This window comes from Flavobacterium crocinum, assembly GCF_003122385.1.
GTDB classification, from domain to species: domain Bacteria; phylum Bacteroidota; class Bacteroidia; order Flavobacteriales; family Flavobacteriaceae; genus Flavobacterium; species Flavobacterium crocinum.
The window spans coordinates 4,844,401-4,902,071 of sequence record NZ_CP029255.1; the positions used below are offsets into that span (position 1 = coordinate 4,844,401).

Annotated in this window: 34 protein-coding genes (2 of these 34 only partly in view); 4 read left to right on the forward strand and 30 right to left on the reverse strand. The window is 35.1% G+C overall.

Translation table 11 applies throughout. The features are described 5' to 3' along the window. Positions 1–878, forward strand: the 3' portion of a protein-coding gene (locus tag HYN56_RS20720) for a cysteine desulfurase family protein (protein WP_109193929.1). Its footprint begins 271 nt before the window's first position; the window shows 878 of its 1,149 coding nt (coding positions 272–1,149); its start codon lies beyond the left edge, outside the window; its stop codon occupies positions 876–878. 114 nt (positions 879–992) lie between these two features. Here the strand turns inward: HYN56_RS20720 and HYN56_RS20725 are convergent, their stop codons facing one another. The 3 genes from HYN56_RS20725 to HYN56_RS20735 form a co-directional block, all read right to left on the reverse strand. Beyond that, positions 993–1,595, reverse strand: coding sequence for a nucleotidyltransferase family protein (locus HYN56_RS20725; protein WP_240622606.1), 603 nt, complete (start codon positions 1,593–1,595; stop codon positions 993–995). Further along, the gene (locus HYN56_RS20730) at positions 1,585–2,703 is read right to left on the reverse strand and encodes an XdhC family protein (RefSeq protein ID WP_109193931.1); all 1,119 of its coding nucleotides are present in this window, start codon (positions 2,701–2,703) and stop codon (positions 1,585–1,587) included. Before HYN56_RS20730 ends, HYN56_RS20725 begins: the two co-directional genes overlap by 11 nt. Before the next feature lie 78 nt (positions 2,704–2,781). After that, positions 2,782–3,552 carry a response regulator transcription factor gene (locus tag HYN56_RS20735; RefSeq protein WP_109193932.1) on the reverse strand — a complete coding sequence of 257 codons (771 nt, stop codon included), beginning with the start codon at positions 3,550–3,552 and terminating at the stop codon, positions 2,782–2,784. A 101-nt stretch (positions 3,553–3,653) separates the two neighbouring features. On the opposite strand from HYN56_RS20735, the gene HYN56_RS20740 reads away from it, so the two are divergent. Next, on the forward strand, positions 3,654–4,403 hold the full coding sequence (locus HYN56_RS20740) for a DUF1349 domain-containing protein (RefSeq protein WP_109193933.1): 750 nt from the start codon (positions 3,654–3,656) through the stop codon (positions 4,401–4,403). A gap of 159 nt (positions 4,404–4,562) precedes the next feature. Continuing rightward, entirely contained in the window at positions 4,563–4,895 is a 333-nt protein-coding gene (locus HYN56_RS20745) for a YegP family protein (protein ID WP_109193934.1), read from the forward strand. A 50-nt stretch (positions 4,896–4,945) separates the two neighbouring features. Here HYN56_RS20745 and HYN56_RS20750 read toward each other — a convergent pair whose 3' ends face one another. From HYN56_RS20750 to rhaT, 22 genes are all read right to left on the reverse strand, one after another. After that, positions 4,946–6,199 (reverse strand): gliding motility-associated C-terminal domain-containing protein, encoded by a 1,254-nt coding sequence (locus HYN56_RS20750; RefSeq protein WP_109193935.1) that lies wholly within the window; start codon positions 6,197–6,199, stop codon positions 4,946–4,948. A gap of 158 nt (positions 6,200–6,357) precedes the next feature. Then, positions 6,358–10,614, reverse strand: coding sequence for a beta strand repeat-containing protein (locus HYN56_RS20755; protein ID WP_146194621.1), 4,257 nt, complete (start codon positions 10,612–10,614; stop codon positions 6,358–6,360). A gap of 261 nt (positions 10,615–10,875) precedes the next feature. Beyond that, positions 10,876–11,616: a hemoblobin-interacting domain-containing protein gene (locus HYN56_RS20760; RefSeq protein ID WP_109193937.1), complete on the reverse strand. Its 741-nt coding sequence runs from the start codon at positions 11,614–11,616 to the stop codon at positions 10,876–10,878. A 146-nt stretch (positions 11,617–11,762) separates the two neighbouring features. Beyond that, positions 11,763–13,013 carry a hypothetical protein gene (locus HYN56_RS20765; RefSeq protein WP_109193938.1) on the reverse strand — a complete coding sequence of 417 codons (1,251 nt, stop codon included), beginning with the start codon at positions 13,011–13,013 and terminating at the stop codon, positions 11,763–11,765. A 346-nt stretch (positions 13,014–13,359) separates the two neighbouring features. After that, the gene (locus HYN56_RS20770; RefSeq protein WP_109193939.1) at positions 13,360–19,182 is read right to left on the reverse strand and encodes a beta strand repeat-containing protein; all 5,823 of its coding nucleotides are present in this window, start codon (positions 19,180–19,182) and stop codon (positions 13,360–13,362) included. A 386-nt stretch (positions 19,183–19,568) separates the two neighbouring features. After that, a complete protein-coding gene (locus HYN56_RS20775) occupies positions 19,569–21,503 on the reverse strand; it encodes a family 43 glycosylhydrolase (protein WP_109193940.1) in 1,935 nt (644 codons plus the stop codon). 48 nt (positions 21,504–21,551) lie between these two features. After that, complete coding sequence (locus HYN56_RS20780; RefSeq protein WP_109193941.1) at positions 21,552–24,110, reverse strand: alpha-L-arabinofuranosidase C-terminal domain-containing protein; 2,559 nt, start codon at positions 24,108–24,110, stop codon at positions 21,552–21,554. After that, complete coding sequence (locus tag HYN56_RS20785; protein ID WP_109193942.1) at positions 24,110–25,480, reverse strand: glycoside hydrolase family 27 protein; 1,371 nt, start codon at positions 25,478–25,480, stop codon at positions 24,110–24,112. The genes HYN56_RS20780 and HYN56_RS20785 overlap by 1 nt, the downstream gene beginning before the upstream one ends. A gap of 140 nt (positions 25,481–25,620) precedes the next feature. Next, positions 25,621–28,044: a sugar-binding domain-containing protein gene (locus tag HYN56_RS20790; protein ID WP_109193943.1), complete on the reverse strand. Its 2,424-nt coding sequence runs from the start codon at positions 28,042–28,044 to the stop codon at positions 25,621–25,623. A 148-nt stretch (positions 28,045–28,192) separates the two neighbouring features. Then, complete coding sequence (locus HYN56_RS20795) at positions 28,193–29,776, reverse strand: glycoside hydrolase (protein ID WP_109193944.1); 1,584 nt, start codon at positions 29,774–29,776, stop codon at positions 28,193–28,195. Between the two features lie 118 nt (positions 29,777–29,894). Next, positions 29,895–31,532, reverse strand: coding sequence for a glycoside hydrolase (locus tag HYN56_RS20800; protein ID WP_109193945.1), 1,638 nt, complete (start codon positions 31,530–31,532; stop codon positions 29,895–29,897). A gap of 1 nt (position 31,533) precedes the next feature. Next, positions 31,534–33,135, reverse strand: a complete 1,602-nt coding sequence (locus tag HYN56_RS20805; protein WP_109193946.1) for a RagB/SusD family nutrient uptake outer membrane protein — start codon at positions 33,133–33,135, stop codon at positions 31,534–31,536. 11 nt (positions 33,136–33,146) lie between these two features. Then, positions 33,147–36,179: a SusC/RagA family TonB-linked outer membrane protein gene (locus tag HYN56_RS20810; RefSeq protein ID WP_109193947.1), complete on the reverse strand. Its 3,033-nt coding sequence runs from the start codon at positions 36,177–36,179 to the stop codon at positions 33,147–33,149. 47 nt (positions 36,180–36,226) lie between these two features. After that, positions 36,227–37,624 (reverse strand): hypothetical protein, encoded by a 1,398-nt coding sequence (locus HYN56_RS20815; RefSeq protein ID WP_109193948.1) that lies wholly within the window; start codon positions 37,622–37,624, stop codon positions 36,227–36,229. 628 nt (positions 37,625–38,252) lie between these two features. Then, on the reverse strand, positions 38,253–42,275 hold the full coding sequence (locus HYN56_RS20820) for a two-component regulator propeller domain-containing protein (RefSeq protein WP_240622607.1): 4,023 nt from the start codon (positions 42,273–42,275) through the stop codon (positions 38,253–38,255). Between the two features lie 202 nt (positions 42,276–42,477). Then, complete coding sequence (locus HYN56_RS20825; protein WP_109193950.1) at positions 42,478–43,065, reverse strand: LutC/YkgG family protein; 588 nt, start codon at positions 43,063–43,065, stop codon at positions 42,478–42,480. Continuing rightward, a complete protein-coding gene (locus HYN56_RS20830) occupies positions 43,058–44,458 on the reverse strand; it encodes a lactate utilization protein B (protein WP_109193951.1) in 1,401 nt (466 codons plus the stop codon). Before HYN56_RS20830 ends, HYN56_RS20825 begins: the two co-directional genes overlap by 8 nt. Before the next feature lie 171 nt (positions 44,459–44,629). Then, complete coding sequence (locus HYN56_RS20835) at positions 44,630–45,370, reverse strand: (Fe-S)-binding protein (RefSeq protein ID WP_109193952.1); 741 nt, start codon at positions 45,368–45,370, stop codon at positions 44,630–44,632. Positions 45,371–45,465: 95 nt separating this feature from the next. Beyond that, a complete protein-coding gene (locus HYN56_RS20840; RefSeq protein WP_109193953.1) occupies positions 45,466–46,827 on the reverse strand; it encodes an FGGY-family carbohydrate kinase in 1,362 nt (453 codons plus the stop codon). A 130-nt stretch (positions 46,828–46,957) separates the two neighbouring features. Continuing rightward, on the reverse strand, positions 46,958–48,232 hold the full coding sequence (locus HYN56_RS20845) for a TIM barrel protein (RefSeq protein ID WP_109193954.1): 1,275 nt from the start codon (positions 48,230–48,232) through the stop codon (positions 46,958–46,960). A gap of 401 nt (positions 48,233–48,633) precedes the next feature. Further along, the gene (locus HYN56_RS20850; RefSeq protein WP_109193955.1) at positions 48,634–50,775 is read right to left on the reverse strand and encodes a bifunctional aldolase/short-chain dehydrogenase; all 2,142 of its coding nucleotides are present in this window, start codon (positions 50,773–50,775) and stop codon (positions 48,634–48,636) included. Between the two features lie 26 nt (positions 50,776–50,801). Continuing rightward, positions 50,802–51,851, reverse strand: coding sequence for an L-rhamnose/proton symporter RhaT (gene rhaT / locus HYN56_RS20855; protein ID WP_109193956.1), 1,050 nt, complete (start codon positions 51,849–51,851; stop codon positions 50,802–50,804). 369 nt (positions 51,852–52,220) lie between these two features. Here rhaT and HYN56_RS20865 point away from each other — a divergent pair, with 369 nt between their 5' ends. Further along, positions 52,221–53,261, forward strand: coding sequence for a GntR family transcriptional regulator (locus HYN56_RS20865; protein WP_109193958.1), 1,041 nt, complete (start codon positions 52,221–52,223; stop codon positions 53,259–53,261). 111 nt (positions 53,262–53,372) lie between these two features. On the opposite strand, the gene HYN56_RS20870 is transcribed toward HYN56_RS20865, so the two are convergent. The 5 genes from HYN56_RS20870 to HYN56_RS20890 form a co-directional block, all read right to left on the reverse strand. Then, a complete protein-coding gene (locus HYN56_RS20870; RefSeq protein WP_026729959.1) occupies positions 53,373–53,549 on the reverse strand; it encodes a histone H1 in 177 nt (58 codons plus the stop codon). 926 nt (positions 53,550–54,475) lie between these two features. After that, on the reverse strand, positions 54,476–54,865 hold the full coding sequence (locus HYN56_RS20875) for a hypothetical protein (protein WP_109193959.1): 390 nt from the start codon (positions 54,863–54,865) through the stop codon (positions 54,476–54,478). Positions 54,866–54,884: 19 nt separating this feature from the next. After that, positions 54,885–55,556, reverse strand: coding sequence for a hypothetical protein (locus tag HYN56_RS20880; protein WP_109193960.1), 672 nt, complete (start codon positions 55,554–55,556; stop codon positions 54,885–54,887). A gap of 500 nt (positions 55,557–56,056) precedes the next feature. Continuing rightward, positions 56,057–56,800 (reverse strand): rhamnogalacturonan acetylesterase, encoded by a 744-nt coding sequence (locus tag HYN56_RS20885; protein ID WP_109193961.1) that lies wholly within the window; start codon positions 56,798–56,800, stop codon positions 56,057–56,059. Positions 56,801–57,046: 246 nt separating this feature from the next. Beyond that, a protein-coding gene (locus HYN56_RS20890) for a glycoside hydrolase family 28 protein (RefSeq protein WP_109193962.1) crosses the window boundary here: on the reverse strand, positions 57,047–57,671 show its final stretch. It continues 740 nt past the right edge of the window; only the last 625 of its 1,365 coding nucleotides appear in the window; its start codon lies off the right edge, out of view; it ends in the stop codon at positions 57,047–57,049.

The window sequence follows — 57,671 nt, forward strand, 5'->3', positions numbered from 1 at the left end:
AACATATTATTACAATTCAAACAGAACACAAAGCAGTTCTTGAAACTTGCCTTTTTATGGAAAATATTGGTTTTGATGTCAGTTATTTACCTGTTGATAGAAATGGTATTTTAGACTTTCATTTTCTAAATCAAACTATTACAGATAAAACACTGATTTTCATTGGAATGTTTTCGAATAATGAAACGGGTGTTATTCAAAATATGCTTGAAATTTCTAAACTGTTGAAAAGTAAAAATGTACTTTTTATGTGTGATGCGACACAAGCAGTTGGCAAAATTCCAATTGATGTCAAAACTTTAGGAATTGATCTTTTAACTTTATCTGCGCATAAATTTTATGGCCCAAAAGGAATTGGTGCCTTGTATGTTTCGGCGAAAGCCAAAATCAAACTGATTCCTCAAATTCTAGGCGGAGGACAACAGCGAAAACTACGCAGCGGCACGCTCAATGTGCCTGGAATTATAGGTTTAGGTAAAGCATCTGAAATAGCTGTAAATGAATTAGAAAAAGATTTAGATAGAATTTTTCTATTGCGAAATAAACTCGAATCTGGCTTATTGCAATTTAAAGGTTCTTTTGTCAACGGAAGCATTCCAAACAGAATTTATAATACTACCAATATTTGCTTTCCGGGTGTGAATTCAGAACAGCTTATTATGGCATTGGGAAATATTTCGGTTTCTAATGGTTCGTCTTGTTCTTCGGTTACTTCTGAGCCTTCACATGTTCTGAAAGCGATGGAGCTATCTGATGAAGAAGCTTTGAGTTCCATTCGTTTTAGTTTGGGACGATTTACTACTGATGAAGAAATTGATATTACTGTTGAGCGGGTTTTATCTTTGGCTCAGCAATTGGTTTTGCCACGAAGGCACTAAGGCGCTAAGTTTTTTAATCTTGCAAAGTCACCAAGTTTTTTTTTGCCACAGATTTCACAGATTAAAAGGATTAAAAAAAATGTTGCTTTGTCAATTTGCTACTTTTTCTCTCTCTTACGAAATCAGTTTACTATAATCATCCTCTGTATCGATATCTACATTTCCTTTTTCAAATGAAATCGAGGCAGTGTCTTCTGAATGTTTTTTAATGAGTTTTTTTGCTCCTTCCTGTCCTGTTAAGTTCAATAATTCTTTAAAATATTTTTTATCGAATAAAACCGGAGTTCCCAAAGTTTCGGAATATGCTGAAGCGATAATTCCTTTTTTGGTTTTATCCTGTTCGATTATAAGATTTTCAAATATTAAATTCGTCACAAAAGGCTGATCGCAAACCGCAAAAATACATTGCTCACAATCGGGATTTATGTTCAATAAATCACTTAATCCTTTGACAATTGAAGATGACATTCCGTTTTGCCAATCTGCATTTAAACAAATTTTTATTTCAGGAAAATTAAACTCTTTTTGGATCGTATCGTGGTTTGCACCTGTTACAACTAATATTAAAGCATTTTTGATCTTTAAAGCTTCGGAAATCGTGTTTTTTAAAAGTGTCGATTCTTTGTATTCCAGCAATTGTTTGGGACGGCCTAGTCTGGAAGAATTTCCAGCGGCCAAAATGATGATTCCTGTTTTATTTTGAAATTTATCTTTCATACGGCACCTCATCATGAATTTTTCCTAATTTGTATTTTAAAGAAGTTCCAGTCTTTCCTGCTGAAAAAGCTTTAATTTCTGCTACAACAGATAAAGCAATTTCTTCTGAAGTTTCTGCTCCAATATCTAAACCAATCGGACTGTAGATGCGTTCCAATTGTTCGCCGTTAAGCTTTATTCCTTCATTTTCAAGATCATCCAACATTCGGTTTAACTTGGTTTTAGGACCAAGAATTCCGATGTATTTACAATTGGTTTCCAAAAGCTGTTTTAGAACCGCTAAATCATATTTATAATTGTGGGTCATTAAAACAAAATAAGTCTGCTCGTCAATTATAATATTTTCCAGAAATTGTTCGGACTTAGCAATCTGAACTGTATCTGCCTTTGGAAAACGCTTTTCTGTAGTATGTGTGGCACGTCCATCGCCAATAGTAATTTTCCAGCCCAATATAGAAGCCATTTTTACTAAAGGCTGTACATCATTTCCAGCTCCGGCAATTACAAGAGAAATTGGCGGATTGATATATTCAATTAAAGCTTCGTTTTCAGTTTGAAGTTTTCTTACTATTGATATTTTGGTTTGCAACACTTCTTTCGCGTAAGCAATCAAATTTAAAACTTCGTCATTGTGATTTAAGACTGGACTGTCTTTTCTAAAAAATAGGGTCGTTCCTATTTGAAAAGCGTTTCTTTTGAGTGAAAAAACAGTAACAATTACGGCTTCTTTTCTTTCTAATTCTAATTGTTTTAAAAGCTTGATCGGATTATTCGATTCTTCATCATCAATATATTCAAAAAGGATATGAACAATTCCGTTACACCCCAACTGTAAACCTAGTTCAGCATCATCTTCATTACTGGTATTATAAGTTATAAGCTTGTTTTGTTTTTGATGAATGGCAAGCAATGCTTTTCGAAGAGCATCTCCTTCCAGACATCCGCCGCTTATTGCACCAGTTAGCTGGCCATCTTCTGTAACAAGCATACGAGCTCCAGGCTGACGGTAAGAGGATCCTTCAACTTTAACCACTGTGGCCAGAGCTGTTTTCTTATCTTCCGATTTTGCTTTTGAATAGGCTTTAAGAATTTCGCTAATTTCTTTCATAAAAAATACTATTACCTACCAAAATTAATATTGAAACCCTTAGCAGGCAATTATAAAAATACAAAAAAGCTTTAGAAGTTAAATAATTCCCATTGCAAAAGCGGTCTGCACTGCCTCTGCTGTATTGGTCACCTTTAATTTTTCAATAATATTTTGTCTGTGTCGACGAACAGTGTAGACTGAAATATGCATTTCGGAGGCAATTTGCTCACTTTTATTTCCTTTTGCTACACTGCTTAAAACTTCTATTTCTCTTTTGGACAGTATGGTTTCTGAATTGTTTTTATACTTTTCAGATTCAATAACTTCTCCTGTCTGAATATTGATGATTTTTCCATCAATTCCGGTTCTGGATTGTAAATCTGTTGACGGAAGATACAAACACAAGGCAAGTGAAATACTTCCGTTGCTGAATGTTTTAAGGTAAATCGTTCGATGATTAATATAAATATTTTTTTCTGCAGTACTTTTCATTCGAAGACGGCTGAAAGTACTGTAATTACTATATTCTTCTTTCGGAATACCTTTTAAAAACTGATAAAAATTGAGTTCTAAAACATGACGTTCTAATAAATCATCTGCAATTATTTTTGTAAAAATACATTCTTCAAAAGCCGAATCAATTACAGATTTTTCATCCGGAAGTCCGAAAACGGCACCAAAACTTCCTGCATATATATAACTGCAGTCGGCCTGATAATCGGACAGAACAGCTACACATTGTTCAATCTTTACATAATTGGCCACAAACTGTTTGTACATTTCGATATCATTAGATTCTTCAACCTCAAATTTTTGTTCTAAAAATGTGGTCATTAATTGATTTTCGATTGAAGGATTTTGTGACATTGAGAATTGTAATTGGTTAATTTTACGTATTGCCTTTCTTTGGAAGCAACACTATTTTTGGAAAACTAAAAATATCACATTCTATCCCAAAAAAATAATTTATGAAAACAATTTTTTATAGCGCTATTACTATTTTGAGTCTTTCTGTATTATCAGGCTGTAATAACAAAAATGAAACTGCAAAAACAACAATGAAAGAAGAAACAAAATTAGATTCTGCAATTGTTAATGGTTTACCATGTGATATTAAGTTATCAAACATACATTTTACTAAAGCAATAAATGGCGCTGATACCTTAATTAAAAAAGAAGCAAAAGAGAAAATCATCTTTAAAGCCGGAGAAAAATCAGATTATTTCTCTGATCCTGACGGAAAATTATCCAATACCACCGCTCCAATGCTTTTATCAAAAGTAGACAATACCAAACCTTTTACGCTTACCGCTAAAGTTACTCCTGAATTTACTGAAAAGGGACTTTATAATGCCGGAGTTCTATACATTTATGCAAATGACAGCTTTTATCAGAAATTCTGTTTTGAACAGGACGAAAGAGGCAATCACAGAATTGTAACGGTACGTACCATAGAAACTTCTGATGACAATAATCATGATGTTGTAAAAGAACCTTCAGTCTACATGAAAATCTCTTCTGATACCAAAACGGTTGCGAGTTATTATTCATTAGATAAAAAGAACTGGCAAATGGTGCGTTTATATAAAAACAATTATCCAAAAGAAATTTGGGTTGGAATTAGCACACAATGTCCTGTAGATAAAGGAACTCAAAGTATTTTTGAAGAAATTAATCTGGAAGAAAAAAGTGTTTCTGATTTTCGTTTAGGAATATAACTTTTATTTAATAGAGCAGTTTTTATAAGTCTGTTTCTGTACTCTTTATTATTATTAAGATAATCATTTTTTCAAACTGATGTATGATTTATATGACTAAGTTTTGTATTTTTATCTTTAGCAAAATGAATATATTACCTAACTTTAATAACAAACTACATGGGAAAATTTGTAATTACGACCAGAGCCAACGGAGAGTTTCAATTTAATTTAAAAGCTGGTAATGGCCAGACTATTTTAACAAGCGAAGGTTATACCACAAAAGCAGCTTGTAATAATGGTATTGAATCTGTAAAAAACAATGCAGCTGATGACAATCGTTATGATAGAAAAGAAGCTAAAAACGGAAAACCGTATTTTAATCTAAAAGCTGGAAATGGACAAATTATTGGTTCAAGCGAAATGTACGAAAGTGTTGCCGCTAGAGAAAACGGAATCGAATCTGTAAAGAAAAATGCTCCTGATGCGACTATAGATGATCAAACATCATAAATCGAAGTTTAAAATATAAAAACGAAGCGAGGTTTTGAGCCTCGCTTTTTTTATTTGTTCTCCTTGCTGATATAGAGATATCCTGTTCTTCGCTTTGTTTTGCCTGCACTTTCATATTCTAAAATATAAAAATAAGTTCCATCCGGCAAACCTTCATTTTTCTTAACAGTATCACGACCTTCCGAATAACCTCTAAACATATTATCACTCTCATTATACGATTTGGCATCGTATACTTTTACACCCCAGCGGTTATAAATTTCGACTTTATTATTTGGAAAATTATCAATTCCTTTAATGTGAAAAGTATCATTTATTCCATCTCCATTGGGAGAAACAGCATTATAAATTACAATTTCATTAGATGGAGGTTCTGGATTTGCCTTTTTTACTAGTGCTATTGTAAAAATACTATAACCGCTGACCTGAGTAGTCACTAATTTCGTATACTCAGCTCCTGTAAGAAGATCTGTGGTTACTCCTTTTTCGTTAATCCACTTAGATGTTGGAGCATCCCATCTTACTATTGCCAATTCTGTATCATTACTTTCCTGAAAAAAAATGGCAGGCGTTGTATTTTTGTCCAAAGTAAGACTCAAAACTGCTTTATCTGTTCCTTGTTCTTGTGTCAAATTCCAATATTCAGCTTCATCTATTGTGACGATACTTTCTTCTTTACTGGTATAAGGATGAATATTACCAATAGTTTCAAAGAAATACTCGGTTGTATAAGTATTATCAGGATTGCTGTTTGCATCATTGAGAGAGGGTCTGTAATACACATCATCTCCAATAGGAAATTCAAATTTTTCAGCGCCTATTTTTTCTACCCTACCATCAACAAAACTTAAATTACTGGTATCTGAATGGGAGGTATTTGCATTAAAAATCATTTTTCCTGCATCATTAGAGCCATCTACAATTCCGTTCTTAAATGAAGCAAGTTTATTAATAACAACAGTAGTTTTTAAGGAAAAAGGAAACTTACTGGAAATGTTATTGAATTCTACATTCTGAAATTCTGAAATGGATCCCCCTTCTATTATTTGATTGGAATTACCAATAAAAAAAGTTTTTCCATTCGATAAATCACTATAAGTAAACAGGCCGTCATTTTTAAAATCTGAATAGGCATAAAAATTTCCATTGTGCAAAATATCCCCACTAGCTTTATTATCAAAAGCAAAAAAGGTCGAAAAATCAGTATTGGGTTCAATTGTTAACACGCCTGTATTGACAGTTTGTGAAAAAACTTTCCCAAAACAAAAAATTAAAATTATACCAAATTTTATCTGCATCTTCATAGAATCAATTTTTAAAATGATAATTCAAATTATTTTTTACTAAACATTTTCTCCACTAATTTTTCTAAACCGGTAGAGTCTAAGATCCATTTCAAAAGCTACTTGACTAAGTTTTTTAAATTTGTTGTGTTTGTACTCAGCTTTTAATTTCCCATTTTTTAGTTACTCACATACCAGGAAGTTCCATCAGAAATCACAGTTATATGATCATTAATTCCCGTTGAATCAAGAAGAATGCTTGTGCTTCCTGCGATAGGTCCTCCAGAAATAGCAGAGGCAGGCCAGCTTCCGTCAAATTTTTCAGAGGCGGAAGATGTTTTAACTGTAACTGAACTAGTATTAATGATGCTTGTTTTAATCATCAGTACCCGGCCTGTATTTGCAGCCGCAGACGGCAATGTAATGGTATTTGCAGGACTGCTGCCAGAAGGAACAACTAACATGTAGTCGTTCGTTTTTACTGCATAACTGCCAGTAGCAATAGCAACTTTCACTACTTGTGACCCCTGTACATCCAAATCTGCGTTAGGAGTGGGGTTATTGATACCTACTTTGGCTCTGCCTGTGCCTGTGTTGTCATCATTAATAAACAATCCTCTGTTTGTTTGGTTATTGCGATTGGTAAAGAAGCGATACCCACCATTGAACATACCTGTAAATTGGTTTGCTGCTGTAGATGAAATAATTGTGCTACCACCAGAAGCATCAGCCAAAATTGTTGCACCATTATATCCTGTTGGTATAGTAGCATATATCCCCATTACCAGTGCATTATTAGCACTAGTAATTGAGTTATTTTGGCCTATTATTGTTGAAGCAGTAGAACCGGTAATAGTATTAGTTTGACCTAGTGCATTTGAAAAACTACTACTGTTAATATGGTTTGCTCCCCCGGCTGTAAAAGATGAAACAGCAGCGGCGACATCACCTATATAATTACCATTGCCCGCTGCAATACTATAGGTACTGCCATTCGTAATTATATTGCCACCACCCATGGCTACATTACCAGTACCAGAACTAGTGTTTCCAGTTCCCATAGCTATAGTTGAATTACCATCAGTAGTGTTTCCAGATCCCAAAGCTACAGATCCCTGTGGAGTAGCAGCTGTACCAGCTGTAGTATAATTCATAATATTTTGTGACCCTAACGCAACTGAATTTTGAGAGTAGATCTTATTAGCATTTCCTGCCGCAAAAGAACCAACGCCAGGGGTTCCTCCTCCAATTGGAGTCGCAGTTGAATAGATATTATTGTTTACTCCAAATAACGCCGAATTACCAGATCCCGCATCAATTATATTTTTATTACCTGCGGCAAAAGAACTATTTCCACCTGCAGTAGTACTGTTACTTCCAAATGCAGCACTATAACTTCCACTGGCTATTGCAACGCCTGCGGCAAATGCATAACCACCATTGGCACTAGCAGTAGCACCGCCAAATGCAGTATTGTAACCAACAGGAGTTGCTCCGCCTGAACTTGCCGTTGCTCCATTACCATAAGCAAACGAACCAGTTGCTGAAGCAACGCTATTAGTACCTCCCGCAAAAGAGTATTGACCAATCGTTCCTGTTGTACTTGTACCGGTTCTTACCGAACCCAATACTTGTAGTTCGGCTACAAGAGGGCTTTGTATATTAATACCTATTTTACCTATACCGATTGTACCATTTATACCTGTGCCAAATAAGGTATTACCAATATTTAATTCGTTGCTGACAGCAGCGCTGGAAGGGTTTATATTATTGCTACTCGAGCCACCAATCATAATATTGTTGTTGCCATTAATTGTTTTACCTGCGTTAGGACCAAGTGCGGTGTTATAACTACCCCCAGCACTAGCGGTAAGCGCATTAGCGCCAATTGCCACATTATAGACCCCAGTAAGAGCTGTGCTAGCATTATTCATTGCACTTATCCCTATTGCTGTATTGTTGCTGCCGGTATTGACAGTTACCGCAGTAGTATTACTGCCAGCCATTGCCAAATAGCCTACTGCTGTATTTCTGCCATCAGTAGAGTTACCGATTTTTGCCAATGCATAAGAGCCTACAGCTGTATTAGCAACACTGTTTGTCGATATATTAATAGTATTAAAGCCAACAGCAGTGTTCTCTCCTGTACCACTATTAAGTGCTGTGAGTGCATTGGTACCCATAGCTGTATTGTTGTTAATAGTAGTTGCAATTGGTACGCTTAGAAGTGCCTGATAACCAAAAGAGGTATTATTTGTAGTAAGCAAGCCAGATTGGACTTTGTTGACCTTGAACATTAAAGGCTGGGCATCGTTAGTACCCAGATAATTAGTACCCACAGTTGTACCTAAGTTACCTACCAACGTCCATACGGGTAAATTAGGAAAGGTAATTGTTCGTAAAAGACCCGTTGAAGGGTTAGCTAATACTAAATTATCTGTAACATCAGTAGTTGCTTGCAAGCCCGCAATTGCTAATGTATTAGTAGCACCATTGGTAGTAATAGTTGTGGTTGGGTTAACTAATGTGCCACCTAATTGCACATTGCCATTAGTCGCTGTTAAGCCATTGTTTGCAGAAGTTAGTACAGGAACTGCAGGTATTGTTGCTATGCCGTTTACAGTTGATATTAAACTTCCGTTTGTGGCTGTTAAGGTATTGGTTGTAGTAGCCGGAGCACTATTTACAACAACAACATCGCCGGTAGCATTTATACCTAGCGTTGCAACACTTGTCGCTGTTGCTGGGCTTGTTGATGTTAAATTGCTTAGCCTAAGTCCCGATGTATTTGCTGCAGCAGATTTAACTTCAAATGTGTTGCCCGGATTGTTGGTATTGATACCGATACTGGCTGTACCAATGGCACTATTTATCGCTTTACCAAATAAGGCGTTACCTATGTTCATCTCATTACTTTTATTTGGGCCAGAAGCATCTATCCTATAGCTGGTACTTCCACCTATCAAGATATTACTGGAACCATTTAACAATCCCTGGCCTACACCTGCACCTATAGCTATATTTTGATTGCCAGTCTCAATTGAAAGATTACCGGCACCTATGGCTATGTTATTCCAACCACTAGTAAGGGCTCCAATATTCTCAACACCCATAGCTACATTATAACTACCAGAAGTAAGACCCTGAAAATTTTGAAAACCTGTAGCCGTATTGTAAGTGCCATCACTAAGAGCAGAGAGGCTATTGCTGCCCATAGCTGTATTAAATTGACCCGTAGCAGAAGGATTTAATGAACTGTTACCCAATGAGGTATTATTTTGCGCTATGTGACCTGCATAATTATCATTTATGCGGAAAAATAATGGTTGATCATCGGTGGTTCCTAAAAAGTTATTAGCCGGGTTTGTACCTGCATTTCCTTTTAACAGCCAGCCGTTGTTTAAAATTGAGCGGTCAATTGTTGATAAAACACCAGATGAATTCACAACTACTATATTATCAGTACCAGTAGGGCTTGCCGATTGTAAGCCTGCAACTGCCAATGTATTGGTAGCATCAGTAGTTATTGTTGTTGGTTTTATTAATGCACCGTCTAATTGCACATTTCCACTAGTTGCTGTCAAGCCATTGTTTGCTGAAATGAGTATAGGAACTTCAGGTGTTGTTTCTACGCCATTTACAGTTGATACTAGCTTGCCATCTGTAGCTGTTAAGGTGTTGCTATTGATGATATTGACAGCAGTTCCAGTCACGTCGTTTACTGTTGTAGTCAAAGTATTTCCAGTTGAAGTGTTGGATACAGTTGTTGCCGTAACAGAACTATTAACAACAACTACATCACCAGCAGCATTTACTCCAATTGTTGCTCCAGTTGAGGCTGGGCTAGCAGATGTTAAATTAGTCAGTCTAAGTCCAGAAGTATTAGCCGCTGTTGAATTAATTTCTAATGTGCTTGCCGGTGCAACTGTACCTATACCGATATTGCCAGATGACGCAATACGCATTCTTTCGGTGTTGTAAGTTCTAAATGATAAATCCTGATTATCTGTAGTCCCCAAGAAGTTCGTTGCAGGATCAGTTCCAGCATTCCCCAATATATGCCAGTCGTTTGGCGATAATGTACTAATGGCTATTTTTTTAACTGAAAAGTCACTTGGATCCCATGTAAGCACATCGTCAGTCAATTCTCCGTCAAAAGGTGTATCCAATTTTAATACAGGTAATGTGGTGCTGCCCCCGTTGCTAATATACAAGCGAGAATAATCAACCGGCTTAAAACTTGACGTATCTATTACCCCTATGGCTACATTTCCGTTGGTGTTTTTATTAAATAGATTAGATCCAACCTGAAACCATTTGCTTGGATCTACATAAATAATTGTACCCTTATTATCAACCACTCTTATGCCCTTGTTCTGAGCCAAAAGCACACAAGGGAATAAAAGAGACAACAATATTACTAAATACTTATTCATTTTTTTAATCATTTAATTGGAGTACTATTTTTTGGGTACCCCTAGTTCTATATTACACTAAAAACCTCGAAAACATTCTGCGGAAAAAACGCCAGACGCATTGAAAAAATCCTTTATAAAACAAACTGCACAATTAAAGTTATAATTGGATATCAATTTATTATTACTTTTTATAATCACTTTTACCTCTCTTGCCTTACAATATGCAGAGAGATAAAAGTGATTTCATACTACTCTAATTATTGCTTTTTGAGCATTTAATTAGTTAACCCACTGAACTTCAATCTTGTCATTTGGAAGAAGTGTATAATCATTTGGTTCATTAAGATTTGAACCGTTAATTGTCAAGGTTCCGGCTGCTAATGTATAGTCTACGTCACCCAATAATTTAGCGCCATTACGATACACCCATACTTTGGTAATTTTAGTTGGTAAGGTAGGATCAGTGATAGTGATAGGATCACCAGGGTTGTTAACAGGAGGCGTATCTCCACCACTTATCACCAATTGAGATGGTGCCATCTTCAAGGTTTCGCCAGTAGCTTCATCACGTACCAAAAAAGTATAACCTGATGTGGTTGCTGGTACTGCTGCTGTTCCATGCTTAGATCCATCCGCGGCATTAGTAGAAGGAAGCAATGTGTTAGGTACTAATTTAATTCCATCAAGTGCAAATACCTTGTTTGTTGCGTCGATATAGGTATCATCAGTTAATGTACCTCCCAATTGCCATGTAGTAGTAATACCTCCATCAGGAGCAGAATTTGTAATTTGGGTAATACCATTTTTTACCTGTAGGAACTTTATTGTTCCTTTATTGTCAATTACTCTTACTGATCCTTGTGAACCAGCAGTACCGTTGCCCACTTGACCTAATTGAGTACTTCCTTGTTTAGTTATGTCAGCCGTTTGGCTTTGTGCCTGAGCGTTAAAGCCTGCTAAAGCCAATGATAGTGCAAAAATTGTTTTTAAACCTGTTTTTTTAATTGTATTATTTTTCATGATTGAATTTTGTTAATATTTATGGTTACTGTTGTTTATTTTGAATATTTTAAAAAAAATATCCTGCCTGTTTTTTTCTTTTTTTTCTTTTTACATATTTCTATATTGGTTTAAGAATTGTTTTTTATTTTAATGTCAGTCTATTTTTATTTCCATTGGTAAATTTTTATTTCATCTCCTTCCAAGCATCCTCCATTAGTATCAGCATACAGTTGCAGTGTTAATTGGGAAGTTCCTGGGGTTGCGGTAAAATTTATTTCGGTACCATTTCTAAAAACCTGTATTTTGTCTAAAGAAGTAATGGGCTGTGGAGTAGAAAAATCCTTTTGTCCATTAACAGCAATCAATTCCTCTTTTATAACCCCTGTCAACTCGTTGATACTTATTTTTTTAATAACGCCCGTAGTAGGCTCTACCATAAGTAATTCACCTGCTGCATTTCCTTGCTGCAAGCCTTTAAGAGCCAAAGTATTAGTATTATCGGTAATTATGGTAGTCGGTTGGGTTAAACTTCCCCCTAATTGCACATTGCCGTTTGCTGCTGTTAATCCGTTGTTCGCTGTCATTAATATAGGAACTGTTGCTGTTGTGGCTACGCCGTTTACAGTGGATACTAAATTCCCATCTACAGCTGTTAAAGTGTTGCTGTTGATTATAGTTACATTTGGTCCGGTAACACCATTTACAGTAGTGTTTAAAAGGTTATCAGCAGAAGTGTTAGACACCGTTGCAGCAGGTATAGAAGGTGTGTTGATTTTATAAGGATCTGCCGTTGTTCCGGAACCGGTTACTGTTGTATTAGTTCCATCAACAATTAAACCGATACCCCCTTGTGCTCCAGCTGCTCCGTCGTTTCCTGGAATCCCTTGTGCTCCAGTATCGCCTTTATCTCCTTTGTCACCTTTATCTCCTTTTGCACCATTAGTTCCAGCTATTCCCGGAGGTCCCTGCGGTCCGGCTGGCCCTACGGGTCCTGCTTGTCCAACCAATTGCAAAACATTAGAAACGCCGTTTTCATCTTTGTATGTTAATCTATTGGTATTGGCATCATAAGTCAGGGTAGTCAAAGTTTCATTAAATATAACAGGATCGCTTTTTCCTATTAATCTAATCCACTTATCAGTCTGCCAATAATAGAAACCCGGAGTGACATCATTTGCTGTAGTTGTATTATAAACCAGCAAACTATTTGCAATAACACCTGTAACCGGACTTTGATTTGTGGTTTGTATTAAAGAGAGTCTTGGAATAAGCAAACCTTTATTTGTAGCAGTTACATCCAATTGTGCTGAATTTGCAGGAGCCAGTGTTCCAACTCCTACTTGCGCATGGCCTAAAAAACTTATAATAAAAATTATAAGAATAAATAATAACCTCTTAGGTAGTTTTAAGTTCATTTTGATTAAATTTATTTCTTAAAATTTAATGTTTAGTTGTTTTTGTCAGTAGGGTTTTAGAAAATGCAAATTTCCGTTTAGATCACGATATTTTTCTACCACCAAACGTTTTTAAAGTATCATATTAAGACATTGTTTCTTACGTGTTAAATCTCTTTAAGGTAAATAAGCATTATATTTTTGATGTTTTTTTCTTATAATTACAGACAAATAATATTTTAAAGATGTATTTTAAAGGAGGGAATGTATTTTCTGCTATCAGAATATGCAAAACCATTTAGAGGCGTTAGATGCTTAAAATTTATAAATCAGCAGATTACCAACCTTACGGGACACTAATCCCTTATTAGAACTTTGAAATAGTTTGCCATTTATCGCTTCCATCAGTAATAATCTGGTAAGCTGTTCTGATATCAACTGAAATGGAAGTATCTGTTTCATTAACCGCAGCACTTGCACCTGCAAATGTGATAGTAACCGCGTTTGCTGAAAAACTGTCAACACGCTTAATAGTAAATACTCTTCCCACAGCTACACCAGAAGGAACTGTCAAGACAACATTATTCGAAGCTGCATCTATTAATATCACATTATCTGTTGCAGGATCTACAGTATAATCAGCCGTTTTTCTCACAATATTCATCGTGACTGCAATACTACTTACTGAAGAAATGGTTCTTAAATTACCACTTGCATCAGCGGTAACGATATTGTCTGTTGGTAAACCTGCTGGCAAAGTACGTACACGGGCAGCTCCATTAATATCCAAAGTGGCTGTTGGCGCATTCGTGTTAACACCTATTCTGCCTGCAGTTCCTCCTGCTACACCATTTACGCCTGTTCCAAACAAAGTGTTGCCAATGTTCATTTCATTGCTGATTGCCGCTGCAGATGTATTTATATTAATGGATGAAGCTCCTCCGCCAATTAGTATGTTGCTGCTGCCTGTAGTAGTAATAATACCTGCACTATCCCCAATCGCCACATTATAATTTCCTGTAGAATTATTTTGAAGTGTAAGATTGCCTAATGCCGTATTGTATCCTCCTGTTAAATTATGATTCAGCGAACTTGCACCCAAACCTGTATTATAGGACCCTGAGGTGTTATCTCCGAGAGATAGGTAACCTACAGCTGTATTTCGTCCTAAAAGAGTGGTACTATTAGCATTTCCGAGCGCCAGAGCACCAACCGCTGTATTGCCAGCAAAAGAACTTCCCGCTACTTTACTTAGTGCTGCATAGCCTATAGCTGTATTATCGCTGACAGTACCGCCTACAGCTAATGCATTGTATCCGAAAGCTGTATTTTCAGAGCCTTGCTGCACAACCGCAGTAGTTAGCCAATTGGAAAGGGTTCTATATCCTAAAGAAGTATTGGTCTTGCCTTTGGTATCTGTGCTAATCATACCAGAGTTTGTACCTTTAACTTTGAAAATTAAAAGCTGATCATCTGTAGTACCTAAAAAATTAGCTGCTGAATCTGTACCTGTATTTCCTGATATTAACCAACCAATAGTACCAACAGCATCCGCTACTGTTCTTTGATGTAAATTTCCATTGCTGTCTGTTGTTACCAGATTATCTGTTGTGGGTGCAACAACTGTAGGCAGTGTGCGAACTCTAGCTTCCCCATTTATATCCAAAGTGGCTGTTGGTGCATTTGTATTAACACCAATTCTTCCTGCTGTTCCTCCAGTTACGCCGTTTACTCCAGTTCCAAACAAGGTATTCCCTATATTTAGTTCGTTGTTTGCGACTGGGGTTGAAACATTTAGATCTTCTGTTGATCTCGCTCCAATAACAATATTACTATTTCCTACAGCAATTTTATGACCAGCATTTAACCCCAATAGTGTATTATAATTTCCGACAATATCAAATCCGCTTAATACACCAACGGCAGTATTGCCATTGCCTGCCGCTACGCTATATAAAGCATTTACTCCTAATGCAGTATTATCAATTCCTGTTAAATTATTGGATATTGAATTCGCCCCTACAGCAGTATTTGTTACTCCCGTAGTATTGCTTTGAAGCGCAGCCTTTCCTACAGCAGTATTTACCTGTCCTGTTGTATTAGCCTGTAAAGCAAAAGTACCAAATGCCGAATTAGACTGGCCTCCTCCCGCTATATCGGGGTTTGCAAATGAATAGTATCCAAATGAAGTGTTAGAACCATCAGTAACGGTGGTCAGCATCCCAGATACCTCATTGTTTAACTTAAACATTAGAGACTTATCATCGGTTGTTCCAATGAAATTAGTACCAGAATCAGTTCCAGCATTACCTTTCACGCTCCAGTTATTTGTTAATAAATTTGAAGAAACTTTTTTTAATACACCATCAGTATCAGCAACTAATATATCGTCTGTTATACCACCTGTTTGAAGATTTGAAATTGTCAAAGTGTTGGTGGCATCAGTGGTAATTGTAGTGGGTTTTATTAAACTTCCTCCTAATTGTACATTACCATTGGTCACTGTCAAACCATTATCTGCTGTAATTAATACTGGAACCACAGGTGTTGTTGCTACGCCATTTACTGTTGATACTAAATTTCCGTTTGTGGCTGTTAAAGTATTGCTGTTGATAATCGTTGCGCCTGTGCTTGTTTTTCCGTTCACAGTCACAGTTGTTGTATTTCCCGTTGAAGCATTTGAAACAGAAGTTGCGTCTGCAAGTGATGTTGGTGTCAATAAAGAACCTCCGTCAGTTCCAACAGTCAGAATATTTCCTGTATTGACGCTTGTCACATTTGCAGTCTGGGCAGTTCCTCCTTCATTCGTATAAGTAATCACTCCGGTAGAGGTTGCCTGTTCCAGATTAGTAACAGTCTGTGATACCGTAATTGCCGGAGCCAGATCCAAAGCTGTACTGGCAACTCCGTTTACGGTTGTAATCAGACTTGTTCCCGATAATGAAGTTTCATTTAAATTGATGATATTGACATTGTTTCCAGTCACATTATTTACTTTTGTATTCAGGATATTTCCGGTTGATGTATTTGAAACACTACTGACAGTAACTAAGTCGCTTGGAGCTATTATTTTTAAAACTCCATTGGCATCAGCAACAACTAAATTATTTGTTGCTATTCCTGCCCTAAGTCCATCAATTCGAACCGGGTCATCGGTTCCAATAGTTTGAGGTGAAACATGAAGCGTATTGGTTGGCGTATCTATATTAATACCAATTTTTGAAGCTTTAGCAGAGGTGGAAAGATTATTAACTCCTGTGCCGAAAATAGCATTTCCAATATTTAATCGGTTATTTCCAACTGTTGAAGGAGTAAGTGGAAAAAGATCTACAGTATTTCCTATAATAATATTTTGATTTCCTGATGTCACGTTCATCCCGGCTTGATAACCTAAAACTGTATTACCTGTTCCTGAAGTTAAAACACCAAGAGCAGAATTACCTATTGCAATATTTTGATTACCTGTAGTTTTAACTAGTAGTGCTCCTACTCCAATTGCAGTATTAAAATTCCCTGTATTAACTTCTAAGGCTCTATAGCCCATAGCAACATTACCAGTTCCGCTTGCTGTACTCGTTAAAGTATTATGCCCAAAAGCTGTATTATTAGTGCCTACCGAATTTGACAATGCTCTAAGTCCAAAAGCTGTGGTACCACTTTGAGACAACATTCCAGCTTTTACATTGTTAATTTTAAACATTAAAGGTTGTCCATCCGTAGTTCCTAAAAAATTCACTGCAGAATCTGTTCCTCCGTTTCCTGTCGTTCTCCAAAAATTTGCTGTGGCAGGAGTTACAGTACGCAATACACCTGTTGAAGTGGCTACTACAAAATTATCAGTTGTTGAATTTCCTGTTTGTAAACCTGCAAATGCAAATGTATTGGTAACATCTGTAGTTATTATAGTTGGCTTTATTAAACTTCCTGTTAATTGAACATTGCCATTAGTAACTGTTAATCCATTATCCGCTGTAATTAATACAGGAACTGCTGGTGTTGTTGCTACACCATTTACTGTTGATACTAAATTGCCGTTTGTAGCTGTTAAGGTATTGCTGTTGATTATATCTACACCAGTTCCTGCAATTCCGTTAACAGAGGTGGTCAAAGTATTAACAGCGCTTGTATTTGCAACAGCGCTAACAGCATCAGAAGTTGAAGAAACACCGTTTACATTTGATGTCAAAGTATTTCCGGACAGGCTTAAATTATTTGTAGTTCCTGCTGTAATTGCGGGAGCCAAATCCAAAGCTGTACTTGCAACTCCGTTTACGGTTGTAGTCAGACTTGTTCCTGATAATGAAGTTTCATTTAAATTGACAATCGGTGCACCTGTGCTTGTTTTTCCGTTGACGGTAATAGTTGCCGTATTTCCTGTTGACGCATTTGAAACAGAAGTTGCATCTGCAAGTGATGTTGGCGTAAATAAAGAACCTCCGTCAGTTCCAACTGTCAGAATATTTCCTGTATTGGCGCTTGTTACATTTGCGGTCTGAACAATTCCTCCTTCATTTGTATAAGTAATCACGCCGGTAGTTGTGGCTTGTTCAAGATTGGTAACAATCTGTGATGCTGTAATTGCCGGAGACAGATCCAAAGCTGTACTCGCAACTCCGTTTACGGTTGTAGTCAGACTTGTTCCTGATAATGACGTTTCGTTTAAACTGACAATCGGTGCACCTGAACTTGTGATTCCGTTTACTGTAATTGTTGCCATATTTCCTGTTGATGCATTAGAAACGCCACTTACTGCATCTGATGTTGCAGTCTTGCCGTTTACATTTGATGTCAAAGTGTTTCCGGACAGGCTTAAATTATTTGTAGTTCCTGCTGTAATTGCCGGAGACAAATCCAAAGCTGTACTTGCAACTCCGTTTACAGTTGTAGTCAGACTTGTTCCTGATAATGATGTTTCATTTAAATTGACAATCGGTGCGCCTGTGCTTGTTTTTCCGTTCACAGTCACAGTTGTTGTATTTCCTGTTGAAGCATTTGAAACAGAAGTTGCGTCTGCAAGTGATGTTGGCGTAAATAAAGAACCTCCGTCAGTTCCAACTGTCAGAATATTTCCTGTATTGGCGCTTGTTACATTTGCGGTCTGAACAATTCCTCCTTCATTTGTATAAGTAATCACGCCGGTAGTTGTGGCTTGTTCAAGATTGGTAACAATCTGTGATGCTGTAATTGCCGGAGACAGATCCAAAGCTGCACTCGCAACTCCGTTTACGGTTGTAGTCAGACTTGTTCCCGATAATGAAGTTTCATTTAAATTAACAATCGGTGCACCTGTGCTTGTGATTCCGTTTACTGTAATTGTTGCCGTATTTCCTGTTGATGCATTAGAAACTCCACTTACTGCATCTGATGTTGCAGTCTTGCCGTTTACATTTGATGTCAAAGTGTTTCCGGACAGGCTTAAATTATTTGTAGTTCCTGCTGAAACTGCAGGTGTCAAATCCAAAGCTGTACTTGAAACTCCGTTTACAGCTGTAGTCAGGCTTGATCCAGTTAAAGAAATTTCATTACTATTGATAATCGGTGCACCCGAACTAGTTACTCCATTGACCGTAATTGTGGAAGTATTGGTAGTTGAAGCATTAGAAACAGTCGTAGATCCAACTGGAATCGCAGAAGCATCTAACATCGCTCCTCCATCACTTCCCACCTTAAGCAAATTCCCAGTATTAGCACTTACCACTTGAGATATAGTTGAATTTCCTGCTTCATTTGTATAGGTTATTGCTCCTGTACTGGTATTTTGAATCTGGGTGGTTATCGTTTCATTAGCTTTTACAATTGTACTAAACTCAATTATTTGAGAATTTCCCGAATTATCGATATATGAAAAAGTCTGATTAACAGAATTGTAAATAACAGATCCAGCTGGCACAGTTGTTTCTCCTGACACTACAATTCGATTCCATTTATTATCAAACCAATAGTAATACCCTGGCTTTATATCTGAAACTGTTGCAGTATTAAATACTAGTAAACTATTGACGTTTCCGCTAGTAATCGTTGATGTATCCGTTGAACTGTTTAAACTTATTCTTGGAATTAACACCCCCCGATTAGTTGCTGTAATTTCTAACTGTGAAGAAGCATTAGGTACTGGCGTACCTATTCCAACTTGAGAATAAATGGTAAAACTCCCTAAAAATATAAATATGCAAAGTAATTTATTCTTCATAAGATTGAATTATTAGAATTAACAATTTTAAATTATAACAGAAATAAAAAAACAGAGAAACAAATTCTTGACTCTTTTGACTGAGCAGAATTCTAAAAAAATTATTGCTTGAACGAAAAAAAACAATTGATAAGTGACAATTGTATTCCTAATACACTGATTTAAAAAGGCAGGTAATACTAAAAGGAAAATTGGTGCAGATATGTGATTTAACTAAAAAAAAATCCTTTTTATTTTTCGATTTGTAAATTTAAACAAAAATAAAGTACTAATAATCAAATATTTAAAACTTTATTATAGCTAATAAAATTATGCAAAAGCATTTAGATAAAAAAAAGCCAATTTCTATTAAGAAATTGGCTTTGAATTCTGAACTACTAAAAAACTTATTTTAAGCTTTCTATTCCTTTATGAGTTGGAACAACCTGCTTAATAGTTCCATCAGCATTAAATTCTAATTTATCGATGCATACTTCGCGGTGAAAACCTCCTGCATTACCCATTTTTATTCCGGTTGGATAAGAGAATCTATGGTAAACAATATACCAATCCTCTTTGTTTGGAATTTGTAATACGGAATTGTGCCCTGTTGCATAAATCCCTTCTTCTGGTTTTCCTTGAATAACAATATTATTCTCTGGAATTTCTAACGGTCCAATCGGAGAATTTGAAATTCCGTATCTTACTTTGTATTTCGGACTTCTGGTATCGTCTTCACTCCAAAAGAAATAATATTTTCCGTTTCTGTAAATCACATAAGTTCCTTCACGGAAAGAATTATTTACAGCTATTATTTTTTGAGTATTTGGTTTTAACGAAACCATATCCGGATTTAACTCGGCTACAGCCATATACATATTTCCCCAGTACAAATAACTTTTGCCTGTTTTAGGATCTGTAAAAACATCAGGATCAATTTCTTGTCCATCCTTTATTTCCTGAGGTCTTTCAGATATAAGTGCTTTTCCGCTGTCTTTAAAAGGTCCGGTTGGGTTATCTGAAACTGCTACACCTACTTTTTGTGCTGCTGTGAAATAGTAGAAATATTTATATTTTCCTTTTATCTTTTTCTCCACAATACAAGGTGCCCAGGCATTTCTATTTCCCCAAGAAACATCTTTTTTAAGATCAAGAATTACGCCTTCGTCTTTCCAGTCTGTTAAATTATCTGATGAAAACGTTTTAAAATAATAACCAGACCAACTGTCAAATCCATCGCTTGTCGGATAGATATAATATTTCTTTGTTTTATTTGAATACAAGATTTCAGGATCGGCATAATAACCTTCCAAAACCGGATTGTGATTTACTTTTGGAAATTTTTCAGGTGTTCCCCATTTGTCTGTAATTCTTTTCAATTCAGAACGTGTTATGGGCAAAATAGTTCCGTGACGCGGATTAAAATCCATTGAAATATCGTTATCAATAACCGTAAAGTTTTCTAAATCTTTGGTTTTCGTAAACTGATATCTTCCTTTTGTGTAAACATCATACATCAAAATATATTCATCTGAATTGTTCAGTTTAAAAACACTTGATCCTTCTACTCCGTCTTTGGTCTGCTGCAGGTAATTATCATTTTCCGTCCATTTTCCTGAAGTTAGATCGGTTGTTGTTGCTACTTTAATTCCTGCTTTTTCTGTTTCGGTTTTATAGAATAGGTGATAAACACCATCTTTTTCGATAATATCGCCATCAATACAAGCTCTTCCAGATTTCGGAACAAACAATAATTTCGGCTCACTTTCTAAAGCTGTAAAATCTTTATTGGCGTAAGCATAATAAATCTTGTCAGGTCCTCCAGCATGCTGCATACTGAAATAAATCATATATTTTCCAGCTTTTGCATCATAAATAGTCTGAGGTGCCCAAACTCTTTTTAAGTTTTCGTTTCCTGGAAATGTAGTCTGGATATTCACTATACTGCTTTTCCAATTTACTAAATCGGTACTTTTTAATAAAACCATTGCACGATTACTGTCCCAGCCTTTTGAAGAAGTCATGTCGGTCAAAACCATATAAAATGTTTTGCCATCTTCTCCACGTAATATATGCGGATCACGAACACCTCCTGTAGAACTTATTGCTTTACTGTCTATAACAGGTTTGTTGCCGTTAAGACTATAATAGTGATATCCATCTTGACTTACGGCATAATTAACCGCTTCTTCTTCGACTTTGTTTCCAATAAAATATACGAATAAATAAGCTGTTAAATCTTTTTCTGCCACTGCAGGCGGAATTCCTTTTGCTTTATCCTGTGCTTGTAAAAAAGTTGAAGTCAATAACAAGACTACAAGACTAAATTTTAATTTTTTCATTTTATAAAAAGTTTATTGCTGTTGTATTTTCGAAAATAATACAATAGTTTATTTTTTGGTTTTAATACGAATCACAGTAAAAGAATATGGCGGTAATTCTTTTGAAAATGCTTCTTTAACAGTAACATTTTGAGTTATGGGTCTGGCATCTGTTTTTTCCGGATTTCCCGCTAATACCGTATAACTTGCATTTTCAGTTGTAGCCAAATTAGCGATTTCAATTGATGGCGTAACCGCAACTGGAAGTACATTAACCAATTTTATAATCAAATCTCCCGAACTACTTTCTTTAACAACAGATACTCCAATGCGTTTATTAACCTCAGCATTATCCGAAGCTTTTATAGTTCTCTCCAAATAAATATCGCCCGGATTCTGACCGTAAAGTTTTTGAACGAAATAATTCACAGTCGGTTTTACTTCATTTCCATTGAAATAAATGAGATCCGGATTCCATTGTGTATGTTTTTCTCTTGCCAATAATGGCGCGTAAGAAGCCATTGAGACAACATCTCCATTACGTTCGATTCCCGTAAGATATAAAGCTTCTGCTAAAGCATTATAAAATTTATTTCCCCATGAAGCATATTCTCCCAGATACACTTTAGATTTTGAACGATCATAACTGTCATAAAAATCCTGATTATTGATAAACCAGCCCGGCGATTGGTAATAATGTTCATCAACAAGTGGCAGTTTCAAATCATCAGCAATTCTCCATCCTTCTCTATAATCTGTTCCCTCAAAAAATGGCCCGACAGTACCGATAATCATAATCTCAGGATATTTTTGCTGTACTGCTTTTACGATCATTCTATAACGTTCTTCAAAAACATCGCTGATTAAATCTTCATTTCCAATCCCGACATATTTTAGATTGAAAGGTTTTGGATGACCCGCTTCAGCACGTTTTTTACCCCAAACTGTATTCACACTTCCATTGGCATATTCAATTAAATCCAAAACATCCTGCACATATTCGTCCATGTCTTCCATCGGAATTCCAAATTGCTGTCCGGAACCTCCATCAGATGAATTTTGGCAAGGTACACCAGCAGCTAAAACCGGAACAGGCGCCGCACCTAAGTCTTCACAAAACTGAAAATACTCAAAATACCCCAATCCCATTGATTGATGATATCCCCAAATATTTCGCATCCCAATTCGGCTTTCAAGCGGACCAATGGTGTTTTTCCATTTATAAATATTATGCAATCCATCTCCATGTGCAACACAACCGCCTGGAAAACGTACAAATTTTGGATGCATGTCAGCAATTGTTTCTGCTAAATCTGCACGAAGTCCGTTTTTACGGTTTTTAAATGTTTGCTGCGGAAAAAGCGAAACCATATCAACAGCAGTTTCTCCGTTGGTGCTAATTTCTAAATGAGCATCATTTACTGTTTTTAAAGGTTTTAAAACCAGATTAAATTTCTTCCATGAATTTGACGGAGTAAATGCCGCTTCCGCTAAAATTTCTCCGTTTGCCGATTTTAGACTTACAACTGCTTTTGTTCCTTTGGCAAAAACATTAAAATCATATTTTTCATTCGCTTTAAGTGCAATTCCGTCAAAACCAGAATTACTAATACTTCCTTTTGAAATTACAGCATAATTAGGATTATTAGCATGAATTGGATTCTCTTTTTCAATTTTAAAATTCCCGCTCCAAGCCATTGAAGCATTCCATTTTTCATCTCTTCCTTTTTTATCATGGAGTGAATATTCGAAATCACGATTCTGAATCAATTCTCCATATAAACCGCCATCTGCTGCATAATTGATATCTTCAAAAAAAACACCCGTTAGCATATTACTGATTTTTTTGGATTCCTGACCGTTTATTTTAATTTCGGCTTTAACCGGTTTTAAACCCAAAAATAACAGACTATCACTTTTAGGAGAAGTATTGTTTTGTTTATCCCTAAACTTGACCGATTCCATGTTTTTAATCATGTTGTCAACCAAACTCCAGTTAACCTCATGTATCGTTCCTTGTAAAACTTCGCCTTGAATTTTAATTTCACTTCTTAATTTTAATGCAGAAGCACTAGCATCAATTACAGCAGGAGTATAATTTTGAAAGTCTTTTGTGGCAGTATAATAATTTTTTCCGCTTTCGCTAAAGTGAACCAGATACTGACCTTCTTTCTGACTTACCTGAACATTTAGAATTACCGATTTATCTTCGCTTTTTCCAACAAAATTTTTCATTCCCTGAATATAATTTTGTCTTCCCCAATTGATCAAATCCTTACTTTCTGAATGAGCAAAAACATTATCTCTAACACTCCAAAAACAATGAAAAATCCCAGTATTATCTTTAACTAAAAAAGCTTCTGACATGCTTTTTCCCGTTGGCCCCCAGCTTCCAAAGTCTGATTTTAGGAAACTGAATTCAGGACCAATCGCAAACCAGTTTTTCTGATCTGTACTCCATGCAAAATGAAGTCCGTTTTTTCCATTATTTTTTACAGTAGAGTAAGCAAACAAATACACTTTATCTGGATTTTTATCATTTGTTTTGATATTAAATCCAGACATTCCAAAAATAATAAGGAAAGACAGAATCAGTTTTAAACCGTTATCAAGCAAAAACCTTTTCATTATTTTTTGCTTTTTAATTGATACAGAACTGAACTATGCGGTTTTAAATCGGCTCCAATTTCTTTTGAAGTTGTTTTAGATTTTTCGCCTGTCCACATATTTAAAACTTCAACTGCACCTGAAATTCCAAGCTCTGAAAGATTTACATATACTTTTTGTGAGTCTTTATCCGAAATATTGAATAGCGCCAAATAAACACTTCCGTCTTTTGCATTTTTTGAAGTCACTGCAATCTTTCCGTCTTTCTGGAAAAGTTGTTTTACAGCCGTGCTCTCGTTATGCATTTTTACAACTTCTTTATTCGTCAATAATGATAAAGTGAAAGCATCATTGCTTGGTAAATCCCCACCAAAAAACAATGGCGATTTGAAGATATTAAAAAACGTAATTAAAGTATATTGTTCCTCTTTTGTTAAACGGGTCATTCTGTCGTTGCCGCGTTCTCCTCTAATCGAAATACGTCCTAACGGAATCATATCACAATCTGGCCATGTTCCCGGTGCGATGTACGGATACCATTTTTGTGCTACATCCATTAAATGTGTGATATGTGGCCAAGTATCCCAAACATCATCAACCATACGCCACATATTAGCATTTGTACTTACGTGCTGTGCTGCAGAAATTGGTGTTTCTCCTGGCGAAGTACTCAATACAATTTTGCGTCCGCAATGGTCAATCGCATTTCTAATTAAATTGATTTCGCCTTCATGATAAGGTCTCGATAAGTCATCAATTTTAATAAAATCTACTCCCCATTGTGCGTACAATTCGAAAATAGAATTATAATATTCCTGAGCTCCCGGTTTATCAGCTACAACTGTATAATTATCTCTCAACCATTCGCATTGCAATGCTGTTGAATAGATCTGATCTGCTGTAATTCCGTTTGTTCCTTTAATCGGCATTTTTTCTTCAACCGCTTTTTTCGGAATACCACGCATGATGTGAATTCCAAATTTCAATCCTTTTTTATGAATATAATCGGCTAACGGTTTAAAACCTTGCCCATCTTTTGCCGAAGGAAATCGGTTTACTGCCGGAAGATATCTCCCATACTGATCGATAACATAACGAGGGTCTGTTTGATTGTATCCACCTGCTTTGTCATTTTCAACAAACCATCGGATATCCACTACGACATATTCCCAGCCAAATTTCTTTAGCTCTTTTGCCATATAATCTGCGTTGGCTTTTACTTCATGTTCTTCAACTGTTGGACCGTAGCAATCCCAGCTGTTCCAGCCCATTGGCGGCGTTTGCGCCCATTGTTTGAATTCTTCTTTTTGAAATGGTTTGGTTTGTGCGGTAGATACAACTGACAGGAAAAACGTTCCCATCATAATGGCTAGTAAGTTAGTTTTTTTCATTGTTTTGTGGTTTATGTGTATATTTTACACTTTAAATATAATGAAAAAAAATTATCCCATTGTTTTTTTATCAATTACTTGATACAATGGGATAAATTTCATTTTCATATCCTTAGAGAAGCACTCTTATGAGAAAATTATTATTTCACATTAATTGTTACCTCAACCGGTTTTAACCATTGACTCGTGAATTTAACTTTGATAGGTTCTGTCGAATCTCCTTTTGCCTGAATATACGCTGCAATATGTCCGTGGAAAACTCTCTGCACATTATCAGTATAATCAGTCATATCACTGTTATTTCCAGCTTCCAATCCTAATAATGTTCCTGGTCCACTGATTGTACAAGTAACTTCATTGTCTGAAAGCATTACCGGAAGTCCGTTTTGGTCTTTAACCTGAACCATGATTTTTGCTACACCTTTCTCTTTGCTGATTGTGATGTTTTTCTCTGCAATTGTCAATTCAACTGGCTGTTGTGTTGAATTGATTGCATAACGGCTCACTTCTTTATCGGTTGCATCTAAACCAACTGCTTCCAATTTACCTGAAGCAAACGGAATATCCCAGTAAATGATTCCTGTTTTTTCATCATATAATTTAGTTTCTCCAACCACTTTTCCGTTCAGTTCTAAACGTGCTTTTGCTGCATTGGTATAACAAACCACACGGATTTTTTGTCCGTTTTCATAATTCCAGATTGCCCATGCATCTTTAGAAATATCTTTCTCATTTACTAAAGGATATGTTCCTAAATACGCCATTGGTTTATCTGACCATAATGACTGACGGAAATATCCTCTTGGCTTAATTACGCCGGCAAAATCAACTAAACCGGAATAAAATCCTCTTGAAGGCCATCTTCCTGATTCTCCTAAATAATCGATACCTGTCCACAGGAATTGGCCGAAAATATGTTTGTTGTTTTTTACAGCTAACCAAGGTTCCATATCGTGAACATTTTCACTTCCGTAAATTACCCTTTTTGGGTATTTAGCGTGATCTGTCTGGTATTTACTTTCTGTATAGTTGTATCCTGTAATGTCTAAAGCGCCCGGATATTCTGTTTCATTAGACATCGCAACTCCAGCTAAACCTGCCGTTGTCGGGCGTGATTTATCATATTTTTTAACTGCTGCCACCAATCGTTTTGCTATTGCCCCAAGTCGCATCGCATCTGGTGCATCTGGCTTATAACCTCCATAAGCTGCTTGTCCAAAACCGTCTTTTCCTTTATCTAAAACAGGATGAGAATAAGGGTCGTTTGGATAATCTACTTCATTACCAATACTCCATCCAAATACAGAAAGGTGGTTTCTGTCACGACGAACAAAATCTTCCAAGTCTTTCTCTGCCCAGTCAGCAAAAATATCAAAAGAACCCTCAAATCCCGGAGTTCCGTAATTCCATCCTTCTAACCATTTACGTTTTGGGAATTCCCATTCGTCATAAGCTTCGTTTAAAACTAATAATCCTAATTCATCGCAAAGTTCATAGAAATCCGGCGCCTGCGGATTATGACTCGTACGGATTGCATTTACACCAATTTCCTTCAATGTCTGCAATCTTGTTTTCCAAACTTCTCTTGGAACTGCTGATCCTAATACTCCGGCATCATGATGTAAACAAACTCCCTTCATTTTCATCCATTTTCCGTTAAGAGCAAAACCATTATTTGGATCGAATGTAAAGTTTCTAAAACCTGTTTGAGTTACTGTTTTATCGATTTCTTTTCCGTCTTGTAAAACGGTTGTTTTTAACTGATATAAATTCGGATTGTCTAAATCCCATAACTGTGGATTCTTAACATTGATTTTAGTCGAAATTTTTCCGTTTTGATTCCCTGCAACTTCAACCTTAGAAGAGGTCTTACCAACAGATTTTCCGTCTTTCGAAAACAATTCATTTACAACAGTCACAGATGATTTAGAAGAAGAACCATTTTCCACTTCAACTTCAACATTGAGAGTTCCTGCTCCTTTTTTTACTTCCGGATAAGCATAAACTCCCCATTGTGCAATATGAACAGGATTGGCATAAACCAACCATACATTTCTATAAATTCCAGAACCAGTGTACCATCTTGAATCAGCACTTTGACTGTGATCTACACGAACGGAAATGGTGTTTTCTCCACCAAACTTTACGAAAGGTGTTGCATCATAAGCAAAAGAAATATAGCCATTTGGACGTTTTCCTAATGATTTTCCGTTGATAAAAACTTCACTTCTATTGTAAACTCCTTCAAAATACAAATACACTTTTTCGCCCGATTTACTCTGAGGAATATTAATTGATTTTCTATACCAGGCAATTCCACCCGGTAAATATCCCTGACAACTTGCGAGAGTTGGACTCAATTGTCCTTTCACACTCCAGTCGTGCGGCACATTTACATTCTGCCATTTAGTATCATCAAAAGAAGCATTTTTAGCCTCGGAAACATCCTGAAGATTAAATTTCCAATTGTCATTAATTTTCTTCGAATCTCCAAACGAAATCTGACTGCTCGCAGACAGACACGAAAAGAGTAAAACAGGGATTAAAGTTTTCTTACTTAACACTATATTTTTATTTTTTAGTTAATTTTTGGTTTCAAGATTTAGATTGGTATTCAGTGTTCAGATTTTTAGTATTCAGTTCTTGGATTAGTTTTTATTCTTAACAAATCTTCAACTTAAAACTGAATACTAAAAATCTTAACACTGCCCACTACTCAAATTCTCCCACAAACGTTACTACCGACTTTGCAGGAATCTCTAAGTTATTAATTTTCTGTGTATTGGTTCTTTTTAAATTTGAATTATCAGAAGTTACATAAGGAGTGAACTCGTTATTTTTTAGAGTTCCTTTTGATAAATCGAATTTGTATTTCTGAGCTTCTTTTCCGCAATTTACAGCCACTACAATCAGTTTTTTGTTTTGAATGTCTTTGTAAGCGGTTAGCATTACATCATTTGCCGAATCCAGTTCTTTTTGGTTTGGAATATCAATTCTCTGCATTCCCGGACGAACAAAAAGCGAATAATTTCCTAATGCCCAAAGCAGTTTTGAATCGTGAAATTCGCCATCATTTTTGACATAATTTGGCTCAGTTCCTCCATTGCTTTTTCCATCATCCAAATAGATCAAACCGTCTTTGTAATCTACTCTTGTGATTGAAGTCCACCACTGCCATGAAGCCGCATTGGCAACCGCAATATCATTATGAATTAATCGTGCTACAAATAAAGCAGTCTGCATGCCTAAATCTCTTCCTCCTCCAGAACCTCCCGGGATTTCATTTTCTCCCGGATTCTCTAAAATACAATATTCCGACTGCCAATATTTTAACCCTGGTTTTTGTTTTACTTCGGCAGCAATTAGTTTTCGGCTTAAAACTTGTCTTTCAATTGGCCAAGTTGTAAAATAACTGTGTCCAAGGATTACATTTTTAACATTTGGAAATTTAGTCACATTAGTTTTCGTTTTTCCAAAGAAAAAATCAATTTGATTGTCACGATTTTCTGCATTTACATTTTCATATAAATAATCAATTTGTGCTGCTTCTGCTATCACAATTTCAGTATTCATTTTTTTAGCTAACAGCTTTTCCGAAAGTGATTTGGTTAAATCATAAATTTCCTGATTGGTTGCCGGAGTTCCTTCCTGACTGTTGGTATCGCCATGTTTTGGCATCCATTCCCACTGCGGTTCGTTTATTGGGCTCACATAATCAAATTTGATTCCTTCTTTTTTCTCTAATCCCTGAATACTTTGAACTAAGAAATCGGCAAATTTTGGAATTGCACCATCTTTTAGATTCAGTTTATTCTTTTGAGAGGCAAAAGATAATCCGTTGTTTGTCATGTAAACCGGAGGGCTATTTGTAAAAATAAGAAATTTTTCTACTCCTCTTTTTTTAGCCGCCTGTAAAAACCATCTCTGTCCTTCTTGTTTGGAAAAATCATAAGTTCCGTCAGCATTTAGAAAACATTCGCTTCTTCTCCATTCATCAGAAACTTTACTGTTTTCGCCTTGTTCTGTACTTCCGGCTCCCAAATTAAATCGCCAGATCGAAAGTCCGATTCCTTTTGGATTTCCATTTGCATCTATTTCTTTACTAAACAACAAATCTGCAATAGCATTTTTTTTCTGCTCCGGCCAGTTTTTACCCACAAACTGAGTTCGCCAGGCATCAGAACCTCCAAAACCGTCCATGGTTTGTACTACCTTATCTGTGCTGATGGTAACGGTTCGCTGTGCAAATGACAGCGAACTAATTACCAATAAAAGCGAGAGATATATTTTTCTCATTTATTTCTTGTTTTTTAACCGCAAAGGCGCTAAGTTTTTCGCAAGGTTCGCAAAGTTTAATTTAAGCTTTGCGAACTTTGCGGTTTGTCTTTGCGACTTTGCGGTTAATTTTTTATTCTTATTTATACGTTCCTACGTAGGTTACTACAGATCTGGCTGGAATTTCAAAACCAGAAATATCAACCGTTGTACCTTTTTTCAAACTCAATGTTTCAGAAGTGATATATGGTGTCAATTTATTATCTGTTACTGTTCCTCCTGCAAGATTCAATTTATAGGCTTTCGCCGATTTACTGATATTAACCGCAACTACAACTAACTTTTTATTTGCTACATCTTTATAAGCCGTAACCATAACATTATTTAATTCCGCCGTATTATCAATACCTGGAATCATTACTCGAACCATTCCCGGTTTTACGAAGAATGAGAAATTCCCTAAAGCCCAAAGCGTTTTAGAATCTCTGATGTATCCGTCATTTTTACAATAATCTGCATTTCCGGCTCCATTGCTGGCGCCGTCATCAACATGAATTAAACCGTCTTTGTAATCACCGCGGCTGATTGCAGTCCACCATTGCCAGGAAGTAACACCTCCAACAGCAATATCAGTACTGATAATACGAGCTGTCCAAAGTGCCAGAGACATTCCTAAATCTCTCCCTGCTCCTGCTCCACCCGGAAGTTCAGCAGTTCCCGGACTTTCCAGTACACAATATTCTGATGACCAAAGACTAACTCCTCCAACCGACTGGATTCTTGATGCAGCTTCCTGTCTTGACGAAATAAGAGTGCTTAATGGCCAAGCCTGCCAGTAACTGTGTCCCGAAATAGTTTTCTTTACATTGCTTAAACCTGTGATTTTTTTAGAAGAATTCGACGCAAAGAAATAATCAATCTGGTTTGATCTGCTTTCTTTTCCTGAAACAGTTTTGTACAAAGGCTCATAAGCTCCTGCTTCTCCAACCACAATTTTAGCTTCTAAATTTTTGGCCTGCAATTTTGGAGATAAGATGTTTACAAAACTGTAAATGTTAGCATTAGTTGCAGGAGAACCTTCCTGTCCTGAACCGTCCCATTCGTATTGCGGTTCATTAAACGGGCTCACGTAATCAATTGTTAAACCGTGTTCTGTCTTTAATTTATCTAAAGAGGTTACCCAGAAATCAGCTAAATCGGGCATTTTTCCATCTTTTAAATTATAAAATTCTTTAATAGAAGCATGTGCTTTTCCGTTTTGAGTCAGATAAACCGGAGCACTGTTGGCGAAAGCTAATAATTTATCGACACCACGTTCTCTAGCAGCTTTCATAAACCAAACCTGACCGGCTTGTTTTGTCATATCATATGTAACTCCGTTTGTGGTAAAACATTCCGATCTTCTCCATTCATCTGTAATGTCACTGGTTTCGCCTTGTTCTGCACTTCCGGCTCCAAGATTAAAACGCCATAATGATAATCCAATCCCTTTTGGATTTCCGTCAGCATCTAAACCTTGGCTAAACAATAAATCAGCTATTTTATTTCTTTTATCTGTCGGCCAGTTTTTTCCAATAAAATTACATTGCCACGCATCCGAAGCTCCAAAACTCTCCATTGTCTGAAGATTCATATCCAGGCTCACATTTAATTCTGTTACAGCATTTTCTGAACCTGAATTTTCAGATTTTTCAGAGTCACAGCCCACAAAAAAAGAGCTTGCGAAAAGTAAGCCTGCACACAGCAAGCCTACTTTATTTTGATTGTTCCATTTCATCTTAGTATCCAGGATTTTGTTTAATTACATTTCCACTCAAATCGATTTCAACTTGAGGAATTGGCCACAATAAGTTTTTCGCAGGGTTAAAATTGATTCCTTTATCCTGAGGTTCTCTTAAGTTTGTGGTTTCATATGGGTCAGTCGAATTCAAATTGTATTGTACAAAAGTTCCGTTTGGTCCCATTAATGATTCAATAACCGGTCTTCCTGTTGTTGGATCTTTCTCACGACGAATGTCAAATAAACGTAATCCCTCAAAAGCCAGTTCCAAACGACGTTCTTTATAGATTTGTCTTAAAAGTGTTGGACCTGAAATTCCTGTTTTTGGATCTAATTTTACACGTGCTCTAATTACATTAATATCTGCCAAAGCATCTCCTCCTGTATGATAATTCGCTTCTGCTCTTGTTAAATACATTTCAGCCAAACGAATCAACGGAATATTTAATGGCAGGTGTCCGTCTTTTTTATCTAAAGAGCGACGAGTAGCAATTGGAATATAATATTTACGGCAAATACGTCCGGATTTATTATCATTTAAACTGAATTTATGCGTTGGGTTCAAAACCTCATCTCCATAAGCTGCTTCACCCCATTTTGTAATGGTACTTCTACGACGGATTACATCATTTTCAGATAAATAAGCATTTTCTAAATCACTTGTTGGCATGCACCAACCCCAGCCGTCCAGAACGTCTGCTGCATCATTACTTGGAAAATTCTTTTTGTCTTCTCCTCTTGCTCCTGCCAAAGTTGGCAATGCGGCACCCAAATCCCTGTTTTGAACAGAAGATGACTGTGCTTCTAAAATAGATTCAACTCCGTTATGGTTGTTTACATTCCAGATATTTAAGAAATCAGCCTCTAACTGGAAAGGACCTTCCGTGATTACTTTATTAGAATAGGTTTTAGCTTCTGCCCATTTTTCCTGAAACAGAGATACACGAGCTAATAAAGCGTAAGCAGCCCATTTATTTATTCTTCCGTCTCTTGCAACCGGAGCACTTTCTAATTTTGCGGCAGCCTCTTTTAAGTCCGTTTCAATCTGCGCATAAACATCTGCTGCAGAACTTCTTGCTAAGGTTAAATCTCCCGTTCCTAAAGATTTTGTATATAAAGGAACTCCTCCAAAAAGATTTACTAATTCGTAGTAGCAATAAGCACGAACGAATAAAGATTCTCCCATATACTGGTTTTTCTGCGCTTCTGTAATTGGCGATCCTGCCATTCTTTCCAAACCAATATTAGCGGATTGAATGGTATAAAAATGCGCTGTATAAATACTGTTCATATCTCCCATATTGTCAGGAGTAATAATGTATTGAGAACATGGTCTGTGTGCACCGCTGTCCTGACCTGTATTTCCCATCCAGGCATCATCGGTTGACATTTCGTTGGTTACTCTTGGTGCTGTTAATGTCCACCAGTCTTTAGCCAGCAACAAACGCTGTGTTAATTCGTTGGTATAATTTTCACACTCTTGTGCTGTTTGAAAATAGTTCTCTAAAGTCTGTGTTCCTCTTTGTTCTTTTTCAATAAAATCACTACAAGAAGTTGAGAATAGAGAAAAAGCTATTATTGATACTATTATTTTTTTCATGATCGTTTTGATTAAAATGCAACATTAAGCCCCATCAGGATAGTTGGCTGTACCGGATAATTCCATCCTCCAAAACCTGATCCTTTTACTCTGTCTCCTTTATCAGGATCTCCTCCTGCTACTTCTGGATCAACTCCTGTGTACTTTGTCCATGTCCATAAATTTTGTCCTGACAATGAAATTCTTAATTTATCCAATCCGAATTTGTTATTGAAAGTATATCCCAGCTGCAAGTTTTTCATGCGGACAAAAGAGCCATCCTCAACATAAAGAGATGAGAATTTGGTAAAGTTCTCGTTATTGTCATCTTTTGATAATCTCGGAATGTAATTTGAAGTTCCTTCACCATGCCAGGCCATTTGTTCTAATCCACTTACCTTGTTCGTTAAACTCGCTCCATTATATAAATCTGAAATATTCTGATTTACGATATCATTTCCGATACTTGAATAAAAATTCGCCACTAAATCAAAATTTTTGTAAGCAAAATTCAAGTTTAAACCTATGTTGTAATCTGCCCATGGAGAACCAATTTTTGTTCTGTCTTTTTCATCAATTTTTCCATCGCCATTAACATCTTTAAATCGAACATCTCCAACTTGTGCGTAAGGCTGTAATTTAGTTCCGTGTTCGTCAGTATGTGAATTTAATTCAGTTTGGTTTTGGAATAATCCATCTGCTACATATCCGTAGAAATAACCTGGTTCATCTCCTTTAACTGTTAATGTTCTGTTTCCGGATCCGTATAGTTTCTCACCATCAGCAGAAAGCGTCAGCATTTCAACATTTACAGTTGTAAAGGTTACATCTACTCCATAAGAGAAATCTCCTTTTTTATTTTTATAAGAAAGTAACAAATCGATACCGCTTGACTGCATAGAACCAACATTTGTCCACATTCTTGAATAATCAGGGAATCCACTGTAAGTTGGAAACTGTTTCAGGAATAACATATCATGCGTTTGCTTTTTATAATATTCCAAAGAACCGGATATTTTGTTTTTAAAGAATCCGAAATCAAGACCAAAACTCATATCTTCAACAGTTTCCCATTTAATGTCTTTGTTTGCCATTGAAGAAGGATAAGAAGTATCTACAACTTCCCCGCCAATTACATAATAACCTTGTCCTATATTGGATTGATAAACTGCATCCGGCAAACCTTGATTTCCCACTTTACCCCATCCGGCTCTTAATCTCAAATCACTTACAACATCTTTCGCCGATTCCATAAAACCTTCGTTTAAAATTCTCCATGAAACCGATGCAGAAGGGAAATTTGCCCATTTATTATTGGTCATAAATTTTGATGAACCGTCACGTCTGAAAGTTCCGGTGAAATAATATTTACCATCGTAGTTATAAGAAAAACGAGAAATATAAGACATCAATGAACTAGACCAGCTGTTTCCTTTACTGTCTTTGTTTTTAGTTGCAGCATTTAATTCTCTCATAGAATCAGAATTATTTGGAACTCCTTCACCATAACCCCAAAGATTGTTTCCATTATATTCCTCCATTGTGTTACCAACCATTAAAGAAGCATTATGTTTCTCTGCAAATGTTTTAGAATAAGTAATCGTATTCTGCCAGGTCCAGTCTACGTTTGTAGTATTCCATTTCTGCACATTATTAATCTCTTGTTTTTCGTGCGCTGCATCGATTACAAAATCAGGCGTAAATGAATTTCTAACTTCATCACCTACCTCAACAGATGCCTGTGTACGAATCACCAAGCCTTTAATTGGTTCGTATTGTAAATATCCATTTGTGTTTAAATTGTACTTATCGGTATAATCGTCATATCTATTTACTGCTGCAACCGGATTCCATACATACGAAGGAGATCTGGCATAAATGCTATATTCGTTTTCTGTACCATTTAATTGATCCGCAGGTTTGTAAATTGGCGTAATTGGATCAATTTTATCAAAATCTGCCCAGTTACCTGGCGCTCCCCAGGTTTCATAGCGTGGGTTTAAAGTGATTCCGGCTGAGAATTTCTTAGAAAATTTAAAATCATTTGCAATTCTCATTGTTACTCTTTCCCATCCACCAATACCGTAAATAGATTCCGAATTATAATAATTCAGGCTTATTGCGTAAGTATGTTTATCTGAACCTCCAGAAATTCCAAGTGACGCGTTGGTAACTGGAGTTCCTTTTCTAATTCCTTCTTTCCACCAGTCTGTTGTTTTTCCGCGATACTGAGAAGGATTTGGAAGATAATCTGAATAACCTGAATTATTGTAAGCCTTATTCATAATAGTCGCATAACCTTCGGCATCTGCCATATTGTATGGATTATTCATAATCTGCATACCAGAACTCAAATCAAAAGTAAATCTGGTTTTACCCTCTTTTCCTTTTTTAGTAGTAATTAAAATAACTCCGTTTGAAGCACGAGAACCATAAATGGCACTTGCAGAAGCGTCTTTTAAGACCTCCATAGATTCAATTTCATTATTACTCAAGAAATTGATACTGGTTCCCATCGGGATTCCGTCCACTACATAAAGCGGGTCTGTATTTAAGTTTAAAGTCGAAATACCACGAATTAAAACTCTTGGCTGTGCACCCGGTCCGCCTTGTCCTGTAACCTGAACTCCGGCTACTTTTCCCTGAAGCGATTCGGTTACGTTACCTACAGTCATAGTCTGTAATTCTTTTCCTTTTACTGAAGAAATAGAACTCGTTACATCACTCTTTTTTACTGCAGCATAACCTACTACAACTATCTCATCTAATGCCTGACTTGATTCCTCGAGTGTTACATTGATTTCTGTTTTATCTCCAATCGACTCTACTTTGGTTGTAAAACCAACAAAAGTGAATTCAATTTGTGCATTTTTATTTGGAACATTGATTACATAATTCCCGTCAAAATCAGTTGCCGCTGATGACGAAGTTCCTTTTACCATTACGTTCACTCCCGGAATTGGTACATTGGCTTTGTCCTTAACAGTACCTTTTACTTTTATTTGTCCAAAGGATACAGCAGTACACAAAAGGGCAATAAAAAATCCTATATATTTAAATTTCATATGAAGCTGTTTTATTTATTAAATGTTACAACAAGGGTTGTAACCCACTATTTTTTTGTGATAAATACTCTTTCTAATTCGGTATCTAAAACTACTTTATAAACACCTGCAGCAGCCGGGTATTTAGCATTTCCATTTTCGCCAGGGGACATTGTTGCAATTCCGTTTTTAATCAATCTCCATGATGGATCCCACCATTGACCTGTGAAAGTAGCTTCCATAGTTCCTGTCAAAGTATATTCTCCAACTAATTGATATGGATTTGAAGCATTATTAGTCAAATGCAGGCCTTTTTGTGTCCAGGCATCCCAGGTATCCCAGGTTGCACCCTGAATTCCGCCACCACAAACACTTACGAAAGGTTTTCTTTGTGCTGCATCATCATGCCATAAACCGTTTGCTACATCTGCCCAAACTTTACTTGAAGGAGTGTATTTTTCTGCAGTATATTTTAAAGTATTCGGATTTACTTTAATTTTATAATACCCTTTTGTTGGTAAAACAATTGGTGTTGAAGCCACATCATCGACTAATTCATTTGAAGCATTTAAACCAAAACAATGTGGTGCAAAATCAGATTCCTGACCTAAGAAATAAACTTCTTTATTGTCTTTATCAGCATAATATTTGAACTCGAAATCCTGTCCGCTTTTTTCATGGAAATACATAGGAACACCAACTGCATCTGTAGTAAGATTAGTTCCTTTTGGCTGATCGCATAAGTAAATTGCAGGATATTCATTAGTAGCTACAATATTTACATTTAATGATCCGGTATTCGGAATTGCAAATTTATCTTTAGCAGTAATCGTTAAAACATAATTTGCCGCTGTAACTGGTAATGTATACGTTTTGTTGAAGGTATAAGATTGTGGAGAACCTTCTAATTTTATTGTTTCGTCGATTGCTAAATCTTCACATTTAATCTGAATATAATCGATTCCTGAATCATCATTTACTACAAAGTTTACCGGCATTTTGTTGCTAGTTGATAATAAAATAACTGCTCCCTCTTTTGGAGTTATCATAGAAATACTTGGTGCAGCAAATTCTCCGTCAAGACGTAAATTGATTTCTTCGTTTACAACATTTCCCGAAACGTCTGTAACAATTAATTTTATTTTGAAAGCTTCAGATGTTCCTCTATTAGCCGGTACTTCAAAAAAATAGCTAAGATCGTACGATTCTAAAAGTGGATCCGTCTTAAAACTGATTACTTTATCTAATGATAATTCCGGAATTTGAATCTGTACGCTTTTTAATCCTAAATCATCTGCAAGAGTTGCTTTGATTTCAAATTTTCTACTCGGTGCTCCGTAAATCTCTTTTGTAGAAACGACCACCGTAGGGTTATCAGAACTTGGAAATCCTGATTCATTATTTTGACATCCGGTCAATAGAACGCCAAAAAGAGCAAGAAAAAATAAAAATACTTTTTTTTTCATTTCTTTAATTTTAAGGTTTAGTTAGTTAGGTTTCTTTCGATAGCGAAAGTTTGTTTTAATCGTAGGTTATTCAAGTTTTCTCTTCCTCTCCTGAGGCAGAAAAGAAGTCGAAATAATTATGTGGTTACTTGCATATAGAATTGAGTTTAATTGATTATTTGCTATTTTTTTCTCTTTTTTACTTCTTAATTATGTTAGTTCTTTTTTTAAATTAACCCGCAGCTTATTTCTAAACTGCGGGTTCAAAAAGTAATGTAACCAATCATTACTTTTAGAAATTTAAAGAGTGCTCAGCTCTTTAAACAGATAAAAAATTTTATCTTGAAACTAACATTTATTACTAACAGCAATTACATACTAATGGATTGCTATAAGTGCAAAGAAATGTCTATTTTACACTTCCAATGAGGGGTAAATTCGAAAAAAAAGGAGGTCAAAATTGCAATTAACCATTATTTTGGATTATTTTTTACAGAGTATTAAAAAATAACACTCTATTTTTGAAGATTATACAATTATTGAAAAAATAGCAGTTTTTAAACTAAATCGTTTAAGTTGCTTACAGAATTTTAAGTCTTAAATCGAAAAACAAGAAAATTATTCAATATTAAGAATAGATGCGGCACGACTATTTGATGACATTTAAATCTGAATTGAAAGAATTTTTATATTTTTTAATATATTCTGAAGGAGTCATTCCAAAAAGTTTTACAAACTGCTGTCTGAAATATTTAGGATCTTCAAAACCAACTTCGGCACTTGCTTGTGCGATATTCATTTCTTCAGTCAGCATCAACATTGCTGCTCTTCGAATTCTTAAGGAACGAATGAAAGCATTTAAAGTCTGTCCCGAAATAATTTTGATTTTGGTATAAAGCGTTCTGTGGCTCATTCCCATTTCAAGTGCAAAAGTTCTAATCGTAAAATCTTTTTTATGAATGTTTGCTTCTACAATATCAATACATTTTTTTAGCATTTGCTGATATTCTACCGGAACTTTCTGAGTATTTTCTTTTAGCGTTATGTTGTCCAGAAAATAAGCTCGTAAATTATGTCGATTTCTAAGCAAAGATTCAACACGGGCAGTGAGAATATCATCATCAAAAGGTTTGGTAATATAATCGTCTGCTCCTTCATTAATTCCCTGTAAATGGGTTTCAGGATTTTTGGATGCTGTCAATAAAATAACCGGAATATGGGATAAAGCATTATCTTCTTTAATTTTCCGGCATAATTCCAAACCATCCATTTCTTCCATTGTAATGTCGCTAATCACAAGATCCGGCATGTGTTTTTTGGTCATTTTAAGTCCTTCTTCTCCATTTTCTGCACTATAAACAATGTAATTATCCGAAAATAATTTGACTAAATAGGCGCGAATTTCTGCATTATCATCAATAATTAAGACAGTACGTTTTTCTGTTAACATTGTCTTTTTAAAATCGCTTTCAGAAACCGAGTTTATTATTGCTGGCTCTTCAATTTCATCTGGAATCAATTCGTCAAATAACTGGCTTCTCTGTGGTTTTTCGTCTGTTATTTCAGCATTTTCAAAATGGCTGTTTCCTTTTAAAAATGTTAATTTAAAAATACTTCCCTTTCCAGCTTCACTGCTACAGGTCACAGAACCTTTGTGTTTGTCCACAAAATATTTAACGATATAAAGTCCGATACCAAAACCAGTTCCTACGGAAACTTTAGAATTGATCTGCTTGAATTTTTCAAAAATAACGTCAATATCTTTTTTATCAATTCCGTCTCCGCTATCGCTTATTTCAAGAAAAACTTCATCATCATTTTCTGTTACTTTCAAATTGATTTCTCCTCCAACTGGCGTGTATTTAAAAGCATTTGACATTAAATTGAACAACGAAATTTCTATCTTTTCATAATCGCCAATAATCGTAATTTCATGCTCAGGAATAATGAAATTATAACTAATCTGTTTTTCTTTTGCCTGATTGACGAAACACTGATACACTTCATTAGAAAGAATATTTACGTTAATAGGAGACAAACGCAAGGAATCGGCATCGTTTTCAGCTTTTCTTAATAAAAGCAACTGATCAACCAAACTTAAAAGTCTTCTCGCATTTCGGTGCGCAATAGCCAAATCACTTCCAGCAGAACCATTTTCAACATTTTCTTTCTGAACCGCTTTTTTCAACGGATTAATAATCAGCGAAAGCGGCGTTCTAAATTCATGCGAAATATAAGTAAACATTGACGCCTGTTTTTCGGCTATCTCTTTTTCTTTTTTACTTTCGAGTTCGGCTATTTTTACCTTATACTTTAGTTTTTCTTTATTCTTATTATAATCAAGATATAAAAATAACATACCTCCAATTGCAGCTAAATACAAGGTATAGGCCCACCAGGTTCTGTACCAAGGTGGTAAAACGGTTACAGAAACTAAACTGACTTCTTTATTCCATCCGCCCTGGAAATTGGTTGTTTTTACTTTAAAAGTATATTTCCCTTCCGGAAGTCTGGAATAATTTGCTTTTCGGGTTTGTCCAACATAATTCCATTGCTCGTCCCAGCCTTCCAGAAAATAGGCGTAGTTTATTTTGTCTGAGTTGTTATAATCCAAAGCAACAAATTCTAATGACAATGTCGTTTGATCGTATTCTAAACTAACATCTTTTATTTTATCTGAATCAGTATCAACTTCTGCTTTACTTTCTTCAATCAACTGATTATTCACATAAAAATCAGTCAGTAAAACATTGTTCTTTTGATTAAAACCTTTTATGGCTTCAGGATAAAAAATATTAAAACCATTAATTCCTCCAAAAAGAAACTCTCCGGAAGAAAGTTTTATACCGGCATTAAAACTAAACTGATTACTCTGAAGTCCATCGTTTACAGAAAAATTACGGAATGTTTTACTTTTTTTATCATATCGGCAAATTCCGTTGTAAGTACTCATCCATAAGTTGCCGTATTTGTCTTCCAACAACCTTAAAACTGTATTTGACGGCAAACCATCATCAATCGTTAATCTTTTAAAATTATTTGTTTTTCGATCGAATAATAGCAAACCTCCTTCTTGTGTTCCAATCCAGAGATTTTTGTCTTTATCTTCATAAATACATCTTATAGGATTTCCGATTGCTTTTTTAGTAACTTTTCGGGTTTCTTTTTCGATAGATAAAAGTGAAGTATAATTTCCTGCCCACAATTTTCCGTCTGAAGTCTCTGTCATGCATTGCAGATTGTCAATATTTTTATCAAAAAGAATAAAATTATCTGTCTTGCGATCCAGGAAATATAATGAACCTTCATTTGTTGCACTTGCCCAAATATTGGCTTTTGAATCTTTAAATACAAACCAGATATTTTTTTCGGTTTGTTTGGTAAAAGTGTTATAACACGAATAATGTTTTACAGTATTTGTTTTCTTATTAATAAGATTGATTCCTCCTGCCCAGGTAGAAATCCAGATATCATTATGATCATCACGAATTATTCCGGTTATAAAAGGACTTGAAAGTGAAGTTCCGTAATTGGAATAAGTATTATTTTTTCGATCCCAATATTTTAATCCTGCACCATCTGTTCCCACCAAAAGATTCTTCTTTTCATCTTCGCAAAAAGATAAAATAAAGTTATCTGCAGGCTCTTTTGCATTGTATCGGATGCTTTTAAAATACCTAGGCGTATCACTCAGCATACTGATGCCACCACGAAGTGACCCAAACCATTTGTTACCCGATTTGTCTTCGTATAAACTCCAAACCGAATTACTCTTTGCTAATTGTTCATTATAAGAAATAGGTTTATTATTTTGATTGATATAAAAAATACCGAATCCGTCTGTGGTCAACCAGGTTTTTCCTTTTTTATCAATTAAAATATCTGTAACACTGCATTTATTGGTAAAATAATTTTCTGAAACTAAACCTGTCTTAGTATTCAATAAAAACAATCCTTCATCAGTTCCTAATAAAAGATTTCCATCAGCAGACAATTTCATTGCTTTTACTCCAATAGAAAGCGGAAATATTATTTTTAAATCTTTTGCCTTATAATCATAATTACAGACTCCCATATTTCGAACATACACCCAGCATCCTGATTTTTCTTTGTTTTCCTGAATAGCAATCGCGTCATAAGTATTAATGCTGATTCTGTTTCCTAAAGCATTTAACGAAATATGTTTTCCAATAAAAGAACCATTTTCAAAAGCCAATAATCCTAATTTTTGGGAAGCAACCAGTACCAATTGATCTGACACAGATCGCATCTGATGAATAATATCCTGTAAAACTTTTGTTTTTTTATCCTGACCTATATATCTAACGGTATGAAAGACGGCTTTCTTCTTGTCGTAAATACAAATTCCGCTGGTTCCTCCTATCCAAATATTGTTTTTAGAATCGCCTTCAATATTGTAGATTGTATTGAATAAAAGTGATTTTTTATCGTTGATTCTGTTTCTAAAAACTTTAAAATTATAGCCATCGTATCGGTTTAAACCATCATAGGTTCCAAACCACATAAATCCTTCATTATCCTGGTAAATAGAAATAATTGAATTGTTAGATAAGCCGTCAGATATATCAAGGAATTTGACTGGATAATCCTGTGAAAAAACCTCAGAAGAAAATCCTATAAGGAGTAGAAAATAGAGAACAAATGGTTTCAAAATGTACTTAGTTAGGGTCGGGTAATAAGTACAATTATAAGGTAATTTTAGGGAAAAATTAAAAAAAGAATGCAGAAATGACCAACATTCCTGCATTCTAATCAAGCTTTTATATTTAAGCTATTTTTTTTAATAAAACATTCCTTATAGAGTTTAAATTAAATGGGAATATTTTTATCAATAAAGAAGCTCAATCAACTTATTATTCTAATAAAAAAACAATCAATCCTCTTGCACCATGCGCGCCAAGAACTAGAGATTGTTCAATATCTGCTGTTTTTGATGGCCCTGCAATGAAAGTTCCAAAACCATATTCCATATTACCGATTCTGTCATAAGCTTGCTGCATCGTTGGCAGAATGTCTTTTTTATGAACTACAATAGCTAAATATTGTGCTATGAATGGCGCAACACGCTGACCTAATATATCATCTGTAACCCAAAGTCCACTGTTTTCTGCGACACCAAAATGCGCTTTGATAACCGTTAATTCAACATCCTGAAGCGAATGAGGATCAACTGTTTTCCAATCTAAAGACGCAATTTCAGAAAGTTCCGGAAGTGTTGTTATTAATCGTTTCTCCTGATTATAATTCAATTTGATGTAATTGATGATTTCATTATAATCAGCAACTTCAACAGGATCTCCTCCGATCCCTTTCAAAACCGTTTTATACGTTTCTATTATATCAAATTGTTCAGAACCTAAAAGTTTTAAATCTGGCAATTCTGCAAGTTCATTAGGCTGATTCGCTTTTATTCTTTTTAAAATTTCGCCTTTACTACTCATTTCCTTTTTCTTTAGATTCTCTCGAATTTTTCTTGTACCATTCTCTAAAAGATTCTTGTGGAACATCTGGCATTTCGCGCTGATCATACCATTTATTCATCTTATTGTTAACCATTCCGGGAATGTTCTTCATTACAAATCGTCCTGATTTTCCAGCAATATTAAAAACCGTTGGATTTGCCAGCACTGTTGCCATCGTTTTCATCGCCACCGTTTTTACCTTTGGCGTATGGCCTTCTTTTACCAAAACCTGACGCCATTTGTACAATTGGTCGTGAATATCAATTTTTACAGGACAAACATTCGTACATGAACCGCAAAGCGTACTGGCAAAAGGCAGATCAGCATTTTTGCTCATATCCAAGTTTGGCGCTAAAATAGAACCAATTGGCCCCGCAACTGCATTATGATAACTGTGTCCACCGCTTCGTCTGTAAACTGGGCAGGTATTCATACAGGCACCGCAGCGAATGCATTTCAATGAATTCCTAAAATCTTCTCTTCCTAATTGCGTGCTTCTTCCGTTATCTACAATTACGATATGCATTTCTTTTCCGTCTCTTGGCTTTTTGAAATGGCTTGAAAAAGTAGTAATAGGCTGTCCTGTTGCACTTCGCGCTAACAATCTAAGGAAAACACCTAAATGTTCTCTTTTCGGAATCAATTTCTCGAATCCCATGCAGGCGATGTGAACGTCTGCTAAATGCGCACCCATATCAGCATTTCCTTCATTGGTGCAAACCACGAACTCTCCTGTTTCAGCAACAGCAAAATTGACTCCTGTTAAAGCTACTTTTCTAGTCAAAAAAGTATTTCTCAAACTATGACGAGCAGATTCTGTTAAATACTGCGGATTAAAATTTCCTTTTTCTGTACCTAAATGTTCATGAAAAGTTTCACTTACATCTTCTTTCTTTAAGTGAATCGCTGGAAGCACAATATGGCTTGGTGGTTCTTTACGAAGCTGTACAATATATTCTCCTAAATCTGAATCGATTACTTCAATTCCTTTTTCAGCTAAATAATCATTTAAATGGCATTCTTCTGTAAGCATCGATTTGGATTTCACCATTTGCTTTACATCATGTTTTGCCAGAATAGAATGTACTATTTCATTGTGTTCTTTGGCATCAGCTGCCCAATGTACAATTATTCCGTTTCGTTGCGCATTTGCTTCAAATTCAACTAAATAATCGTGGATATTAGAAAGTACATTAAATTTTATTTGGGAAGCCGTTTCGCGAAGCAATTCCCAATCTGCTATTTGATGAGCTGATCTGTCTCTTTTCGCGCGAACAAACCAAAGTGTTTCATCATGCCAATTCACACGTTCTACATCTTTATTGAACTTTGTTGCGGCTTCGCTATGCTGTATTATTTTTTCTGATGACATTTTCTACTATTTAAAAGTCAATTTTGAAATGTTTATCATTGGTATGCTTTATTTAACCGCAAAGTTCGCAAAGGAAAAAGCGCAAAGTTCGCAAAGATTAAAATTAACTTTGTGAACCTTGCATAAAACTTTGCGAACTTTGCGGTTAAACTTTATACTCAACATCCGTTCTTAGTTTTCGAGTGAATTTAATATTTCTGCAATGTGAATGGTTTTGATTCTGCTTTTCTGCCTTTTTAGAATCCCATCCAAATGCATCAAGCAAGACATATCTCCACCTGTAATATAATCCACATCATGACTTTCATGATCTTTAATACGATCTTGTCCCATTTTTACAGAAACCGCTTCTTCAGTCACACAGAAAGTTCCTCCAAAACCACAGCATTCGTCTTTTCTGGTTAACGCAACTAAATCAAGATCTTTTATACTATGTAATAATTGTTCTGGTTTAGAGAAAAAAGGCGCATTTAATTCAGACATCTGCGAAAGCTTTAATCCACGCTGACCATGACAACTTACGTGCATTCCTACTTTAAAAGGAAATCTTCCGTCTATATGGTCAATTTTTAAAACGTCTGTAATGAATTCTGTAAGTTCGTAAACCGTATTTCGTATTGCTGTTGCTTTCTCTTCTTGTTTTTCATCGTGTAAGTGATCTTTCACATGCAAAACACAGCTTCCGGAAGGACAGACGATATAATCAAATCCAGAAAAATTGGCAATAAAATTAGCGTCGCATCCTTTTGTCAAATGTGCATAACCGCTATTTGCCATTGGCTGTCCGCAACAGGTTTGTCCCATTGGAAAATGTACGTCACAGCCTAATTTTTGAAGTAATTCGTAGGTTGCAATTCCTACTTTTGGGTAAAATTGGTCGACATAACAAGGTATAAAAAGTCCAATTTTCATATTGTAGTATTTAGTGTGTTGTTCATTAGGCGTATAAGGTAAAAATGTAAAAAATACGTTTTTCAGCAAATTTACAACATACAGACCGTTTTTACCTAATGTTTATAGAATTTCAAGTCAATTAAATCGTTCTGAATTGGTTTTGGATTCCAGTTTTCATGAATTGCCAATGCCGCGCCCAAAGCACTCGCCTGCGCCATTGAAGCTGCATAAACTTCCACATCCGGAAAAGCCTCTGCCAATAAATTCATGTAAATTGAATTTTTGCTGAATCCGCCATCTACAAAAATCTTTTTTACCGGACTATTGTGAACGACCAAATTAGTAGAGAAAAACTGTTGTTCTACCAAATCCAACATCAATTGATGGTAGGCTGTTTCGTAATCTTTAAACTGAGATAAATCTCTTTTTTGAAACGGACATGCATTTAAAATATCAAAATCATATTTCTTTGGATAGAAAATCTGATAATTCAGCGAACGTAAATTGGCTGTAATTTTTTTATCAAAATAAACCTCTTTATAAGTATCCACAGGTACTTTAAAGTGTTCTGCCAATCTTTTGGTTTGCACTTCATGTTCGTTTCCTGCAAACAAACGTGCCGCTTTAACAGGTTTGTTTGTGTATTGCATATAACACAGACAGTCGTGTTGTAACTCTTCAAAAGTCAACGGTTTATTATTAAAAGGATTCAGAGAAATGCTCCAGGTTCCAGTTGATAATAAAACGAATGGCTCAGTAAAGTTTATCGTATACGGAATTATTGCTGAAGAACTATCGTGAAGTCCTGTACCAATAGACAATCCTTCCTTTGTTCTGATAACATCTTTACCGTAATAAATTGGAGGTAATTTAGATGCAATTCCTTCATTTTTTAACCATTTATGATATTTCATTTTTTTGAAATTCCATAAGTTGGTATGACAGCCAATACTGGTAATATCAGCATAAGCTTCATTGGTCAAAAGAAAACTTAAAAACTGTGGCAAATGCAGACAGTATTTTACTTTCTCAAATAATTCTGGCTTTTCTTCTTTTAACCTGTAAATCTGCATTCCGGAATTCAAACTGCCTAAAACCGGAGAAGCTGTTTTTACAGCAAACTTTTCTTCTCCTTTGTATTTTTTATAAAAATCAGATTTTAATTCCTCCGGATAATCTTTCAGATAATTATACAGAGGAGTTAAAACTTTTCCGTTTTCATCTATATAAACAAAACTGGCTCCGTAAGTGCTGAAATTGATGGCTTTTAAAACATAATCAGTCAATTCTTTTATTTCTTCTAATCGGTCCAAAACCCATTTTTGAAGTACCTCTATATCTTCGCAGGGAAAACCATCTTCGTCTTTTGTTTCCTCCAGATTAACTGATTTTTCCCAGACAATTTTATAATTTTCATTAAATAAAAAAACCTTTTTGTTTGTTTTACCAATATCAAAAATCGCAACTACATTCATTTTTTTAATTAGAAGTTAGGAGTTATGGGTTATTCGTTAAGAGTTATTCGTTAGGTATGCTAAAAAGTTCAATATTCTGTACTTAAAACTCCTAACGAATAACCCCTAACTAATAACTTAATATCTCAAATTATAGGCCAGTAGCCATTGTTTTTAAACCTCTTTCTTCGATAAGATTTTGTCTTACCTGAAGTGAACGATATAATGCTACCGGATTTAAAGCTGCTCCCGAACGAAGACGAGCTTCTGCCACTAATGCACGAACATCTGTACGGAAAGCATTTTGAAGGATTTCCTGTGCTTTTACTACGTCATTTTCTTCCTGTGCTTTTTCTAATGCTTTTCTGTCAACAGAAAGTGCTTGTGCATAAGCAATCATAATCGCTTCAACAGATTGTAATAAATCTTCTAACGGATCTTTGATGTTGTGAGAAGCATCGATCATCCAGCCTAAATCTTTGGCGTGATTCATTCCTCTTGCATCCATTCCTTCTACCAATTCATTAAAAATCAAGAATAATTGGTATGGTTTTAATGCACCTGCAGTTAAATCATCGTCTCCATATTTTGAATCGTTAAAGTGGAAACCTCCTAATTTGTTTTCCATTAACAATAAAGAAACGATCTGCTCGATATTAGCATTTGGTAAGTGGTGACCTAAATCAACCAAAGTCTGTGCTTTGTCACCTAACTTTTTAACATACGAATAAGACTGCCCCCAATCTGCTACAGTCGTAGAATAAAAGTTAGGCTCAGCACATTTGTATTCTAAAAATAATTTCCAGTTAGAAGGCAATGCATCGTAGATTTCTTCTAAACTTTCTAATGTATTTTGGTATGCTTTTCTAAAGTTTAATTGTCCCGGAAAATTAGATCCGTCTGCCAGCCAAACTGTTAAAGACTCAGAACCTAATTCGATTCCGTGTTTAATTACTTCAATATTGTGAGCAATTGCCTGTTTACGAACTGCTTTGTTTACGTTTTGTAAAGAACCGTATTTGTAAGTATGTTCAGAACTAGCCTGATCTTGAAATGTATTTGAATTCATTGCATCAAACTTCAAACCATGCTGACCTGCTAATGTTTTAATTGCACCATAATTCGTTGGAATATCCCAAGGAATGTGAAGTGAAATCGCTCCAGAAGCATTGTTCAGTTTATGAAGCAATCCTACATCTTCAATTTTTTCTTCTAAAGAACGAGGCTCTCCTCCTCCTGCAAAACGTCCAAATCTTGTCCCTCCAGTTCCTAACGCCCAAGATGGAATTGCAATTTGGAAATCGATTAATTTTTGAATAATAGCTTCTGTTTCATTTATTTCTGAAGCTGTAAAAACTAATTTATTTTGATGTTTTTTTAATAAATCCTCATTATGAGAATCAATATGGTTTGATGAGATTAACATAGTTATTTATCTTTTTTATAGAGTTTACAATATATAAATTTTATACGTTTAGTATATTTTTTTAACACCTAGATTTTAGACGCTGATGACACGGATTCGCTATCGCGAAGACGCGGAAAAAAACGGATTTTTTTCATTGTAATGGATTTTTTGAAAATCTGCGCAAATCAGCGTTTTCGCGATAGCGAATCCGTTTAATCTGCGTTCTACGTGTTTACTATTTTAAACTTATAGATTTTATATAAGCCAAACTCTGGTTTTACTTCACTTTTTTGTTAAGTTTTTATTATTAAAGCCAATTGTTATAAGCTAAAAAAATCTAACGTCCGAAAGATTCGAACGTTAGACCACAAAAAACCACTTTTGCTTAAACAAACTTATATAAAAAACCTAAACAATCTTTATCTATAAAAGCCCATTGCAACGCCACCGTCTACGTTTAAGGCGTTTCCTGTAGATTTACCCAGTAAACCTCCAACAAAAGCATAACAAGCGTTAGCAATATCATCTGGCAATATGATTTCATTTAATAACGTACGTTTTGCATAGTAAGCCGGAAGTTCTTCCACTGTAATTCCGTATGCTTTTGCACGACCTTCTGCCCATCCTCCAGACCAAATATTGGAGTCTGAAATTACAGCATCAGGATTTACTGTGTTTACACGAATTTTATCTGCTCCAAGTTCTGCAGCCATTAAACGTGTTAAGTGCGCCTGTGCAGCTTTAGCCGAACCATAACCAGGGTTATTTGGACCAGCCACAACGGCGTTTTTAGAAACGATATTTACGATATCTCCTCCAAAACCTTGTTTGCGCATCACTTCGATTCCAGCTTTAGAAACAATAAATTGTCCTTTCACCAAGATATCGTACAATCTATCCCACTCTTCTAAAGTGTGTTCTGCAATAGATTTTGAAATACTGATTCCTGCATTATTTACCACAATGTCAACACCTCCAAAAGCCAAACAAGCTTCATCTAATGCTTTTTCTGTACTTACTTCGTCAGTCACATTTAATAAAGTGCTTGAAACTGCATCTTTTCCAAATGTTTTTGTAAACTCAGATGTAGCTCCTTGTAAACGTTCTTCGTTGATATCGTTGATTACAACACAAGCACCTTCCTGAGCGAATTTTTTAGCAATAGCTTTACCAATTCCGCCCGCAGAACCAGTGATCAAAGCCACTCTTCCTGATAATGCTTTTGGTTTTGGCATACGCTGTAATTTAGCTTCTTCTAATAACCAATATTCAATATCAAAAGCTTCTTGGTGTGGCAATGAAGTATATTCTGAAACTGCTTCAGCACCTTTCATTACGTTTACCGCATTGATATAATATTCAGATGCTAAACGAGCCATTGTTTTATCTTTAGCAAAAGTGAACATACCAACTCCCGGATATAAAATTACCACTGGGTTTGGATCACGCATTGCCGGTGAATTTGATTTTTTACATGCATTGTAATAGTCTTTATACATTGCACGGTATGCTTCGAATGCAGGAGTTAATTTTGCTTTAACTGCGGCAACATCTGACAAATCTTCGTTTGGATCTAATTCTAAAACCAATGGACTGATTTTAGTTCTCAAGAAGTGATCCGGACAAGAAGTCCCTAATGGAGCTAATTTCGCTAAATCATTAGAATTAATAAATTCTAAAACTCTAGTATCATCTGTATAATGACCAATCATTTGACGCTCTGATGAACAGAAGCCTCTTAAAATTGGAGCTACTTTTGCTGCTTTCAATTTGCGGTCTGCTTCTGGAAGGCTGTCAATTTTCTTTCCTCCAAAAACCGGACGTTTTTTACCGTAGTTATTTTCTAAATATTCAGCACATTTCTCGATTACTTCCAGCGTATTGATATAACTTTCGTATGCAGTATCTCCCCAAGTAAATAAACCGTGAGAACCTAACATAATACCACGTAATTGTTTACCGTTCTTAGCTGCTTCTTCTAAACAAGCTCTTAACTGAAGACCAAGATCGAAGCCTGGACGTTGCCAGCCTACCCAACCGATTTCTCCGTTGAATAATTCTTCTGTAATCTTCTTTCCATCTTTAGCAGCCGCAATTGCAATTGCTGCATCCGGATGTAAGTGATCAATATGTTTGAATGGAAGAAAACCATGTAAAGGTGTATCGATAGAAGGCGCTTTTGACGCTAAATCGAAAATACAGTGGTTGAATAATTCTACCATTTCATCTTCAAACTCAATTCCTCTGTAAACATTTTCAAGATTACGAAGTCTATCCAAATACAAAGCTGCACAACCCGATTTTGTTAAAGTTCCAATATCACCTCCAGAACCTTTAATCCACATTACTTCAGAAGATTCACCTGTTAAAGGATCTTTGTCTGTAATCTTTACAGAAGTATTTCCTCCTCCGTAATTCGTCAGTCTTAAATCAGCTCCTAATAAATTAGAACGATAAATAAAAAGCGCCACTTCATCACCCGCTAGTGCTGCAGCTTTTGCATCATCCCAAAGGTAGCTTACATGCTTAAAATTTGTATTAATTGTTTTTGTATTCGACATATACTTATATTATTTTCTTGTATTATTTATAATGAGTTACCAATTCCTACCAAAACGATCGCCAGCATAATAAGCCCGATCCCCCAGAAAAAAGTTCTTATTGTTTTTTTAGAAACTCCTTTCCATTCTTTCAAATAAAAACCCCAAAAGTTTGCTGTTAAAATGATGGTTGCCATGTGCAGAATCCACGAACTGGCACCATTTCCAAGTTTGCTCTCTCCCATTCCGTAAAAGAAAAACTGTAAAAACCACATTGTTCCGGCAAGAGCAGAATACATAACGTTTTTAGTTATTGGAGTAGATTTGTCTGTATAATTTTTAATTGTTTTATTTTTAAAATTCAAATAAAGACACCAAATAAAGTTAGTAGTTAAACCTCCCCATAACAAAACAACATAAGTCACATTGTTTTGAAATAACGGATTAGAACCTGTTATTACAGCTTGCTCTGCCATTGATTTTCCAGCTTCGATTCCGTAATTAAAGAATGAACTCAAAATTCCTGAAATCACAGCTACAATCAAACCTTTTACTAAGTTGAAATCTTTATCCTTATCCTCATGACCTGTTGCAAAATCCTTTTCTTTCAACATTCCTGCTTTTCCGGAAATAGCAATACCTATAAGATATACCACAACTCCCAACAAAACCAGCTGACCTCCAGAATTGGAAAGCATATGTGTAAATGAAATTTTACCTTCTGTTGGAACGATATCGTAATAAATTGAAGGAACTAAAGCTCCGAATGCAGAACAGAACCCTAATGTAATTGAGTTTCCTAAAGACATTCCTAAATAGCGAACGCCTAAACCATAAGTTAAACCACCTATTCCCCAGATTAATCCCATTAAAAAAGTAAAGTATTTTATTGATGGAGAAGCAGCTGCGATAATGTCGATAAAATTTGGAATTGTCAAGTAGGCTGCAAGCGGTGGAACAATCAGCCAGGAGAAAAATCCTCCTACCAGCCAATAGCTTTCCCAAGCCCAGTCTTTTACTTTCTTAAAAGGCATATAAAAACTACCTGAAGAAAATCCTCCGATAGAATGAAAAATGATTCCTAATAATGATTCCATATAATGTTTTTGGTTTAAGGTTCGGTTTGTTAGTAATTTGGTTTTGTAAAATAATAGAATGTAAAAAACAAAACTGTCCTGTACTATCCTTTATGTTTTCTGGATTTTTTGTTAAAAAGCGAGGATTATTAGAAATAACAGCCTGTAATTATTGGAGAAATAAATTTAAAATGGCTACTTTAGCAATCGATTTCGTAATTGTTGAATCCGCATTTTGAGGAAATTTCAATAAATATAAAAAAAGTATTACAAGCCAAATTGAAAATCTCTTTTTTTTATGAAAAAACATTTACCTTAAAGAGTTTTTCTTATAAAAGTTATAATTAAAAAATCGTTTCGTTGAAATACGAGACAAGTTTCCCAGACACCATGATTAAACTTATTAAAATAGACGAAGATTCACGAGTTCCGAAATACAAACAGATTGTTGACTCGATTCTTCAGAACATCGCCAACGGAAATTTAAAAATCAATCAAAAAATTCCTTCTATCAACAGTTTTAGTGAAGAATTTTATATGTCTCGTGATACTGTGGAGAAAGCATATAATATATTAAAGGAAAGAAAAATTATTTCTTCCATTAGAGGAAAAGGCTACTATATCACAAGAACCAAACTGGAGTCTAAAGTAAATATTTTGTTTTTGACCAATAAGCTGAGTTCTTATAAAATGAAAACCTACAGCTCTTTTATTGATACTTTGGGAGCAAATGCACATGTGGATCTTCAGATTTATCATTGCGATGAAACCTTGTTTCTAAACATTCTGGATAAATTTGATGGTGCATACGATTATTATGTAATTACTACACACTTTAAAACAGACGAATTAAAACACTTAAGTTTTACAGATGAAGTTGTAAATGCCATAAAAAAAATTCCGCAAGAAAAACTAGTTGTTTTAGACAATATTAAGTTAGGTACCGGAGATGATGTTATCAAAATTTATCAGGATTTTGAAAACGATATTTATAACGCCTTAAAAGAAGGTCTTCCTAAAATTACAAAATACAAGCGATTAATTTTGGTTTATCCGGACAAAGCAGTTTATCCTTATCCGAGACGAATCTTGCATGGATTTAGAAAATTCTGTGTCGAACACGAAATCAATTTTGAGATTTTAAGTGAGGTTTATGACGATATGATTCTTAAAAAAGGTGATTTGTTTATTACAATCGAAGAATCTGATTTGGTAAATTTAATGAAACAGATTCGTGATGAAGAATTTATTCTGGGGAAAGAAATTGGCGTGATCTCTTATAACGATACTCCCCTAAAAGAATTATTAGGTATTACTGTAATGTCAACCGATTTTAATATTATGGGAGAAACCGCAGCCCGAATGATTTTAAACAAAGAAAAAGGACAAGTAAAGGTACCGTTTAATTTTATTGATAGAAATTCTATTTAAAGATACAAAGTTGCAGAGAAGCAAAGTAACATAGGTTTCTTCTCTTTTCTTAAACTTTACGTATTTTAAAGTATAAAAAAACCTCGTCAATTGACGAGGTTTTTAGTTGTATTATTTTTTTGATTCTTCGATAGAAACTTTTCTGAACTCTTTTAAAAGTTTTTCGATTTCTAAAGTAGCTTTACGTGCTCTTGGACCTGCAGCTTTAATACCTTTTTCAGTTAAAGATTCAGCTTCTGCTTTAAATGTGTCAATTTCGGCGTTGATTTTTACTAATAAATCTTTCATGCTTATATATTGTTAAATTAAGCCACAAAAATAAAAGTTTGTGTGATAGTTACAACAAAATTGCTGTTAAATTTAATGCAGTTTTTCACTCATTTTCTTTACAATAAATTGACCCTTTATTTTTTGCAATCTTTAGCAAACACAAATATTTATAAATCAAACACTTATTCAAAGAACTCCTTTTAACAATTCGTTTTCAGGCTTTATACAAAGTATCTTAAACCCTAAGAATAATAATAAAACATTGCACCTAAACACTCCCTTTTCTTACAATTTTATTAAGAAAAAAAGCCTTAGACAGTACAAAATTACTCCACTAACACCTTATTGATATAGACATTTTCAAAAGTAATGTCCTTAATAAGACCTTTATCAATCTTCATTTTTAAAGATTCTATGTTTAAATTTTCAAATTTAAAATTACTCAAACCCGCATTGGAATCTTTCTTAACTCCAAAAAAAGGAGTGCATTTTAAACTTATATTTTTGGAAATAAAGTACCAGTTAAAAAAGCACCTTTCGGAATTATTATCACACCTCCTCCGTTTGCTGCTGCCCGGTCATTACACCTTGTATCATTTTTGGTTTGAAATAATGTACTATCATTTACAACTCCAAAATCAGTTATAATGTATTTTTTTCAGATCATTTAGCTATAACTTTCGGTGATTTCTAAAATTAGTGACAATAGTTTCATCGGGAAAGACATTTTTTTTCCTGAGAGTAAGAGAAATTCAAAGTACCAATAATAACTAAAATTATAAGAGTCTTTTTCATTATTTCTAATTATTTTTCAGAACAATTTAAGGTAATTAATTGTTCCGAAACAACTTAAAAAAAATGCAGGATAAGGAATAATCCTTACCCTGCAATTCATGTACATTATCAATCAAAATAGATGTACAGAAAATATAAAGAATAAATTATTACATTAAATAGTACATAGCTTTGTAATACTCAGGAAATTTTGTTTCCATAAAATTTAACTGCTGTAAAGACATACTGTCATTTCTAAAATCTAATTTCTTTTTAAAGAATGTTTTTATTTCTTTAAAAATTTCTTGTCTTGTTTTACACTCATCAAACAAGATCAGATTATTCATTATATCTAAAAAGGATAAGCTGGTATAAAACTGTTTATCAAATAAACAAACCAAAACATTTGAACTTCTATTTTCCTGTAGAAATCCCAGTAATTCCTGTTTATCATAAACTACATACACTATGCGGTCGTATTCTTTTGTTTTATCTTCACTATGATCAAAAAAAGATTTTTCAAAAAAATCAAAATCTGCTTTTAACCTCCTTTTAAACATTTTTAAAAAGATTCCTTTATTATCTTGCTCCTGGAACTCCGTTACCTCCGTTAATACCGTCTTTTCCATTGTTACCATCTTTTCCATTTACCGGAATCCAGTTTTCTGGTTTTGAAGGATCTGATCCAGGTGTTAAAACATACACTATGCTTGTTGTTTTATCCACATAAATAGTAGAACCGAAAGGAATTGATACTCCAGGTGTACCTGGTGCACCATTGCCTCCATTTACACCATCTTTTCCATTAATTCTAGTCCAGGTTCCATCAGGATTTTGAACATAAACATCTCCATTTGTGGTGTTAGTGTAAATAAGTACATTTTCTCCTGGATAATCAGTCTTTCCTCTGTCAGCCGGAGGGACGGTTCCTGTACCTGTCTCAGTTTTTCCTCCACCTTCACCAGAAATAGCAATTCTGTTCCATCTTCCTTTATACCAATAGTAATAACCTGGAGTGATATCTGCTATTGTAGAAGTATTAAAAACTAATAAACTTTCAACATTGCCAGTTTTAATTGTTTGAATATCTGTGCTGCTTTTCAATGCAATTTGAGGAATCAAAAGCCCCTTGCTATCAGAAGTTATATCCAACTGAGCAGAAGCGTTGGGCGTTAATGTCCCCACACCTACTTGCGAATAAGCAGAATAAGATCCCAAAGCAACAAATAAAGGGAGTAATTTATTTTTCATGACATTTAATTGTTTAGATGTTTTAATAATTTTACAACCATAAGAAAATGATTTTCAGCATATCTTTTGTTCTGCAGAGAGGAGATTTAATAATTCCCTTCTACAATAGACTTACAATCAAAATCTTATTTCAGTGTGCAAATTTCTCCTGAAAGAGGTTTTATTAATGCCAGTAAAAGTTTTTAAACTTACAGATTAAGGTAATTCTGTACGTTTTTAAATACTAAACCCGTAAATTTTAATCAACAAAGAAACGAAAAGGTTGATTTTTTCCTTTTTTATAGGTGTATTATAAATGATAGAAGAACAAAATATAAGGGCAAAAAAAAGAGAAAGCCTGAGCCTTCTCTTTTTAAGAACTAATTACTTTGGTTAATCAAAAAACTTTAAATTTTAAAATTTTTATTTAGAATTACAAATGTATCTTATGTTTAAAATATTTACTACCACTATACGTTTAAATTAAGATAGAAAAAGCTTAATTCTTAACTTATACGTTTTTATTTAATAGCTGTCTTTAATTTTGCCAAAGATTTATCTTCAAGCAATTTAATTTGTCTGACCACTATCTGAGCAACCTCAAGCGCCCCTTTTAAAGACAAATGCGTATCATCTGCTTTATCTTTATCATAATAATTATTTTCTCCTGCTTTAAAATGTAAATGAAGTAATTTCGAGTTTTCCGGTCCATAAGACTGTTCCAATAACTCGGTATAATATTCCAAATCGATAAATGGCACTTTATATTCCTGTGCCACTAAACGGGTTTCTAAAGGATATTCGCCATGTGTAGGAACTAAAACTCCCTTTTCATTAAAGTTTCGTCTACTAATAGAGGTCAATAATATTGGTATAGCTCCTTTTTCTCTACTCTCCATTATAAAGCGAATAAGATTATATCTATAAGCTGTGTGTGGATTTGTATATCGTGAAGAGTCTTCTATTTTTTGATCATTATGTCCAAATTCAATAAATACGTAATCTCCTTTTTTAAGCTTATTATAAATAGAATCCCAGCGTTTTTCATTGATGAAACTCTTGGTGCTTCTTCCGTTTACTGCTTTGTTTATAACTACTATATCTTCCTTAAAAAAAGATTGCAAGACCTGTGCCCAACCATGTTCCGGATTTCGATCTGGATCTTTTTTATTTGCCATTGTTGAATCACCAATACAATACAATGATGTTTTTTGTGCAAAACTAAAGGATGTTATTAGAAATGCTAGAAGAATGTATTTTTTCATTTTGTTTGTTGTTTTTGTTTTTTTATTGTTGGTGGTGGTCTAACCGCAGAATGCAAAGGTTTACGCAAAGGACACAAAGTTATATTTTTCGTAAAGCTTCATCGATATTTATTGTGTAGATGCACTGCAGTGCGTCTACACTACAGAAGAAACTTTATTCCTTTGTGTCTTTTAGTTTAACCGCAAAGAAAATTGTCTAAAGCTTTGCGAACTTTGCGTTTTCTTTGTGTACTTTGTGGTAAAAAATTAATTCTTCGAAACTGCTGTAGGAACCGTTGCTTTATGCCCTATAAAAACATCTGATATTAAAACATTTTCTGCATTCTCGTTTGATAAGGCATTTTTTGCTTCTTTGATCTCAATGTTTTTTAATGATATGTTTTGAATCTTTTTATCTGTAAATCCCTGAATAACAATTCCAGATTCAGAAGCTTTGTTACAGCTGATATTTGAAAAATGTACATTAGATATATCCGACTGATAACCTTTTCCTTCTCCATGATAATTTGCGGTGATATACAAGCAATCTTCTACTTGATCTAACTGAATATTTCTAACAAATATATTTTTAATATATCCCCCACGATCGGCATTGGTTTTTAGATAAATTCCTCTTTTTAAATACCCTGCTGTTTTACAATTTTCTACAAAAACATTCTGTACTCCAGCCGACATTTCGCTGCCAATCACCACTCCGTGAAGTCCTTTAAAATTACAGTTTCTTATTACAATATTTTCGCTTGGTGTTGCTGTATTGGCTCGTCCTTCATGATCTCTTCCTGCTTTTATGGCTACATTGTCATCTCCGTTATCAAAGTTAACATTTTCTATTAAAACGTCTTTTGCATATTCAGGATCAATTCCATCATTG

Excerpts from the sequence above, each read along its gene's own strand:
- HYN56_RS20725 (WP_240622606.1), bottom strand. The coding sequence starts at position 1,595 with ATGAAAGATAAATTTCAAAATAAAACAGGAATCATCATTTTGGCCGCT.
- HYN56_RS20730 (WP_109193931.1), bottom strand. The coding sequence starts at position 2,703 with ATGAAAGAAATTAGCGAAATTCTTAAAGCCTATTCAAAAGCAAAATCG.
- HYN56_RS20735 (WP_109193932.1), bottom strand. The coding sequence starts at position 3,552 with ATGTCACAAAATCCTTCAATCGAAAATCAATTAATGACCACATTTTTA.
- HYN56_RS20740 (WP_109193933.1), top strand. The coding sequence starts at position 3,654 with ATGAAAACAATTTTTTATAGCGCTATTACTATTTTGAGTCTTTCTGTA.
- HYN56_RS20745 (WP_109193934.1), top strand. The coding sequence starts at position 4,563 with ATGGGAAAATTTGTAATTACGACCAGAGCCAACGGAGAGTTTCAATTT.
- HYN56_RS20750 (WP_109193935.1), bottom strand. The coding sequence starts at position 6,199 with ATGAAGATGCAGATAAAATTTGGTATAATTTTAATTTTTTGTTTTGGG.
- HYN56_RS20755 (WP_146194621.1), bottom strand. The coding sequence starts at position 10,614 with ATGAATAAGTATTTAGTAATATTGTTGTCTCTTTTATTCCCTTGTGTG.
- HYN56_RS20760 (WP_109193937.1), bottom strand. The coding sequence starts at position 11,616 with ATGAAAAATAATACAATTAAAAAAACAGGTTTAAAAACAATTTTTGCA.
- HYN56_RS20765 (WP_109193938.1), bottom strand. The coding sequence starts at position 13,013 with ATGAACTTAAAACTACCTAAGAGGTTATTATTTATTCTTATAATTTTT.
- HYN56_RS20770 (WP_109193939.1), bottom strand. The coding sequence starts at position 19,182 with ATGAAGAATAAATTACTTTGCATATTTATATTTTTAGGGAGTTTTACC.
- HYN56_RS20775 (WP_109193940.1), bottom strand. The coding sequence starts at position 21,503 with ATGAAAAAATTAAAATTTAGTCTTGTAGTCTTGTTATTGACTTCAACT.
- HYN56_RS20780 (WP_109193941.1), bottom strand. The coding sequence starts at position 24,110 with ATGAAAAGGTTTTTGCTTGATAACGGTTTAAAACTGATTCTGTCTTTC.
- HYN56_RS20785 (WP_109193942.1), bottom strand. The coding sequence starts at position 25,480 with ATGAAAAAAACTAACTTACTAGCCATTATGATGGGAACGTTTTTCCTG.
- HYN56_RS20795 (WP_109193944.1), bottom strand. The coding sequence starts at position 29,776 with ATGAGAAAAATATATCTCTCGCTTTTATTGGTAATTAGTTCGCTGTCA.
- HYN56_RS20800 (WP_109193945.1), bottom strand. The coding sequence starts at position 31,532 with ATGAAATGGAACAATCAAAATAAAGTAGGCTTGCTGTGTGCAGGCTTA.
- HYN56_RS20805 (WP_109193946.1), bottom strand. The coding sequence starts at position 33,135 with ATGAAAAAAATAATAGTATCAATAATAGCTTTTTCTCTATTCTCAACT.
- HYN56_RS20810 (WP_109193947.1), bottom strand. The coding sequence starts at position 36,179 with ATGAAATTTAAATATATAGGATTTTTTATTGCCCTTTTGTGTACTGCT.
- HYN56_RS20815 (WP_109193948.1), bottom strand. The coding sequence starts at position 37,624 with ATGAAAAAAAAAGTATTTTTATTTTTTCTTGCTCTTTTTGGCGTTCTA.
- HYN56_RS20825 (WP_109193950.1), bottom strand. The coding sequence starts at position 43,065 with ATGAGTAGTAAAGGCGAAATTTTAAAAAGAATAAAAGCGAATCAGCCT.
- HYN56_RS20830 (WP_109193951.1), bottom strand. The coding sequence starts at position 44,458 with ATGTCATCAGAAAAAATAATACAGCATAGCGAAGCCGCAACAAAGTTC.
- HYN56_RS20835 (WP_109193952.1), bottom strand. The coding sequence starts at position 45,370 with ATGAAAATTGGACTTTTTATACCTTGTTATGTCGACCAATTTTACCCA.
- HYN56_RS20840 (WP_109193953.1), bottom strand. The coding sequence starts at position 46,827 with ATGAATGTAGTTGCGATTTTTGATATTGGTAAAACAAACAAAAAGGTT.
- HYN56_RS20845 (WP_109193954.1), bottom strand. The coding sequence starts at position 48,232 with ATGTTAATCTCATCAAACCATATTGATTCTCATAATGAGGATTTATTA.
- HYN56_RS20850 (WP_109193955.1), bottom strand. The coding sequence starts at position 50,775 with ATGTCGAATACAAAAACAATTAATACAAATTTTAAGCATGTAAGCTAC.
- rhaT (WP_109193956.1), bottom strand. The coding sequence starts at position 51,851 with ATGGAATCATTATTAGGAATCATTTTTCATTCTATCGGAGGATTTTCT.
- HYN56_RS20865 (WP_109193958.1), top strand. The coding sequence starts at position 52,221 with ATGATTAAACTTATTAAAATAGACGAAGATTCACGAGTTCCGAAATAC.
- HYN56_RS20870 (WP_026729959.1), bottom strand. The coding sequence starts at position 53,549 with ATGAAAGATTTATTAGTAAAAATCAACGCCGAAATTGACACATTTAAA.
- HYN56_RS20875 (WP_109193959.1), bottom strand. The coding sequence starts at position 54,865 with ATGTTTAAAAGGAGGTTAAAAGCAGATTTTGATTTTTTTGAAAAATCT.
- HYN56_RS20880 (WP_109193960.1), bottom strand. The coding sequence starts at position 55,556 with ATGAAAAATAAATTACTCCCTTTATTTGTTGCTTTGGGATCTTATTCT.
- HYN56_RS20885 (WP_109193961.1), bottom strand. The coding sequence starts at position 56,800 with ATGAAAAAATACATTCTTCTAGCATTTCTAATAACATCCTTTAGTTTT.